The 46106-nt window shown below is 38.5% G+C and carries 36 protein-coding genes; 15 read left to right on the forward strand and 21 right to left on the reverse strand.

Annotated elements, in window-relative coordinates:
* Positions 1-29 precede the first annotated feature (29 nt).
* Complete coding sequence (gene lepB / locus KIT27_01500; protein ID MCW5588314.1) at positions 30-830, forward strand: signal peptidase I; 801 nt, start codon at positions 30-32, stop codon at positions 828-830.
* A gap of 118 nt (positions 831-948) precedes the next feature.
* Positions 949-2649 (forward strand): hypothetical protein, encoded by a 1701-nt coding sequence (locus KIT27_01505; GenBank protein MCW5588315.1) that lies wholly within the window; start codon positions 949-951, stop codon positions 2647-2649.
* Here the strand turns inward: KIT27_01505 and KIT27_01510 are convergent.
* Genes KIT27_01510 through KIT27_01520 form a run of 3 tightly spaced genes read right to left on the reverse strand, consistent with a single transcriptional unit; the run spans position 2619 to position 6386 of the window.
* Positions 2619-3161, reverse strand: a complete 543-nt coding sequence (locus KIT27_01510) for a gamma carbonic anhydrase family protein (protein ID MCW5588316.1) — start codon at positions 3159-3161, stop codon at positions 2619-2621. The two genes, KIT27_01505 and KIT27_01510, sit on opposite strands and share 31 nt — an antisense overlap.
* The gene (gene gorA / locus KIT27_01515) at positions 3158-4507 is read right to left on the reverse strand and encodes a glutathione-disulfide reductase (protein ID MCW5588317.1); all 1350 of its coding nucleotides are present in this window, start codon (positions 4505-4507) and stop codon (positions 3158-3160) included. The genes KIT27_01510 and gorA overlap by 4 nt, the downstream gene beginning before the upstream one ends.
* Before the next feature lie 40 nt (positions 4508-4547).
* Positions 4548-6386, reverse strand: a complete 1839-nt coding sequence (locus KIT27_01520) for a patatin-like phospholipase family protein (GenBank protein MCW5588318.1) — start codon at positions 6384-6386, stop codon at positions 4548-4550.
* A 271-nt stretch (positions 6387-6657) separates the two neighbouring features.
* On the opposite strand from KIT27_01520, the gene metK reads away from it, so the two are divergent.
* The 3 genes from metK to KIT27_01535 are packed head-to-tail and all read left to right on the forward strand — an operon-like array spanning position 6658 to position 9885.
* Positions 6658-7818, forward strand: a complete 1161-nt coding sequence (metK, locus tag KIT27_01525; GenBank protein ID MCW5588319.1) for a methionine adenosyltransferase — start codon at positions 6658-6660, stop codon at positions 7816-7818.
* A 19-nt stretch (positions 7819-7837) separates the two neighbouring features.
* Positions 7838-9148, forward strand: coding sequence for an adenosylhomocysteinase (gene ahcY, locus KIT27_01530; GenBank protein MCW5588320.1), 1311 nt, complete (start codon positions 7838-7840; stop codon positions 9146-9148).
* Between the two features lie 5 nt (positions 9149-9153).
* Positions 9154-9885, forward strand: a complete 732-nt coding sequence (locus tag KIT27_01535) for a 16S rRNA (uracil(1498)-N(3))-methyltransferase (protein MCW5588321.1) — start codon at positions 9154-9156, stop codon at positions 9883-9885.
* On the opposite strand, the gene KIT27_01540 is transcribed toward KIT27_01535, so the two are convergent.
* The gene (locus tag KIT27_01540) at positions 9871-11250 is read right to left on the reverse strand and encodes a hypothetical protein (GenBank protein MCW5588322.1); all 1380 of its coding nucleotides are present in this window, start codon (positions 11248-11250) and stop codon (positions 9871-9873) included. The genes KIT27_01535 and KIT27_01540 overlap by 15 nt on opposite strands.
* A gap of 37 nt (positions 11251-11287) precedes the next feature.
* A complete protein-coding gene (locus tag KIT27_01545; protein ID MCW5588323.1) occupies positions 11288-12709 on the reverse strand; it encodes a hypothetical protein in 1422 nt (473 codons plus the stop codon).
* Between the two features lie 423 nt (positions 12710-13132).
* Here KIT27_01545 and KIT27_01550 point away from each other — a divergent pair, with 423 nt between their 5' ends.
* Together KIT27_01550 and KIT27_01555 are read left to right on the forward strand one after the other, a co-directional pair.
* The gene (locus tag KIT27_01550) at positions 13133-14533 is read left to right on the forward strand and encodes a phosphomannomutase/phosphoglucomutase (protein MCW5588324.1); all 1401 of its coding nucleotides are present in this window, start codon (positions 13133-13135) and stop codon (positions 14531-14533) included.
* 14 nt (positions 14534-14547) lie between these two features.
* The gene (locus KIT27_01555; GenBank protein ID MCW5588325.1) at positions 14548-15477 is read left to right on the forward strand and encodes an AEC family transporter; all 930 of its coding nucleotides are present in this window, start codon (positions 14548-14550) and stop codon (positions 15475-15477) included.
* Here the strand turns inward: KIT27_01555 and KIT27_01560 are convergent.
* On the reverse strand, positions 15474-17090 hold the full coding sequence (locus KIT27_01560) for an APC family permease (GenBank protein MCW5588326.1): 1617 nt from the start codon (positions 17088-17090) through the stop codon (positions 15474-15476). The two genes, KIT27_01555 and KIT27_01560, sit on opposite strands and share 4 nt — an antisense overlap.
* 32 nt (positions 17091-17122) lie before the next feature.
* Positions 17123-17497, reverse strand: a complete 375-nt coding sequence (locus KIT27_01565) for a hypothetical protein (GenBank protein ID MCW5588327.1) — start codon at positions 17495-17497, stop codon at positions 17123-17125.
* A 137-nt stretch (positions 17498-17634) separates the two neighbouring features.
* On the opposite strand from KIT27_01565, the gene KIT27_01570 reads away from it, so the two are divergent.
* Positions 17635-18222: a hypothetical protein gene (locus KIT27_01570; protein MCW5588328.1), complete on the forward strand. Its 588-nt coding sequence runs from the start codon at positions 17635-17637 to the stop codon at positions 18220-18222.
* Here the strand turns inward: KIT27_01570 and djlA are convergent.
* The 3 genes from djlA to hslV are packed head-to-tail and all read right to left on the reverse strand — an operon-like array spanning position 18181 to position 20947.
* Positions 18181-18984 (reverse strand): co-chaperone DjlA, encoded by an 804-nt coding sequence (gene djlA, locus KIT27_01575; GenBank protein MCW5588329.1) that lies wholly within the window; start codon positions 18982-18984, stop codon positions 18181-18183. The two genes, KIT27_01570 and djlA, sit on opposite strands and share 42 nt — an antisense overlap.
* Before the next feature lie 48 nt (positions 18985-19032).
* On the reverse strand, positions 19033-20352 hold the full coding sequence (gene hslU, locus KIT27_01580; GenBank protein MCW5588330.1) for an ATP-dependent protease ATPase subunit HslU: 1320 nt from the start codon (positions 20350-20352) through the stop codon (positions 19033-19035).
* A 49-nt stretch (positions 20353-20401) separates the two neighbouring features.
* Positions 20402-20947, reverse strand: a complete 546-nt coding sequence (gene hslV, locus KIT27_01585; GenBank protein MCW5588331.1) for an ATP-dependent protease subunit HslV — start codon at positions 20945-20947, stop codon at positions 20402-20404.
* 360 nt (positions 20948-21307) lie between these two features.
* Here hslV and KIT27_01590 point away from each other — a divergent pair, with 360 nt between their 5' ends.
* The 4 genes from KIT27_01590 to KIT27_01605 all read left to right on the forward strand — a co-directional run bounded on the left by KIT27_01590 (position 21308) and on the right by KIT27_01605 (position 29957).
* Positions 21308-22822 (forward strand): DUF3375 family protein, encoded by a 1515-nt coding sequence (locus tag KIT27_01590; protein MCW5588332.1) that lies wholly within the window; start codon positions 21308-21310, stop codon positions 22820-22822.
* Between the two features lie 83 nt (positions 22823-22905).
* A complete protein-coding gene (locus KIT27_01595; GenBank protein MCW5588333.1) occupies positions 22906-23568 on the forward strand; it encodes a DUF4194 domain-containing protein in 663 nt (220 codons plus the stop codon).
* Positions 23569-23571: 3 nt separating this feature from the next.
* A complete protein-coding gene (locus KIT27_01600) occupies positions 23572-26919 on the forward strand; it encodes a hypothetical protein (GenBank protein MCW5588334.1) in 3348 nt (1115 codons plus the stop codon).
* Complete coding sequence (locus tag KIT27_01605) at positions 26916-29957, forward strand: SNF2 helicase associated domain-containing protein (GenBank protein MCW5588335.1); 3042 nt, start codon at positions 26916-26918, stop codon at positions 29955-29957. The genes KIT27_01600 and KIT27_01605 overlap by 4 nt, the downstream gene beginning before the upstream one ends.
* A gap of 191 nt (positions 29958-30148) precedes the next feature.
* Here KIT27_01605 and KIT27_01610 read toward each other — a convergent pair whose 3' ends face one another.
* Both KIT27_01610 and KIT27_01615 read right to left on the reverse strand, forming a co-directional pair.
* Positions 30149-31345 carry a multidrug effflux MFS transporter gene (locus KIT27_01610; protein ID MCW5588336.1) on the reverse strand — a complete coding sequence of 399 codons (1197 nt, stop codon included), beginning with the start codon at positions 31343-31345 and terminating at the stop codon, positions 30149-30151.
* 120 nt (positions 31346-31465) lie between these two features.
* Positions 31466-31729 (reverse strand): helix-turn-helix transcriptional regulator, encoded by a 264-nt coding sequence (locus tag KIT27_01615; GenBank protein MCW5588337.1) that lies wholly within the window; start codon positions 31727-31729, stop codon positions 31466-31468.
* 393 nt (positions 31730-32122) lie between these two features.
* On the opposite strand from KIT27_01615, the gene KIT27_01620 reads away from it, so the two are divergent.
* Together KIT27_01620 and KIT27_01625 are read left to right on the forward strand one after the other, a co-directional pair.
* Positions 32123-32446, forward strand: coding sequence for a hypothetical protein (locus KIT27_01620; protein ID MCW5588338.1), 324 nt, complete (start codon positions 32123-32125; stop codon positions 32444-32446).
* Positions 32443-32814 (forward strand): type II toxin-antitoxin system HicB family antitoxin, encoded by a 372-nt coding sequence (locus tag KIT27_01625; GenBank protein ID MCW5588339.1) that lies wholly within the window; start codon positions 32443-32445, stop codon positions 32812-32814. The genes KIT27_01620 and KIT27_01625 overlap by 4 nt, the downstream gene beginning before the upstream one ends.
* Before the next feature lie 328 nt (positions 32815-33142).
* Here KIT27_01625 and KIT27_01630 read toward each other — a convergent pair whose 3' ends face one another.
* Together KIT27_01630 and KIT27_01635 are read right to left on the reverse strand one after the other, a co-directional pair.
* The gene (locus tag KIT27_01630; protein MCW5588340.1) at positions 33143-34609 is read right to left on the reverse strand and encodes a putative DNA binding domain-containing protein; all 1467 of its coding nucleotides are present in this window, start codon (positions 34607-34609) and stop codon (positions 33143-33145) included.
* A 444-nt stretch (positions 34610-35053) separates the two neighbouring features.
* Entirely contained in the window at positions 35054-35434 is a 381-nt protein-coding gene (locus KIT27_01635) for a VOC family protein (protein MCW5588341.1), read from the reverse strand.
* Between the two features lie 129 nt (positions 35435-35563).
* Here KIT27_01635 and KIT27_01640 point away from each other — a divergent pair, with 129 nt between their 5' ends.
* On the forward strand, positions 35564-36139 hold the full coding sequence (locus KIT27_01640; protein MCW5588342.1) for a sugar O-acetyltransferase: 576 nt from the start codon (positions 35564-35566) through the stop codon (positions 36137-36139).
* A 124-nt stretch (positions 36140-36263) separates the two neighbouring features.
* Here the strand turns inward: KIT27_01640 and KIT27_01645 are convergent, their stop codons facing one another.
* The 7 genes from KIT27_01645 to KIT27_01675 form a co-directional block, all read right to left on the reverse strand.
* The gene (locus KIT27_01645) at positions 36264-37373 is read right to left on the reverse strand and encodes an ATP-binding protein (GenBank protein MCW5588343.1); all 1110 of its coding nucleotides are present in this window, start codon (positions 37371-37373) and stop codon (positions 36264-36266) included.
* Between the two features lie 115 nt (positions 37374-37488).
* Entirely contained in the window at positions 37489-38235 is a 747-nt protein-coding gene (locus KIT27_01650; protein MCW5588344.1) for an SPOR domain-containing protein, read from the reverse strand.
* A complete protein-coding gene (locus tag KIT27_01655) occupies positions 38236-39999 on the reverse strand; it encodes an arginine--tRNA ligase (protein MCW5588345.1) in 1764 nt (587 codons plus the stop codon).
* A gap of 63 nt (positions 40000-40062) precedes the next feature.
* Entirely contained in the window at positions 40063-41211 is a 1149-nt protein-coding gene (locus tag KIT27_01660) for a patatin-like phospholipase family protein (GenBank protein MCW5588346.1), read from the reverse strand.
* A gap of 170 nt (positions 41212-41381) precedes the next feature.
* A complete protein-coding gene (locus KIT27_01665; GenBank protein ID MCW5588347.1) occupies positions 41382-41963 on the reverse strand; it encodes a methyltransferase domain-containing protein in 582 nt (193 codons plus the stop codon).
* Positions 41964-42884, reverse strand: a complete 921-nt coding sequence (gene hemF / locus KIT27_01670; protein ID MCW5588348.1) for an oxygen-dependent coproporphyrinogen oxidase — start codon at positions 42882-42884, stop codon at positions 41964-41966.
* A gap of 42 nt (positions 42885-42926) precedes the next feature.
* Positions 42927-46106, reverse strand: a 3180-nt coding sequence (locus KIT27_01675) for a hypothetical protein (GenBank protein MCW5588349.1), incomplete at its 5' end; no start/stop codon positions are given.

The following is a 46106-nucleotide window of genomic DNA, read 5'->3' on the forward strand; positions in this document are numbered from 1 at the left end:
TTTCAACGATTTGAGTATACTAGGGCGCTATGAATATCGATTTACCTTTTATCTTAGTTGCCTTAGTCATTATCAGCGGATTAATCTGGCTGGCTGATAGTGTGTTTTTCGCTCGTAAACGTCAAGCGCGAACTTCATTCGATCAAAAAGTCAAACTGCCGATTGCCGTCGATTATGCGCGATCATTTTTTCCGTTGCTGTTAATTGTATTAATCATTCGCTCGTTTATTTTTCAGCCTTTTAAAGTGCCTTCGGGTTCGCTCATGCCGACGATCATGGCGGGAGACTATATCGCAGTGAACATGGGGGCCTATGGCTTACGGTTACCACTAACCCACACCAAAATTTTAAATACGGGAAAGCTACACCGCGGAGATATTGTGTTATTCCGTTGGCCGGCTAATCCACAACATGTGAACTACATTAAACGGCTCATCGGCTTGCCAGGCGATACCATCAGCTATGTTAATAAAGTTTTGTATATCAATGGCAAAGAAATGACGCAAACACCGCAAGGTGATACCACCGATTACGATTGCGCAACAGGGCAAACCATTTGCACTGTTAAAAAAATACAAGAAGATTTAGATGGGGTTAAACATAATATTCTTGTTTATCCGAATATCCCCTCACGTAATTTTTATAATCTCAAAGTGCCTGCCGGTGAATACTTTATGATGGGCGATAATCGCGATAATAGCGATGATAGTCGTTACTGGGGTTTTGTGAAGGATGATGCGATTATTGGTAAAGCCTTATTTATCTTTTTTAGCTGGGACAGCTACGCAGGTCATGCGCGCTGGGAGCGGATGTTTGCGGCAATCCATTAATGGAATTGACAGATGTCGGCATTCCTAGAAATTTGAGTTCATATTAGATTACTATTAAGTCCTAATGTTGTATAATTTCAACTCAAGATGAACAGAAAAATAATAGCGCCCTAAAATCATGTCACTTACCCCTGAACAATTAGAGAATTATCTTAATAAGACTAATATTGCCAATATTAATGTGGAAAATGCTGCAGATGAAACAACTGGCAGCAAAGATGGGCAAACGGCTGCTGCTCTTATCAATACGAAAAATACATTAAATGCATTGCTTAAAACAGTACACGATCAGTCAGAAAAAACAGTTTTAAATCTTTTACTTAGTGCCTTAGAGCGGATACCTACCAATAAGACTACGTTACTCGCAAACATTTTTAAGTTACTGAAGGAATTCTCAACATTTCAAGAAAGTATTATTAATAATATTGATATCTGGTTAAATTTAAAAGCAAGCTCTAGTTCAGACCAAATTGTTATTATTAAATTTTATAAAGCATTATATTTTTTATTACAAACATTAAAAGATGATTTGAATCCGCCCAATAAAGATAAAATAATTTTTTTTAGAACTATTCTAACAGTTCAAGAAAAAAAACAATTGCTTCCCAGTATAAATAAACTGCTAGATAAAGCTAAAAATAATTGTCCTTCACCTCCTTCATTAGATATGTCAAAAATTATAGAAAAATTAAGTGACAATGCTTATATGGCCAAGTTATTAATAAATAGTGATTCTGGACATGAGTTTTCTGAACTTCAAAAATCAGTAACAAGTATAGTCAGTCAAATGCAAGAAGCGCGAGGTTGTTTGCGTAAAGAAATGGAAGAGGTTGATTTACTGTGGGGGTTAAACAAAGTAATAAAACAGAACAATTTAAAAGTTTTCTTTAAGAAATATAAGAATAAAAATCTATTTGAAAAATTAATGCAGGCACTTAATTTACCTGCTGAGATTAGAATTAATTGGCGATTGCATCATCAAAGACAATTTTCGTCAGGGATAGAATACATTAAAAACGTAATATTTACTCATTGGAAATGGGTGGATAGTTATTTGGGAGGAATCTACGCCACCATTTCAATTCCCAGTATTAAAAAGTATATGAATAGAAAGTTGGAGCAATTGAGTGTTAAATATTTAGAAAATAGTGATTATAAAAGTGAGGTATCAAACTCCAAGAATAATTTTCTTCTAGCTAATTTTAGCTTAGAACAGCTAAAGATTTTTAAGAATCTTTTTTCGCTGCTATTTTTTCCTATCTATTTGACTGACGATTTAATTATTAAAATTAAAAAAATTGATGAAAACAATAATGACTGGAAGATTGTTAGTTTTAAAAATGAAGAAGTTAACTGCATTAAAAAATTTCTTCAGTCTAACGGATCATATAACGCGAAACTTATGTCTATTAAAATGTCACAAGGCGACTCTATTAAAAAACTAAGTACCGAAATTGATAATCTGCAATCATGTAGAAAATTGGAAATTTTAGTCAGTAAATTATGGGCATTTATTGAAAATAGTAAAAATTTTTCTTCGGTAATATTGAGATTTTTTTCAGGTGCGTATAATGAGTGCGTGCGTTATATTCAAAATCTTTTGAATGACATTGCTTCAAAACTCGAAGATGGTATACTTCCGTCAACCGCTGGGTTGAACATAATATTTGAGAATGTTTTCACGCAATTACACAATGCAGAGCAGCAATGTTCGCATGGATTTTTAACTCTATTTGCTCCACTTGCCAAAGCAAAACTAGATATTATTCAAAATGATCAACTTTTAAATCAGATTTCGCCTAAATCTTTTAAATACTGATCTTTCAACCGAACATAATGTGTCGCGCTATACACTAAAAATTCTCGTTCTTTTTCTGTTAATTCGCGTAAAGGTTTAGCAGGATTGCCGACCCACAAATATCCCGATGCGACTTTTTTTCCACGCGCAATTAAACTTCCTGCGCCAATAATTACCTCGTCACCAATTTCAACATCATCCATAATAATCGCCCCCATGCCGATTAAACAGCGATCGCCAATATGACAACCATGTAAAATAACACGATGTCCCACGGTCACGTCATCGCCAATGATTAAATCAGAACCACTTTGCATATCGGGATTATCGTGGTTAACATGCAATACACTGAGATCTTGAATGTTGGTGCGCTGGCCAATGCGAATACGATTGACATCGCCGCGAATGGAACAAAATGGCCACACGCTGCAATCATCACCTAAAATAACATCGCCAATCACCACAGCTTGTGAATGAATATAAACGCGTTCACCTAAGTGTGGTGTGAAATTTTGAAAAGTTTCGATACTCATGTCATGGTCACCAATTCTTCGCTGCTGGTGGGATGGATAGCGATAGTATTATCGAAATCCGCTTTGGTTGCACCCATTTTGAGAGCAACGCTAAATCCTTGCAACATTTCATCCGCGCCATCACCAATAATGTGTAAACCAATAATTTTTTCTTCTTCACCCAAGGTCACTAATTTCATTTTCGTAGGAATCTTATGATCGCTTAACGCATAAAACATCGGGTTAAATTGAGTTTGATAAATCTTAATTTTTTCGTGGGGAAACTGAGCGCGAGCGGTTTCTTCGGATAAACCAATGGTACCAATCGGTGGATGGCTAAAAATAACCGTGGGAATGTTCGTATAATCTAAATATAAATCCGCACGTTGATTAAATAATCGTGAGGCTAAACGTCTTCCTGCTGCAATTGCTACCGGTGTTAATTGGGCGCGTCCGGTGACATCACCTACAGCATAAACTCCAGGTATCTGCGTATTTTGAAATTGATCGGTCGGAATAAAACCCGCGCTATTTAATTCAAGACCAATGTTTTCCAAATTTAAGTGTTGAAGATTCGGCGTGCGACCAATTGCCCAGATAACACAATCAAAACCAGTCACTGTTTTATTTTCTTGGCAATGAAGGGTAATTTTTTCATGATCACGGGTTAATTGTTTTGGGGTATGATATTTAAGAATAGTAATGCCATCTTGTTGCATGCAATCGTGTAAATGCGTGGAAAGTAAGGTATCGAATTGTCGCAAGGGTAAATCGTGTCTTAATACTAAACTCACGTCACTGCCTAAAGCATTTAAAACGCCAGCTAATTCGACGGCAATATAACCCGCGCCAATGACGGCGACGCGCTTGGGTTGCTCAGTTAACGCAAAAAATCCATCGGAATCAATTCCGAATTCTTTTCCAGGAATGTTCGGCATGCTAGGATAAGCACCCGTTGCAATTAAAATGTGATCGCTGGTTAACACCTCATTACCGACTTGCACGGTGTTGCGCTCTAAAAAGGTACCTTGGCCAAAATATAATGCGACATTATTTTTAGTTAAGCGTTCTTCATAGGCTAAATTCAAGCGAGCAATATAGGCTTCTCGAGCTTGTACTAACTGCGTCCAAGAAAAAGCCTGTTGAGTCAGCTTAAAACCATAATCTTTTGCCAAATTTAGCTGAGAGGCGATCGATGCTGCATTCCACATTACTTTTTTGGGCACACAACCTACATTGACACAGCTGCCACCTAATTTATGAGCTTCAATTAACGCACACTTTGCTCCGTGGCTCGCCGCGCGATTGGCGGTGGCAATACCACCACTACCGCCGCCAATAATAATGAAATCGTATTTTTTTTGCATGGAAATTTCCTGTTAACGCCAGAGCGGATATAGTTAGGCATTAACGATACGATAAATGCTGTAATTTTTCCAGGGTTATTGTATACCCGATTTCTGCAAGTTCATCTAAAAATTTAAAATCAAATAAACCATATTTACCCATGCTTAATTCAATATAATGATCAGCTTCACGCGCCATTTTTTTGGAATGATTAATACTACAGAGAGAAATCGACTCAAAAATAATTTCCGCAATATTGGGTACCGATAAGGAAGTTTTTTTAAAAGGATTCATGCGATTGCCGAGCAGTGGCCAACCTGAAAGCCAGCCTTCATTTGCAATTGAGCATGTGATTTCTTTAATCGATGCAACATTCACGGCAATAATTGTGCCGCCATTGGCTTTTTTGCGCATGATATCTACGGGCAGATTATTTAATATTCCACCATCGATGAACAAATCACCATTTGGCATCGATACCGGAGGCACAATTCCGGGTAACGATAAACTGCAACGAATATTTTTCCACAAAGGACCTTGTTCATGAATGCAAATTTCGCGTTTGGAAATATTAGTAGAAACGGCAAAATAAGGCAGCCATAAATCTTCACTACAGACATCTTTACCAAAACTATTTTTTAAACTTTGTGTCCACGATTTCGCTGCTAACAGTGACACTACCGGCACGGTATAATCAAACAATTTATTATTGTCGACTAAATTTTTATGAAGGACTTCATAAAATTCTTTTTCATTTAAATCCATGGCAATAATCGCGCCAATCATGGCACCAGCACTCGTTCCACCGACTAAATCAATCGGGATATTTAATTCTTTTAAGGCACGATACACCCCAAAATGTGCTAAACCGCGCGCGCCGCCCCCGCCTAGTACGAGGGCATAGGCTTTGCCACTAATAAAGCGAATGATACGTTTTAAATCGGGAGTATAATTATCGCGGTAATGCAAATGAGATGTTAAAAAACGGTTTTTAAGCCAGCGCGAAGTATTTTTAGGTAAGTGATGATGATTTTTTTGAATTAAAATAAGATCAGTTGATCGCCGCATAGAAGATGCGAGAGAATCGATTTCTACTTCAATTTCATTGCGCGTGGGATTATCTGAGCTGTCTGCTACTAATAAAATTCGATCGGCTTGACGTACGCAACGTTTTGTCCAGGCAGAATTTATTTGATCTGTTTCATATACAATATACGCGTATTTAGTTTCTTGCTCATTCAACCAATGCGCAATTTGAGAAGAATGCTCGTCGGTTAACGCAGTTTGTGAAAAGCTTCCTTGAGGTGAATAATAATTATCAAACGTTTTACTCGATAAATGTAAAGTAGTACCAAACTCAGATAATATCGAAATAAATTTTTGAGTAAATTGATGATGAGCATGTGAATTTCCAGCAGGAGCTATGGCAATGGTCGTAATTTTTTGCGAAGTGCTATGATTATTTTTTAATAAGCGCTGAATAGCATGCTTGGTAATATGCGTGAGTTGTTCAGGATAGGTTTGCATGAAGCGATTAAATTTTTCTTGGGTTAGCTCTAGTACTAAACTATCGCGAATGGCACAGACGCTGGCTGCTCGTGGTAACTCCGATAGTAATGCTAATTCCCCAATAATATCTCCTGTGCCCATTTCTCCTAATTCAACAAGCTGATGTTGCTCATTTTCTTTAAATGCGCGCAAACGTCCATTGACCACCAAATAAAGACTGTCGCCAATATTCCCTTGCTCAATGAGCATTTCACCGCCTGCGAGTAATCGCGGTTTTAATTGCGGCACTAATTTTTTAAGGATACGTGGATTCATACCTTTAAAAAATTCAGTGGCTGCTAAAAATTCAAGAATAACCGTACTCGCAATCGGGAGGAGATTTTCGTGCATGAGCTCATTCCTTGGTTTCCGACGAGGTTCCAAACACACGGCGTATAGTAAAACTATAGCACAAGACGGGATTTTCTATAGCACAAGACGAAATTTTCGGAATCACTATTTTTAAAACTTACCTAGAGATTTTGTAAACTTGGCGAAATCAATTCAGGAAGGAGTAGCGTACTGCAAGTGGAAACTCCTGATAAACAAAGACATAAAGTTGCCGAAGTTTCCTAAAAAAAGGTAGAATTGGCGACATTTTGTGAATTAGGTGCGATTACTCATGTCAGAATATTCAATTTTTACCTCTGAATCTGTCTCGGCAGGTCATCCCGATAAAGTGGCCGATCAAATTTCAGATGCCATGTTAGATGCAATTATTGCCGACGATCCTCACGCACGGGTTGCCTGTGAAACCTATGTCAAAACTGGCATGGCTCTTATTGGCGGTGAAATTACCACCAGTGCGTGGTTCGATGCCGAAACCATTGCCCGCAAAGTCATTAGCGACATTGGCTATAACGATCCGGAGTTAGGTTTTGATGCGAATTCTTGCGCCATTATCGTGTCAATCGGCAAACAATCACCAGATATTGCGCAAGGTGTGGATGAACACAGCGATAAAGAGCAAGGTGCGGGTGACCAAGGTTTAATGTTTGGTTATGCCAGTAACGAAACCGATGTATTAATGCCCGCTCCCATCACTTACGCCCATCGTTTGGTGCAGCGACAAGACCATTTGCGCAAAACTGGGATTTTACCGTGGCTGCGCCCGGATGCGAAAAGCCAAATCACCTTTCGTTATCATAATCAACAACCCGTTGCCGTGGATGCAGTGGTATTATCCACGCAACACCACCCCAGTATCCAACAAGCGGAATTGCGTGAAGCGGTGATGGAAGAAATCATAAAACACGTGATTCCAGCCGAATGGCTGACTCAAACCACGCAATACTTTATCAATCCCACTGGACGATTTGTGATTGGTGGTCCCTTGGGCGATTGTGGATTAACCGGACGCAAAATTATCGTTGATACGTATGGTGGTATGGCTCGTCATGGTGGTGGATGTTTTTCTGGAAAAGATCCCACCAAAGTCGATCGTTCTGCAGCTTATGCCGCGCGTTATGTCGCTAAAAATATTGTCGCCAGTGGTCTTGCCGATCGTTGCGAAATTCAAGTGTCCTATGCCATAGGGGTTGCCAAACCCACGTCCATTTCAGTCAATACCTTCGGTACCGGTAAAATAGCCGATGAAAAAATTTCAGCCATTATTACCGAAATTTTTGATTTGCGTCCTCGAGGCTTGATTGAAATGCTCGATTTACGCCGACCGATTTATTTACCTACAGCAAGCTACGGTCATTTTGGACGTGAAGATGGCAATTTCCCCTGGGAAAAAGTCGACAAAGCACAAGCTTTACGTGATGCTGCTAATCTATAAACCAAGTGAGGAATAAACCATGAATGCTCAACTGAATCAAACGTCTACCCAAGATTTTAAAGTGGCTGATTTGTCATTAGCAGATTGGGGACGAAAAGAAATCGCCATTGCTGAGACAGAAATGCCAGGCTTAATGGCAGTGCGCGAAAAATATCGTCAATCCCAACCTTTAAAAGGCGCACGCATTGCCGGCTGTTTGCATATGACTATCCAAACCGCTGTCCTCATCGAAACCTTAGTGGCGTTGGGTGCGGAGGTGCGCTGGTCTTCTTGTAATATTTTTTCTACCCAAGATCACGCGGCGGCGGCAATGGCGAAAGCGGGTATTCCGGTCTTTGCCTGGAAAGGTGAAACGGAAGAAGAATATTGGTGGTGTGTCGAAAAAACCATGCGCGGTCCCAATGGTTGGGTACCGAATATGATTTTAGACGATGGTGGTGATTTAACCCTCAAGGCGCATGATGATGCGGCTTACATGAAAAATATTAAAGGCATTACCGAAGAAACCACGACGGGTGTTCATCGCCTCTATGAAATGGCCGCTAAAGGCACGCTAAAAGCCACTGCGATTAACGTCAACGATTCCGTCACCAAATCCAAATTCGATAATTTATACGGTTGTCGTGAATCGTTAATCGATGGCATTAAACGCGCGACCGATGTCATGATTGCTGGAAAAATTGCGCTGATTGCAGGCTATGGGGATGTGGGTAAAGGCTGTGCGCAAGCTCTGCGGGGTATGGGGGCTCAAGTGTGGGTTACCGAAATCGATCCTATTTGCGCATTACAAGCGGCGATGGAAGGCTATTGTGTTGTCACCATGGATGAAGCAGCCGATAAAGCCGATATTTTTGTTACCGCAACAGGCAACACCGACATCATCACCCACGCGCACTTAATCAAAATGAAAGATCAGGCGATTGTATGTAATATCGGTCATTTTGATAATGAAATCGATGTCAATTCTTTACGTCAATATCAATGGGAAAACATTAAACCTCAAGTTGATCACGTGATTTTTCCTGATGGTAAACGGATTATTTTATTGGCCGAAGGACGTTTAGTGAATTTAGGTTGTGCTACAGGCCATGCCAGTTTTGTGATGTCCAATTCGTTTACCAATCAAGTATTGGCGCAAATTGAATTGTGGCAACATGCGGAAAAATATCCCTTAGGCGTGCATGTGTTACCCAAGCATTTGGATGAAGAAGTCGCGCGCTTGCATTTGGAAAAAATTGGTGCGCATTTAACGACGTTAACCACCAAACAAGCGCAATATATTGGCGTTGATCAAAAAGGTCCTTATAAACCTGATTATTATCGCTATTAAACACTATGCGAATAACGCGTTGTTATGTCGATCAGCCATTAACGCTTGAGGCCGAATTAACTCTGCCTCAAGCGGTGGCAACACATCTTCATCAAGTTCTGCGTGTCAAAGAAAAGCAAACGATTATATTATTCAATGGCGATGGCCATGACTACCACGCTATTATTCAATCTTCACAAAAACGATGTATCACGGTGTTAATCACCGCAAAAAACCTAAAAACAACAGAATCGCCTGCTTATTTGCATTTAGGGCAAGTGATTTCACGTGGTGAACGCATGCGCTATACCTTGCAAAAAGCGGTAGAGCTTGGAGTCAGTGAAATTACGCCGTTAATCAGTGCGCGTTGTAATGTGAAGTTAGATGCGGATAAACAAACACAACGTTTAGAACATTGGCGCAATATTATTATTGCTGCCGCTGAACAAAGTGGGCGCGCCGTGCTTCCACGTTTAAATCCCATTATGGATATTGGTGCTTGGTTGCCTCAACAAAAAAATGGCATTTTATTAGATCCGGCTTCGTCGCAAACATTGGCTTCAATCACATTTAACTCAAGGGATGCCACCATTCTCATTGGTAGCGAAGGTGGATTAGAACAACCAGAAATTGCAGCAGCTATCACGCAAGGATTTCAAGGAATTGCACTCGGCCCCAGAATTTTACGCACGGAAACCGCCGCCGTCGTGATCTTAAGTTTATTACAAGCAAAATTAGGCGATCTAAGCGGAATTTAATCGCAGCGGTTCCATTAAATTATCATTCAAACTGGAATTCAATTTACGATAACAATAGCGAATTACACTCCATAAAAATTCCATTAAAGTTGAAAAAAATCGTGATATCAATGACGGAGTATTGTCTAATGACGAGGCAGTTAAAGATTCAGGTGGCTGATAGCGATTAATAATCTTGCCGTTATAAAGATGATTGACATCGACTAAATTATGTTGCTGAATTTGAAAACGCATTAAATGAATTCCCAACTCAGGTTTTTCATGAATACTAATAAACACATATAAAAAATTATTACGAAATAATTGTTGGGCATTATTCTGAATATCCTGTTCAACCCAACTTAAATAATTCTTAAATTTGGCGGGTTGCCGCGCAACCGTATGGTGATTTAGCGCATGATCATAATCAACACGAATGGCAGCGTGAATGTGAATATTATAAAGTTGCTCCTTCACGCTTTTAAGTAAGTAATGAAAAAAACCAGAAATCGGCCAAGCAGAAGTGAGGCTAGATTTAAAATACGGAGTTTGAAAACGAAATGTCGTTTGAAGATTATTGGCAATATGGCGTTGTGCTTTTTCATCCCACCACGGCTCATGCTCAGATCGTTGCCAAATGTGATCGCTGCATTCTAAGCGCGATGACGCATGATACCATTCATCGTCATAAATAAAATTATTATATTGAGGTTTAGGCTGTAAGGTTTCATGCAATTGAATATGAATTTCATTATTAGTCGTTAAAATTTCACTGTAAAGATAATTGGGTTCTGAAAGTTGATTAGCTTTAACTATACTATATTGCAATCCCACAATATGGCTTTGCAGATGATCGTTGGGTAATTTTGCTTGACGCGCATCAATAATATAACGACCATCCTCTGTTAAATACGCCACTATGCCATGTTTTAATAGTGGTTGATATTCATAAATATTTTCTTGGGGGTTAAGCAAAAGGTGACCACGTAAAATAGCCGGATGATACGGTAGCATGGGCAACATATCATCAGCTGCACTCATGCCAGTTTCGTGATAGGATTTTTTATAATACTCTAATTCTTCACTTAATTTTAATAGCGCATTATTTCTGATTTGTTTTAAACGCCCGCCTTGGCGTGAAAAATATAAAAAATGGCGATTAAACCGTGAGTGATTTTTGTGGGCGTCGAAATGTTGGCAAGCATTTAAAAAATGTATCAATGCTTGATACAAAGAAGGGGCTTTAGGAAAATCACGCTGATTAAACTCTTGAATAAGATTAGTATGTGTTTTTAAATTTATCGACGTTTTTTTTCTTTTGTAACAGTAATAAGTGTAAATAATTTCATTAGCATACCAAGCCAAACTCTTTTTAGGAAATTTCATAATTTTTATCCTTATATCATAATACGGTAACTGTTATTCAACATGCAGTTTTTTTGCAATAGTCATCTGGTGGTCTTTGACTTGCAGAATTTATAGCATTATCTAACAATCCGGTTTCAGATTGGCTTGAGTGAAGAATAGAAGCCGTTTCATTTTTCTGACTCAATGTTATATCTAAGCAAGATGTGCTTTTATGTTGTGCTTCGAAAGCGGCTTGATTTTCTAAAAGCGCACAGGCACAAGTGCAAATACTGCAAATAATACTTTTACGTCCTACTTGTTGCATGGTATTCAAGTTGAGCTTGTTATTACCTTCGGTGATGCTTTCCGGTGGACTTGCCAGCAAATGGATATTCAAAACTTGTTTTAATATCCGGCAAAAATAGGATACCAATTGCGCGAAGAAGGTAAGCCCTTGATGAGTTGTATTTTCGCTAAGCGGACTGATAGGGTTTTGTTCAAAATATTCCGTTTCATAACGAACTTGCGTGGCTTCGGCGAGTTGTTCGCGCAAGAGCGCATGACTATAAAGTTTGCCATTTATTGTTTCAAGCTCAGTATTGCTTAGAGTGTTTAAAACTAACGTTAGATTATTAACATAATTTTGCATTTGATGTTTATAAGACAAACTCAGATCTTCATTAACATCTGTGCCAGCTTTATAGATTTCTAAAAAGATGAGGGTCAGTGGGAAAATATTTTCTTCTGTGATAATTGCATAGTAAATTTTATTAGCCAGGCTTCTGGGATCTTCCCGATATTTTTTGGAAAGTTGATGTGAAAAATGGGCGGAAGAAATTTTTTTTACGCGGGTGAGCTTTAATAAATTATTCTCATTATTAATTTTTTCATGACAAATATTTTCTAACTCTTCAATGCCTTCATTGCCGGTAATAGAGTTTATGCGATTATAAGTTTCAGCCATAAAATGCCAAAAATTAAGTTTTAATAAAGAAGGAAAGTTATGGCGGATAAAGTCGATAAAATCAGGAGTCGTGTCCGGTGAATTTTCTAGGTTTTGAATTTTTTTGGATAGATAGTCATTTAATGAGGGATTTTGAGTGCGAGTAAATAGTGTTAATAAAATCTGCTTAGAATTATTTTGATTAGCAAGGTAACGTTGGATTTCATGATAACGATTTAAAAAATCGTGATATAAAAATGGTGGTAACGTTTGTTTTAATAGCCAGCGACATTCCTCATGAAATTGACTCGTTGGAATTTCACCTGTTAGTGTGGCAAGTTTAATGGCCTCAATGTATAAATTAGCTTTAATGAGGTTGGCTAAATGCTTGGGTAAACCACAGGGGGTGTAATAAATAATGTCACGTAACGTTTGTACGATATTACGTTTATCGCCGATATTGAGGATAGCATCTAATTGATTTTCGGCGACTTGGATTAAATAATCTTGCGTTTCTTGAATGTGGTGAGGTTTTTCTGATTGTAGTATAGGCATAGCGCACCTCTGAATTATAGCTATCAATCTTCACAACAGGTTCTAAACTCTTGCCTTAAGTTTAGGTGCTATTCCGCTGCGTTAATCAGTAAATCCTTGCTATCGCTGTGAGGAAAGAGTGTTACTATTTCCTGTCTAGACTCTTCACGCTTGAATTTTAGGTTTTGTTGTCGAGCTAAAACCGCTCAGTCATGTATTAGGTATACAACACTCCTTCGCATCTTAAGCTCGGTGCCTCGCCTAAAATCCAATCGTTTTGTATCTATCATTACAACAAAGTGCTAGTCATAAAGATGTAGGTAAATTCCTATTTAGTGCTGCAATATTTTCGCTAGTGTGTGTAAGGCGTCATTCAATGATTGACATTTGAGTAAGCTTACTCATAATCACACACATTCAAACTTAGGCTAAGGTAACGTAACAATGAATAAGACTTATGCAATCACCCCCGCGATTTCTCCTGAAATTTTTCGTGCTTATGATATTCGTGGCATTGTCGATAAAAATTTAACCGCAGATAGTGTTTATACCATAGCGCTTGCTGTGGGCAGTGAACTGCGGGAACGCGGCCAAACGCAAGTGGTGATTGCGCGTGATGGTCGTCTTTCGGGGCCTACTCTTATTCAAGCACTCTGCGCGGGATTATTGCAAACGGGTTGTGATGTGATTGATATTGGTTGCGTGCCCTCCCCATTATTATATTTTGCTACTCACACCTTGCCTGGGGTGAATTCCGGCGTCATGCTAACGGGCAGTCATAATCCCACCAATTTTAATGGCTTGAAAATGGTTATCGATGGGGTGACGTTATTCGGCGATCGAGTGCAGGCCATTTATCAACGCATTCAAGCCCAGCAATTTGTTCAGGGCACGGGAACGTTGCGGGAAGAAGATGTTGTTAACCGTTATATCAACCGCATCACCCAAGAAATTCAATTAGCCCGCCCTTTATCCATTGTCATTGATTGTGGTAATGGCATTCCTGGAAAAGTTGCCCCGCAATTATTCAAAGCGTTGGGTTGCCAAGTCACCGAATTATTTTGTGAAGTTGATGGCAATTTCCCTAATCATCACCCTGATCCTTCGGTGGTGGAAAATCTACGCGATCTCATTACAGCGGTTAACACTCATCGTGCCGATATTGGTTTAGCGTTTGATGGTGATGGCGATCGTTTAGGTGTTGTGACCAATCAAGGTGAAATTATTTTACCCGATCGACAAATCATGTTATTTGCGCGTGAACTATTACGCGAATTTCCTCATTCCAAAATCGTCTATGATGTCAAATGTTCACGTAATGTCGCCAGTGTGGTGGAAGCCGCCGGTGGAATTCCCATGATGTCGCAAACAGGACATTCCGTATTAAAAGCTAAAATGTTGGAAATTGATGCGAAATTTGCGGGTGAATTAAGTGGGCATTTCTTTTTTCATGATCGTTGGTACGGTTTTGATGATGGCTTATATTCTGGTGCTCGAATGTTAGAAATCATGGCGAAAACCCCACAGTCTTCGAGTGAAGTCTTCCATACCATCCCCAATGCTATTGCCACACCCGAAATCCAAATTAGCATTGCAGAACATAAAAAATTTCCATTCATAAAACAATTTGTGGAACAGGCCGAGTTTCCAGAAGCGAAACGAATTACGATTGATGGCTTACGCGTGGAATTTAAAAACGGCTGGGGATTATTACGTTGCTCAAACACCACTCCTACATTAATTGCACGCTTTGAGGCTGATGATCAAACATCACTCACGCAAATTATGCAACAATTTCGTCAGCAAATTCTTAAAGTAGATCCTCGTTTAGTGTTGCCATTCTAATTCATGAGTACGAAATGACGGTTCTATTAACACTCTTCCCCTTATTTTTAATTATGTTGCTGGGATTTGTTCTGGCAAAAACCCAGTTTTTTACCGCAGGCATGGCAACTATGCTAACGCGTTTATTGTTTTTTGTGATCATGCCTGTCACGTTGTTTAGCGATATTGCTAAATTACCTTTTCAGCAAACTGTTAATTGGCCTTATATGGGAGGATTTTTCTTAAGTTCAATGATATTAATGATAACAGTAACAATTATCTCTCATTATATTTTTCATCGGGACTTAAAAAATATAGTGTTAAATGCAATGAGTGGTGCGCAGGTGAATACAGCTCTACTAGCGTTGCCAATTTTTTTAGCGTTGTTTCATACCGTGGTGCCAGTCGCTGGCATAATTTTAGTGCAAGCGCTGTTTAATTTTTTAGGCATATTTTTGCTAGAAAAAATTGTTAAAGCACGGAAAATCTCACTATTACACCAGATTGCCAGTATTTTTCTTAAAACTCCTATTTTACTCGGCATTTTACTTGGAATAGTTTGCAGTGGCTGGCACATTGAACTTCCTCAATTAGTGACATCAACGTGCGATTTAATAAAAAATTCTGCATCGTTTATCGCGTTACTAGCGTTAGGATTATCGCTTTATACTCCCAAAAATGTAACGTCCACTCGCAATTGGTCTGAGATTTCGTTAATTATTTGCTTGAAAATAGTGATTCATCCATTGCTCGCCGGTGTGATTGGTTATTATATGTTACATTTATCAACGCAAAATTTAGTGTATTTGATTTTAATGTCAGCCATGCCCACTGCAAAAAATATCTATATTATTTCTGAAACTTATCAAGTACACCCTGAGCGCGCTAATTTTATTGTCTGCTTTACCACGATCTTTTCAGTAGTCAGTTTGAATTTATTATTAATGTTATTACCAAAGATTTAAGTTTGCAATTGGTTGTGATCAATCAGCCCCTGCAAAGATTGTTCGCGGGCAATTTGTTGAGCGGTTTCATGCGCAGGCAATGCTTGGTGCAAACCCACATAAAAAGTGATGAGACTGAATACACCAATAATAATAAAATCCATTCCAAAATGAATATAACCTAAACCTCCACCGAAATTACCCAAATAAGAAATTATTCCCATACCGCCAAAATAGAGGATGAGCCAATATCCTTGTTGTAAATGTAAATCAGGTCGGGGTAATTGTTGTTTGATTTGATACAAGCGATAAACAATTAAAATTATGAATCCGATGCCTGCGGCTAAATACATTTTTGAAATGGTTTGCCAACCGGTCCAATAGCCAATCATATTTAAAATATAAAAGGCTAAAAAACAAAAAGGCAATGCGTAAGGCAGTTTAAATGGCCGGTTTAAGGCGGGTAATTGTTTGCGTAAAGCAATTAAAGAAACAGGAGCAATCGCATGTGAAAAAACCAGCGCGGCTAAAATGAATCCTGCTAATGTTTGCCAGCCTGGAAATGGCAGTAATAAAATAGCGCCGACCACGAAGTTAACTAAAATTGCCCAATAAGGCACGCCTTTTTGATTTAAGCGACTTAAAAATTTCGGCACGTAACCATTTTCTGCCATCGCATAATCTAAACGCGCCGTGGTGGTCACCACGATTAATGCGCTGCCAAAGGGTGAGTAAAAGGCATCGGCAAATAAAATAATCACTAACCAATTTAAGCCAAAACTTGCTGCAAGCCCCACTAACGGACCTTCGTCGCCTTGAAAGGTTAACTGGGCAAAGCCATTGTGTAAAAATGTTGGAGGAAGGGCACTGATAAACGCAAATTGTACTAGGGTGTAAATAATAATACAGATGGTGATCGAGCCTAATAATGCAATCGGCAAAGCCTGTTGTGGGTTTTTAGCCTCACCTGCAACTTCAATGGATACACGAAAACCAAAAAAAGAAAATACCACACCGGCCATGGGTAAGGCGGTTAAAATTCCTTTGAGGCCATCGGGTACAAATCCTTCATGGGTGTGAAAATTATTAAAATTTTTACTCACATGCAACAACACGAGCACGGTGAATAAGGGAATTAAAATTTTTAACCACACTAACAGCGTATTAAAACGAGAAACTGCTTTGATCCCTAAAATATTTAATCCACTCATGATGAACAATAAACCTGCAGCAATCAGCAAACCCAGATGGGATAATGCCGGTTTGCCATCCACAGAATGAATTAATCCCGGTAAATAATGCGCGGCATATTGCAGGAGTGCTTGAATTTCGATGGGGGCTAATAAAACATAAGCAAGCCAGGCAATAAAGGTCATGGTGTAACTGACGAGCGAGCCATGGGTGAACTGCGGAAATCGTGCAATTCCGCCGGTGACGGGTAAGGTCGTTGATAATTCGGCAAAACTTAAGGCGACAATAAAAACTAAAATGCCGCCTAATATCCAAGTGATAATGGATGCCGGCCCGGCAATTTGCGCAGCATAAAGTGGGCCAAACATCCACCCCGAACCAATCATCGCGCCAACAGAAATGAATAATAAACTCGTTCTTCCAATTACCCGCTGCATTTTCATGTTGTTATCGCTAATGATTAAAACGGTCTAATCTAACCACCATTTTTTAATTTATTAATTTCATTTTCGGTGCATTCTTGAATATAACTCATCGTTTGAGTACTCAATTCTTGTTCGCCAAGATTTTTAGCCACCGCCGCTTTAAATTTAGGACTAGCACAATCACAAATATTATTGGCTACTGTTTGTAATTTTGCTTTATCTTGATCGGTTAAAGGCTCTTTGCGATTTTGCTGACGATTTTGTTCGGCGCCCATGATCATGCCGGAATAAATTTCTGCTTTACAACGTTTTTCAAATTTATCACCCTGCCCATACTCTTGTAGCGATTCTTTCTGTGCGCCCATTGCAGTTACAAGAACACAGCAACTGAGCATTAATCCTATTTTAATCACTAAACGGTGCATGATCCTTTCTCCTTGGTGTGAGTGAAGTTTGGAGTATAGCAGAATTATTTCTGAATGTGCTATTCAATACTTGCAGAAGTTTAGTTTGCTCAGTAACATGAATAAGCGTTTAAATTTTCATAGGTATGAGAAAATCCATGTTCACCGATATCATGAAAAAATCCTTACGGATCATGTTATTCAAAGAAACCCCAGAGGTATTGCCTCCTTCAGCGCATCAATTTTTTCTCTTAATTTTTATTTTATATTTAACACGAGTTTTCACCGAGTTACCCGTCCTATCACGTATGACCTCTAATCATGGTGCATTAGGGGAATTAATTGTTACAGCACTCAATTTTATTGTATTTTACCTTGTTGTCTTTGTGGTGTTGCTTGCTGGAAAAAAAGCAACGCGTTTTTTACCTGCGGCCATAGCCTTGGTCGCTGTCAATATCATTTTTTTCATCTTTATTTTTGCCAATAGCGCAATACTATATCTTTGGACTAATCTTGTGAGCCTGGTTGGCAATCACAGCGTGCTGAATTTTTCCTTCGATTATTTAATTGCCATCATGAACAATTTAAGCTTTGCCCTTGAACCCATTTTACTCTTTATTATCATGCCTCATATTTATGCTAAAACATTATCCACCTCTTTTCGCAAGGGTATTTTAATCAGTGCCCTAGTGGCCTTAGCCACTTTATGTGTGGAAGGAATGGTAATCCGTTGGTTGATAAGTTGATTGAATTAATTGATAAGCTGCTTGAATGCGTTGAGTTTTTTCAGTTGCCGCTTTGATTACAGATTCTGATAATCCTTGTGCTATTAATTTATCGGGATGAGTTTCATTCATTAATTTGCGATAAGCTTGTTTAATGGTATTAATATCAGCACTCATGGGTATTTTTAGCAACTGATACGCTTGCTCAAGATCGAAAAAATTATTTTCATAAAGAGCAAAACGGGGATTTTTAAATTTGTTTAACACCAAAGCAAATTTTTGCTTGAGTTGGTCAAGAAATGTCTGGCTAGCAAGCGTAGGCTTTCCATGAGCATTTGCGGCGTGTTGTTGAATATCCATGAATATTCGCAATAATTCGGGTTGATGGTAACAGGCTGAAAATAATTCCTGTAAAAGCTCTTCAATATTAAAATCGGCGGCGATCCCTTGTTGAAGATACTTACAGGCGTTAAGTCGTTGCTGTTCTGTGAAATGCCAACGTTGCATCAAGTCTTGGGCAAAATGTAATTTATTTTCATTCAGTATGCCGTTAATTCGTCCCAAATAACCTAAAAAAATAAATGTCGTGCGAAAAAAACATAAGCGCAATCGATTTTTTTGCAGGGGGTGGAAAAAAAAGAGTTGCGTTTTTTCTAATTGACCATCGATTAAATGGCCAAGAATAAAACCTAATCCTCCACCCACGGGGCCGGCGAATGAACCTATCACTGCCCCAAGCAATTTACCCCACCAATGTACGTGTTTTTTACCACTAATTACCATGTTGTTTATCACAAAGGTACTATGTTAAACCCAAAATCTCTGGCTATGTTACAAGATATATTGACTCAAATCTTGATCTTGTGCCAATTTGGCCACATGTTGTTCGACGTAAGCTTTATCGATAACCACGGCTTCGGTTAAATCGGAAGCGCGAAAAGAAACATCGTCTAACAATCTTTCCATTACCGTGTGTAATCGTCTCGCACCGATATTTTCCGTGTTTTCATTGACTTGCCAGGCTACTTCAGCAATGCGTCGAATGCCATCATCGGTAAAAGAAATGGTTAATCCCTCCGTTTTCATTAACTCAATATACTGTTCAGTTAATGAGGCAAACGGTTCAGTAAGAATTTTAATAAAATCCTCAACGCTTAAGGCTTCTAATTCGACGCGGATCGGTAAACGACCTTGTAACTCGGGAATTAAATCCGAGGGTTTGGCTAAATGAAATGCGCCCGATGCAATAAACAAAATGTGATCGGTTTTAATCATGCCGTAACGCGTGGTGACCGTAGAACCTTCGACTAACGGTAATAAATCGCGTTGCACACCTTCGCGCGAAACTTCACCCCCACGATTATCACTGCGATGCGCGACTTTATCGATTTCATCGATAAAGACAATGCCGTTTTGTTCGACATTTTCTAAGGCGGTTGTTTTAATTTCTTCTTCATCAATTAAATTCGCAGCTTCTTCCTCGGTTAATATTTTTAACGCATCTTTAATTTTAACTTTGCGTTTTTTGGTGCGACCCGTATTTAAATTTTGAAACATGCTTTGCAATTGGCTGGTCATTTCTTCCATGCCAGGAGGTGCCATGATTTCGACGCCAATCGCTGATTGCGCGACATCAATTTCGATTTCTTGTTCATTCATTTCACCGTCTAAAATTTTACGCCGAAATAATTTTCGAGCGCTGGTGTCTTCGCGTTCGAGCGGTGCTTTATCAAAACTACCGCGAGCAGGTGGTACTAAGATATCAATGACCCGTTCGACTGCGGCTTCTTCAGCGCGACTTTGCATGCGCTGCATGGCTTTTTCTCGCGTCATTTTAATGGCCATATCGGCTAAATCGCGAATAATCGAATCGACATCGCGTCCTACATAGCCAATTTCAGTAAATTTGGTGGCTTCCACTTTAATAAATGGAGCATTAGCTAATTTTGCTAAACGACGGGCAATTTCAGTTTTACCAACGCCTGTCGGTCCTATCATTAATATATTTTTAGGAGTCACTTCACCACGCATGGTTTCATCAATTTGCATGCGACGCCAACGATTGCGAAGCGCAATCGCCACGGCACGTTTAGCGGCGTGTTGACCAATGATGTGTTTATCTAATTCGGAAACAATTTCTTTGGGAGTCATGGTTGCGGACATTCGTTAAGATCCTTATTCTAAAATGATCGGCTTAAAATTAGTTATTATCGTCTAATTCTTCGATCACGAGATTATGGTTAGTATAAATGCAAATTCCAGCGGCGATATGTAACGATTTTTCTACAACATCGCGTGCGCTTAAGTCGGTATTATCATACAGAGCTTTGGCGGCAGCCTGAGCAAATGGTCCACCAGAACCAATCGCAATTAAACTATTTTCAGGTTCAACGACATCACCGTTACCCGTAATAATCAAAGAGGCTGTTTTATCGGCAACGGCCAGTAATGCTTCTAAACGACGCAAAGCGCGATCGGTGCGCCAATCTTTGGCGAGTTCAACCGCCGCACGCGTTAAATGGCCTGAATGCTGTTCGAGTTTGCCTTCAAAGCGTTCAAATAAGGTGAAAGCATCGGCAGTGCCACCTGCAAAACCGGCAATCACTTTATCGTGATAAAGCCGTCTGACTTTCCGCGCATTGCCTTTCATGACGGTGTTACCTAAAGTGACTTGACCATCACCACCAATCACGACTTTCCCATTGCGACGAACGGATAAAATAGTCGTACCGTGAAATTGTTCCAATGTGTAGGCTCCTAAATCGAGAGAATTAACAACGAATATTCTTAAATGGGGCATAGTATTCATTTTTCAAGTAAAAACCAAGAAATTTCCGCAGTCGACTGCTGAGCATCGCTTGTTCAAACTCTCTAATCTTGCTCTTAACTTGCGGATTTTTGGTGCTACACGGCGTAAAATCAACCTTTTTTGCCTAAAATTCGGCGGCTGTTCGCATTAAGACAACAAATTTTTAGACAAAGTGGCGCAAAATGAGCAAATAAATAGCGTGAGTTGACGCCTTATGGCTAAAAAAAGTCGACTTATTAGCAGATTTTGCCTAAAATGCCCGCTGGTATTTTTGTCGAGGTGGCGAGGTGTTAGACTTTGGAATTTGAACGCGTATTATTTCACACAGAACATTCCGCTACTTTGCGATTACTTAGAAGCAAACATGCCCCCTTCGCCATGAGTTTTTTCTTTTTTGCCTTTAAAAAAAAAGGTCGCTTGCAAATTCCCTATAGCGAACTCAAAGAATTGCTCACGCAGTTTTTAGAAAATTTAGATGATGAGGCTAAAAAAGAACACAGTTTAACGGCACAACAATTTCTCGATCTGTGGAGTCATGATCACCAAGGATTTATCCGTAAATATTTTGAATTAAATCAAGATGAGCCGGTCACAGAATTGACCGCAGATACTGAGCGCGCGCTAGAATGGATGCGTAATTTAGAAAAAAAAGAATTTGTAGGAACGCAATCGCGCTTTCTTTCAATTTACGAAAACATGAAACAAATAGCCGATCAAACCGAAGAAAATCCACAATCACGACTATCCTATCTGAAAGATCAGCGCAAAAAATTAGACGAAGAAATTAAGCAAATTCAAACCACGGGCGTGGTAAGCCGGATGGATGGTACGCAAATTCGTGAACGTTTTCTTAATCTAATCGAAGATTCCAGGCGTTTGATTTCTGAGTTTCGTTTGATTGAAGATATTTTTAAAGATATTACACGAAAAATTAAAGAAAAAAAATTAAAAGAAGTGGTCACTAAAGGTGAAATTTTACGCGAAGTATTAGATGCGCACGATGCGCTTGAAGAATCTGACCAAGGGCGGAGCTTTGCGGCATTTTGGCAGTTTTTAATTTCCGATGATCAACAAAATCAGCTGAAAAAATTCAGCCAAAAAATATTAGACACACCAGAAATCAAAGAATTTGTGCGCAGAAACCCTGATAGACAATTAGATACAAGTTTGCTTAAGCTCAAAAGCCAATTGTTGCAAGTAGGACAGAAAGTCTTAAAATCCAAATTTAGGCTCTCTGAAGAATTACGCAAATTACTTCACCAAAAAGCGTTGATTGAAAATAGACGAGTATTAGAATTAAGTGCAGATATTAAAAAATTATTATTAGAAAATAGCGCAATATTTTTAAATACGGTGAATAAAGAGTTTACTACACTGCAAAATGGTCTTGAAATTCAGTTGCCTTTATCTCGTCCTCTTTGGCAACCCAGCAATGCTTCACGTTTTATCGATCAGCAACTTGAAACATCAGAAAATAACGATCAAGCCTTAGAAGATTTAACGGCACTGGTGAATACTCCACTGATTAACGAAGCTGAATTAGAAGCACGAATTGAAAAATTATTAAGTACTGCACCACAAATCTCTTTATCGCAAGTAGTGCAATTATTCCCTGTGCAATTTGGCACGGCAGAAATATTATGTTATTTGTTAATTGCCGCACGCACAGATCATCACATTATTCGCTTTGAGCAAACAGAGAAAATTTTTTGTCACGATCGAGAAATTGCAATCGTTGTGCCCAGCGTTATTTTCGTCAGAAAATCAAATGAGCAGAGTACTGTGGCGTTTGCTTATCAAGATACAGGATAAACGAGGTTGTTACCATGGGTATCGCAACAGGCGCTATCTGCTCGCGAGGTATTAGTACACTCAATGAATAAAGGTTAGGATCTATGTCAAGTGTTACAGCGAAAGCGAAAAAGCCAGAAAAAACGGCAGCATTTTCATCTGTGCTCATTAAATTATTACAAGGATTTCTTACTGCGGATGAAAAAAAATATTGGGAACCTCTGCTAGTTTATCAAGAAGCGGTGCGCGACTATTTTTCAGCATTGGGTTTGCAACTTCATTTAAGCATGGATGATGGTTATGCCTTTCTTAAGCAAGGTTCGTTAGATCAAACAGCAGAAGATGAGGTTGAGGAAACTGAATGGCAGGAAAACTTGGTAGCGCAGGGAGACGAAGCTTCAGCGTTGCAGGTTCCCACACTAGTACGTCGAATGCCTTTGTCATTTGAGGTTAGCCTGCTGTGCGTGTTATTGCGGGAAGCGCTTGAACAATTTGATTTTAAGGTTAACGATGATCATAGATTAGTGCTTCATCGAACCGATATTTATGAACTATTAAAATTATTTTATGCAGAAAGAACCGATGAAACCAAACAAGTTAAACGATTTGATACGTTGATTAACCGTGTCGTGGAATTAGGCTTTTTAAAAGAATTAAAAGGTAATCAACATTCTTTTGAAGTGCGACGAATTATTAAAGCGCAATTTGATGCCGAAAAATTAGGTGAAATCAAAGCACAAATGTTAGCAGCAATCAATGGGAAGTAGAAAATGAATACCGCTGGATTTAAGCTCGAACGATTTGAAGTTTATAATTGGGGCACGTTTGATGAAACAGTTTGGATTATTGAACCCAAGAGTTGTGGCGCGTTACTTACTGGAGAAAATGGCTCGGGTAAATCGACGTTAGTCGATGGTTTATTAACACTCTTAGTCCCTAACGTCAAACGTAATTATAACTTGGCTTCGGGTAATGAAAAAAAAGAGCGTTCAGAATTAACCTATGTGCGTGGCGCCTATGCGCGCGAACAAAATGAATTGGGAAGCGGTCAAACTAAATTTCTAAGAAAAGAAGAAAACTACAGTGTTCTACTTGCCAAATTTCACAATGATCTCACGCAAGAATCAATTACATTGGGTCAGTTTTTTTGGTTTGAGCATGCAACGCTTCATAAATTATTTTTTGTTTCGCATGCTAATATTTCGATTAAAGAACACTTTAGTCAAATTAAAAATTCAAAAGAAGTGCGAAGCCGCCTTAAAAACATTGGTACTACGCAAGTGTTTACGACATTTTCAGAATATCAAGCTTATTTTATTCGCTATGTGGGATTGCGTTCGGAAAAAGGGCTTGATTTATTCAATCAAATTACGGCAATTAAAGAAATCAGTCGACTCAATGAGTTTGTGCGTAAACATATGTTAAATGCGAATGACACTCAAGAATTATTAAATTCATTGTATGCGAATTATCAAAATTTAGAATTAGCCTATCAGGCAATATTATTATCAAAACATCAATTAGCAGAACTCGATCCTCTGGCGGAGGATGCTAAAAAATTCAAAATAACCGCTGAAAAATTAATTCAAATTCAACAAGAACGACAAACATTACCTTATACCTTTGCATGGCATAAGAAAACAGCATTAACCAATCAACAAGCAGAGTTTTCGCAAAAATTAATAGCAAGCGAAACGATGCTTAGCACCTTTGAACGCAAGCTTAATTCGCTGAGCGATCAAAAAATGGAATTAAGTCGTCTTTTAGCTCAAGATGAAATAGGTCAAGAATGCACGCGATTAAAAATGCTGATAGAACAACACCAAGAAAAAATGCGCGCAACTCGTAAAGAAGCAGAACATTACGCACAGTGGGCGCAACGCTTAAATTTTCCAGCGACACCCACCTTAAAAGAATTTGCCAAAAGTTTAGAACACTGCAAAACCATCATTTCTGGACATCAAGCGCAGTTAGTGGAACTGCAGCACCAACAATACGAAGCTAAAAAAGCAGAAGAACACATTCATAAAACCATCGAAGTGTTAGTGGCGGAAGTAAAGTCTTTAAAAGGCAGAAAAAACCGTCTTCCTACAGCCTTAATTAAGGTGCGAGACGATTTGGCAAAAACGCTTGGCTTTTCTGTCAATGATGTGCCCTTTATTGCAGAATTGATGAAAGTTCAGGAAGTAGAATGGGAAGGTGCGATTGAACGACTATTACATTCATTCGCTTTGCGGATGTTGGTGCCTCAAGATTTATATTTGGATGTTTGTAAAATACTTAATCGTCGCGATATTGGAGTGCGTTTGGTATTTCAAAAAGTGGATGAGCAATTTAATGTAAAACCACAAACACTGAAACAAATTGATGCCAATAAACTCATTCACAAATTAGCATTTCGCAATCAGTCATCTTATACACCGTGGCTAAAAGAGCAAATCATCAAACATTACGATTATGCTTGCGTCAGTGAACTTGCAGCATTTCAAAAACAATTTAAAGCAATCACGCCGCAAGGCTTAATTAAACATGGGTTTAGTTTAAATGAAAAAGATGATCGATTTTCTATTGAAGATAAAAGTCGTTATATTTTAGGCTGGGATAATCAAGAAAAATTAAATTGGTTACTGCAAGAAATTCAGCAACACCAAACAGCTCTGGATGCCGCCGCAAAAGCCATGCAGTCAATTAATAAAACGATAAGCCAAGTGGAAGTCGAATTAAGTGCGGCTAACGCATTGAGTAACATTCAGGATTATGATCTAATTAATTGGCAAGCGAGCGCAGAAGAAATTGCGAGCTTACAAAAACGTTTAGCAATGCTGAGCAATAAACATCAGAAGAGTGGACAAATTCAAAAAGATTTACAACAGCTTGAACATGAAAAAAACCATCAACAACAATCGCGCGATAATACGCTCAAAGAAATAGCGGTGCTATCAAGCGCCATTCAGGAATTGGCACGAGAAATTGAATATTGTGAAAATACCCTTAATCAATATACCAATCAACCTGTAGAAACTCCCTGGCTTAATGCTTATATGAAAAAGCGAAAAATCAAATTTGCTAGTTTTAATCTTCGCGATTATGCAATAATGGAAAAAAATGCATTAGATACGATTAATGTAGAAATTTATAAAGCTGAAGCGGACAAGCAACAATTACAAGTGATGTTAGTGCGCAAAATGACTCAATTCAAAACACGCTTTAGTGAACAAGCCATCGACCTAGATGCCACGCTCGACTCCTTATCAGGATATCTCGATTTACAACAAAAATTAAAAACAGAATCGCTACCAGAATACGAACGCCGTTTTCGCAAACTCTTGAGTAAAAGTGTCATGAATGATATGGCGGTGTTTAAATCGACGTTGGATTTGGCATATGAAGAGATAGAGAGCACCGTTCATGAGTTGAATGACGTGCTTGCTACAATGAATTATTCACAGAACACTTATGTGCAACTGCAAATTGTGAGAAATAAAGATGTTGAAGTTAGAGAATTCCACCATCTTTTAAAATATGCCCTGCTTGATGCGAATGCAGATAATAATCAAGATACTGAAAGTGATGTAAGTTTCGAGCGGATTAAAACATTACTCGACCGTTTAAAAAATGAAGAGCGCTGGTGTAAGAAAGTGACTGACGTTAGAAACTGGGCTGATTTTTCTGTATTAGAAAAAATCCGTACGACCAACGAACCTAAAAATTATTACTCAGATTCAGCAGGTCTTTCTGGTGGCCAAAAAGCCAAATTAGCATTTACTATTTTGGGCGCTGCAATTGCACATCAATATGGGTTAGATTTAGAAAGTGATAAACAAACTGGGAAAAAATCTTCGGGAAATTCATTTCGCTTTATTGTGGTCGATGAAGCATTCAGTAAATCGGATGAAAAAAATTCACGATATGCGATGGAGTTATTTCAAAAACTGCAATTACAAGTGATGGTGGTAACGCCAAAAGATAAAATTCATTTAGTTGAACCTTATGTAAAGTCGATTTTTTTAACTTATATCAATGAAGGACAAGATCGTTCACAATTAATTAATCTTTCTTTGGAACACCATGCTAAGCAATCATCATTGATAAATACGGTTGAGTTACAAACAGCATGATCGAATCCGATATTTTTAAAAAGTTACAATTCACCCAAGCAGGCAAGCAAAAAGAAAATCGCTGGCAAAAAAAATTAGACGCCATAGAAAAATTCTCTAAATTAGTTGCCCAGATAGAGATTTCATCGTTGGATAGTAAGATTCCGTCATCAATGGGCGATGTTGAATTTAACCAGCGCTTGCAATTCGAATTGGAGTTTGAATCGGTTTTATCTGAACAACAAGACCTGCCAACTACTTCATGTGTGTTGAAAATTTATGAATTAGTTACCAATACTTCACTACATCGAATTAATTCGCGCGCAGCATTAGACGTCTTAATGCATCAACGTGAACTGAGCGAACCTGAAATAAATTGGTTGCAGGCATTGAAGCCCTACGCGTTAACACATAGCGAAAACGATTTTAAAATTGTATTACCTCCTGCAATGGAAGTTAAACTCTTAAAAGCACTCTGTGCTGAAAAGCGTTTAATTTATTTTGATCCTGAACCCAAAATTTATCATTGGCCAGCGAACCCCTATCCACTGCTATTTATTCCTCAACTAGAAATTAGCGAGTTAGGAGCAAAATTGTGGGGAACATGTGTAGATAGTGAAGGATGTGTTATCGATCTTTGGGATATCCAACAAGTCACGTTAGGTGGAGTTGCTAAATCTAATCACCAATTATTTGAATATAGTCCATCAGCGTATCCGCTTATTGAAACTCTTTTATCAGGTGGTGCTATTCAAAGTCCTGAGAATGAATTGGAAGATTTTATTGATCAACTTTTGAGGATCGTTGATTATCATGTGTTGGAATGGCCTAGTAATGTCCGTCTTGAGTTGGTAAAGGTACCTTTGCGGCCAGTATTTTATGTTAAAACTAAAGAAAATAAAAATGGAATGACTAAAACCAGTATCGAAAGTTTTGTCTGGTTTCGTGCAGAGAATTATGAATATCCCGCGCATATTCATAAAGACTTGAAAGCACCGGAGCGTCCTAAAGTATTTCAGCTGACGGTGCAAAAAAATTCTGAGAACTATACGGTAGCTTTGCTGATACCAGACAGTGCTCTTGAACATCAGTATTTACAAGAAATTGCAGCGTGCAGCGAACTGATTTGGAACGAATTTCGCCGATCCTTTACCATTAAATTACACCAAGCGACAACATTATTTTATTTTTTACTAAATCGAGGTTGGGAAGTATGGGCGGAAAATTTGCAAATTAAAATTTTGCAAGAAATTGACGTGCAATTAACGACAGAACTCAATTGGTTTGAATTGGATGTGACTACGGGTACGCCAGCAATAAAAATTTCCGCTTGGCAATTAATTCATATGCTTAAAAAGAAACGCATGTTCATCCAACTCAGTGATGGATCATTAGGAATTTTACCGGAGCGCTGGTATCAAGAATTCGAGCGACTTTTTGCTTTGCGTAATCCGCAAACTGACGATAATGAAGATAGTTTAAGGTTTTCTACTGCGCATGCCTTTCATTTTGCTCAATTAGCAGAAAATGCCAAAGGATCAAGTGATCTGAATTTTAAAGGCGATGCAGAATTTGAAAAAATTCGCCAAGAAATTTTAAATATTCAAGGTTTAAAACCATTACCAGCACCACCTACGTTTCAGGTTAATTTGCGCTCGTATCAAGAAATGGGTTTAAGCTGGTTAGATTTTTTAGGGCGTGCACATTTAGGTGGGTGTCTGGCTGATGATATGGGGCTTGGAAAAACCGTGCAAGTATTAGCGTATCTGGATTTCAAACGCTTTAATGCTGCCAAAGGGGAACGATTTCGCACGTTATTAGTGTGTCCACGTTCACTACTGGGAAATTGGTTGCAAGAAGCAAAAAAATGCGCGCCACGCTTAAAAACTGCAATTTTAACCCCTGCTAAAATATCTCAGCTTGATGACATAGTTGAGGAACAAGATTTATTAATTGTTTCTTACGGCATGGTGCGTCATCACCTAACAGCATTGCAAAAAATTAAATTTGATTTATTAGCTTTGGATGAAGCACAATTAATTAAAAACAGTAGTGCCCAAATTACAATTGCAGTCAATCAACTGTATGGTAAGCAACGACTTGCCATTTCGGGAACTCCTATTGAAAATCACATGGGAGAGTTTTTTTCATTATTTGAATTTTTAAATCCAGGGATGACTCATCCCGCCTTGCTTAAAACTTTAAATGCACCAGCAGAAAATGAAGAGCCAGAAAATAATTTATCGACCCAATTTTTAAAAGGCATTCGTCCATTAATTTTACGGCGCTTAAAAACCGATGTCGCCAAAGAATTGCCAGATAAAGTGGAGCAGCTCTTGGTGTTGCCCATGGAAGAAAACCAAGAAAATCTTTATCTATCATTAAAAACCTATTATCAAACACAACTTGATCATCAAGCTGCAGAAGGATTTTATGAAAAATCCTTTTTGCTTGAAGGATTGTTGCGACTTCGACAAGTGGCTTGTCATCCAGGTTTATTGGAAGCCTCTTCATTCGCCCATCAAGAAAATGCTAACCCAATAACACATACTTCAAATAAGTTTGAATTTTTGCTGGAGAAATTAAAAAATTTGCTAGGAGCAAATCATAAAGCCATCGTATTTTCACAATTTACCTCGTTATTAAAATTATTTCGACCACTGCTCGATGAGCTGGTAATTCCTTATGAATATCTCGATGGCCAATCTCAAGATCGCATGGAAATTGTCAGCCGCTTTCAAAATAATCCTGAAATTCCTATTTTGCTTGCAGGAATTAAATCGGGAGGATTGGGGCTTAATCTAACCGCTGCCGACTATTGTTTTATTTTCGATCCCTGGTGGAATCCAGCCATTGAACAACAAGCCATCGATCGCATCCATCGGATCGGACAAGATAAAACGGTTAATATTTATCGTCTGGTATCCCAAGATACAGTTGAAGAAAAAATGTTATTGTTGAAAGATAAAAAACAAAAAATAGCCGATCAACTTTTAACGTCCGATCATGCTTTTTTAGAACAATTAAATTATGAAGATTTTCAATTTTTATTTCAGTAGAGTGGAGAGAAGTTTTAATAAAGCAATATCCAGAGCATAAGAATTTAATTACGGAATTTACTAGAGAATAATCAATTGATGATGATGCAGTTCATGCTTTAGTTATCAATCAAACGCTGGATGATACTGTTACATCCACCACAAGATATTTATTACTTAACCATGTATAGTAAATTATAATAAAATTATTTTCATTGAGTATTTCTTACTAAACTAAAATAGCAAATAAAGCCTAATAACCCTAAAACAACAAATGCGCCAGCTAATGTGTTGGTGCCAAGGTGGGGAAAACTCGCAACGATGGCGCTAAAGGTAAAAGAAACTAGTAGCTGAAACGATCCAAATAAAGCTCCTGCGCTGCCGCGTTTATTGTGAAATGGGCTAAGCGCCATGGACATGGTGATACTGCCGATAAATACCAGCGCCAAGATGGCAATAGAGACACCGATTAAAACAGTTGGAATGCTGATATGGCCGGAAAAAGTAAAAAGTGATAAAAAGATACCACTCGATAATAAAAGCACAATGCCAATAAATAATGTTTTTTGATTTTTAAGTCGTAACATAAAAAAGGGTGATATTAATTTTCCAATAATTCCTGCGGCGCCAACCACGGCGGTTAACCAACCAAAAACAATAGGCGTGGTGTGAAATTGATCTTGAAAAATAAAAGAACTGATGGTTGTATAAAGTATACTTGCTGACATTGCAATTCCCGTGAGTAAAGCACAGCCCACAAATAAGCGATTTTGAAAAAATGAGAAATAGGTTTTAACGAGAGGAAATAGAGAAAAAGCTTCTGGACGTTTATGTTGATTGGTTTCTTCAAAAAATAACATAAAAACTAGCAATGCCAATAAAATAATACTGCCTAGCAAAATAAAATTAGCTTGCCAACCAAAGGCGTGCTGAACATAACCGCCCAACGCCGGAGCTAACAAGGGCGATAAACTTAAAAACAACGTAAAGTAAGAACCTATGGCAGCTAAACGTTCCCCTTGCATCACATCTGCCGCGATAATACGACCTAATCCCCAGCACACACCACTACCAATGCCTTGTAAAATTCTTAATATCAGAAATGAGATAATGCTTTGACTAAATGCCGCGGAAAAACTGGCAATGGCAGCCAAACATAGTCCGAAAATTACTACCGGTTTACGTCCAATTTTGTCAGATAAGGGTCCGTAGATCAGCATGCTTAAACCTACGCCAAGAATAAATAACGTCACCGATTGCTGCATGTGTGCTCTGGTGGTGTGCAGGTAAATCATGATATGAGGCAGTGATGCCAGATGAATATCGACACCTAATGAACCACAAATCGCTAATAACACGGTTAGGCTCATTAATTTGAATTCACGAAACGTGATGAATTGTTGCGGCATAGTATCAACCGAGGGGTTTATTTTGGATTATGATAGGCGCTTATGAGATTACAAAGCAAATTTTATATCACGCTTGAACAGTTGAGCACGTTTACTCCCCGAGTTTGCGACACCATTTCTTCAAGCAACATTTTTCGTATCAAAATCAGGGAAAAGTAAGACGGCGGGATGAACTTTTAATGCTTTAGCAAAAACGATTGCGCTATCACGCCCCATTTGTTTAGCATTGCATTCTAAAGCAGAGATATTGGATTGTTGAACACCTGTGATTTTAGCTAAGCCCGTTTGGGTTAGACCTTGTGCTTCGCGAATAATTTTAAGTGCTTCGCCAGGTGTCATTTGCACATGCACTTTTGCTTTGACAAAATCTTTGGGATTTATCATGGTAATTAACCTCACTAATATTGATGTGGATTAACATCAATTACATAAACGGATAATTCTTTTTTGTCCGCTTGATATATACCGCTCGCCAATGAAGATGCGGGGAGTCGGAGATCAAGTCGCAGGCGAGCAGTATAATTGCGAAAGCAAGCTTTCGCAAAAAAAGAGGAAAAATAGGTGCTTATTAGGATAACTCACTTCGACAATCAGTGAAAATTTCTAACCCTAGATTTTGACTTCAGCCGCATCTTGAAGTGCTTTGGATATATCACATGACACTTTAACGATAATTTCGATGATCGGAAGTTTTTCCATTCACTTTTAGAGTAGGATTTAAGCTCAAGACGGGAAAAAAATCTAACCACGAATACAAGCAAAATGAGGAATAAACTTATGTTGAGCAAAAAAATTGGACTCACGCGTAGGCCGTGTTATTCCATAGCAAACTTGACTTTGGTGCCAAATGCGGTACCATTAAATATGAGCCAAGTCAATAAAATGATTGCAAAAATGCGCCACAATCCAACAGATTGGCGCATTGAAGATTTAGTTAAAATTGCAGAGCGATTTGAGATAGATTATCGGCAGCCAGGCACTAGCCATGTTACGTTTAGAGCTAAAAAGGGGCAGCGTATTACGGTGCCTTCGCATAAGCCAATTAAACCTATTTATATTAAAAAATTTTTAGAAATGCTAGACAGCATGGGAGTATTATGATGAGCCATAAACTTCATTACCCTTTTAATGTAAGACCTTTATCAAAAGAAGAAGGTGGTGGCTATTTGGTCGAGTTTCCCGATCTTCCTGGGTGTTTTGCCGATGGCAATACCGTCGAAGAGGCTCTACAAGAAGCTGAAGATGCGATGCTGTCTTGGATTAAAACCACTGAAGAGTTTGGTGATGAAATTCCAGCCCCTTCAATTGCCGATCACTACAGTGGCCAATGGCGTTTAAGGATCCCACGCTCATTGCATGCGGAATTAGCCTTAAGAGCTAAACAAGAAGGGGTGAGTCTTAATACGTTAGCCGCTACGTTATTGGCATCGGGTTTAGGCCGCAGATTAACCACTGGAAAACAGCGTTAATGTATTTTGGCAGAAGCTTAATAATTTCAAACAGACTCTTAGACGACCAAAGAAATTTGACCAAGAACATTCTGTTGTGCCGTGAAAACTATAATCTATTGTATTTAAAAGATTTTAAAGGATCTATCCCCAGTAGAGAGGTGACCAATTTTCTATCGTTACCAGGTCTCAAGTCTTTTGCCATCTTTTCCTAGTATCATTCATGGCTTATTTACCCTCTAATCAAATCCCGGTCAAATAATAACTAATTGATATATATTAATATTTTATTTATTCACTGTCGGATATAGCCCCTCAGTCAAATCCCAGTTAAATGTTAAAAGTATTTTTAGGCCCACCAAGGCAGATATTTTCTAGCTTTACTGTCACCGTCTTCATTGGTACGCTTAACTAAGCCCTCATTAATGGCGTCAGAAATGACTCTTGATACCATTGCGCTATTTTTTGGCTCTATATCAAAACGTTCTCTAAGCGTCGTGTTTGTCATATATTCACCATCAATGTAACGTAAAGCAGCATGTTGATAACAAGCCTGCAACCTTTCTGTTTTGCTCATATCTTTAAAAGGTCTACGCTCAAATAACGTGATCCGAGTATGTTCAGCCGTTGTTTCAAATCTAGGTGCAGGTAAGTGGTAGGTTTCTATTTGAGAAATAACTTTATCAATTCCTGTGCCCCTTTCCTCACAGATACCTATACGTCTCATGAACGAAGCAATAGCCTCATTGCGCGATTTCGGCGGGTAATCTAAAAAGCGATCCGTATCAACCAACGGTAATCCGGGATTAGTTATTTCAATACGACTAGAAAATAATTCAATCATAATAGAGGTGCCCCTAATATGAAAATCTTGATGAATTATTGCATTAGCAACTAACTCTCTAATAGCTAACTCTGGAAACATAGATATTTCTTTACGAAAGGCTTGCCCAATAATTTCATTGCTAGGTATTAATTGCATAATGGCTTTAATTAAAAGTTCATAACCTACAGCATAGCCCTGATCACTTAATTCTTCTCGAATGGTCTCAAGTTTAGATGTTCCTTTATACTGAATTAATCGCACAGATTTTCGTCTTAAATGAGAAAAATCAGAAAGTTTTTTTGCAAACAGAACCGCACCAAAATTCGTAATATTCCAATTCTCCGATTTAGATTTAACGATCATTTCTTCAGCTTTCAGTGCCTCAAGAATACCTGTACGGTTTTCCGGTAGTGGTGATTTGGTTAGGTAAAAATAAGCAGGATAATTCAGTAAACGTAATACTTCTTCAGCGCTTATATTTTCTGCTGCAATTTCTTTTTCAAAAGGAGATTGTTCGAAAGCGCGCCAAAGTTCACGTTCTTTCTCTGGATGATCTTTCAATTTTTTCTTATACGACCCAACCCGAATAAACTCATCATTTTTAAATCGCACTGGGTGCCTGAAAGCCGCACCGATTTCTAACAATACAATCGAGAATTCATCAAAATCTAATGTATAAAAATGAAAATTAATCTTAGGTGACAACAGTCTTATCAACCAATTTTCTAATTCTTCATTGCCAATTTTGACCCCATCAGGCTTGAAGGTCGTGCCAATAACGTCATGCGTATCATTAGCTACACCCCATATTATATAGGCATTAACTTTTCCTGCTAATGCTGCTGAATTAGCTAACGCTGAGATATATTCACCGATTTCTTCCGGTTTTTCGTTATTTTCTTTAAACTCGATCCATTCAGTTTCGTTTGGCAGTTTTCTAAGTTCTTTGACGATACCCATCAAATACTGATTTGATCTGATAATAGTCATAATTTTAAACTCAATAAATATAATAAAATGACATCTATAGAATGCACTATAACACAAAGTCACCTAGGGTAATATTTATGTTTATCAAAAATAAGAAGGTTTAGTATATCTAGTATGTTACTTGTCAAATTGCATTTCAATAAATATTCTTGTTCAGTCACCAAATTTTCATTTTCTTACCATCGCTTAAACATGATTTTGATGCGATTGAATGGAATAATTTTTATTTTACGAAGTGGTATTTATGCCATCGAAATCATCCAAATGCTATTCATTTTTATCTAAAATTAGGGGCTACACAAATTGGAGAAATCACATCCGAAAGCATCCCTGGTAGAAAAATTCCAGTGTTGAGATTTTCTCTCTTTTAACGAAGATTCCAATCGCTGGATCACAAGCCCACTTTTTGAGTGGATCTGCGATTAAAAATACGTGAATAGACCGTTATTCATGAGGATGATGACAAACCGCTTCAATATTGTAGCCATCAGGATCAAGTACAAATGCACCATAATAATTGGGATGATATATGGCTCTTATTCCTGGTTTACCATTATCTTTTCCGCCTGCATGGATGGCAGCGGCATAAAACGCATCAACAACTTCACGAGAATCAGCACGAAAGGCAATATGAGTGGTGGCGATTGGAGATTCTTCCTGATGTATCCACAAAGAAGCAATGGGCCCACTCTGCTGACGCAAGCCAAATCCTGCAAATCCCTGCACTTCCATAATTAACTCGTAACCCAGCGGTGCTAATGCTGCCTTATAAAATGCAACAGATTTTTTATAATCGCTAACGGTAATGCCAATATGATCAATCATAATTTCACTCTATATAAAAAATGATCGTTACTATAACATCTGTTCTTTTAACTTAATACACATTTTAAAATCGGCAAATTCAAACCATCACGCCAAAACGCATACCTCCAACCAAAGCAGGAGAATAAAATGGAAATCAAAAAGACTATCACAAAACGAGTGCAAACGCGTAGCCCGGAATCGGCTGCGATGGTGAATGCGGTGAGACGTGCGATGAGGTTAACGGCAGAGCTGAATAAACTGTCGTTTGATGATGCGGAAAAAATCAGAGCCATCTTCAGTGAATTAACCGGACAAGCCATCGATGAAACGTTTAATCTTATTCCGCCTTTTTATACCACAGGCGGTCAAGAAATTAAGATTGGACATAAAGTATTTATCAATCAGTGTTGTACGATTTACGATATGGGCGGAGTGGATATCGGAGATAATGTGATGATTGGACCCAATGTCAATATTATCACGTCTAGTCACCCACTGGAGCCCGATAAGCGATTTGATTATGTAGAAGCGAAATCTATTGTCATTGAAAATAATGTGTGGATTGCGACTGCCGCTACGATATTGGGTGGAGTTAGTATTGGCGAAAACTCTGTCGTCGGCGCGGGCGCCGTGGTTACTCACGATGTTCCCGCAAACAGTTTTGTTGCAGGTGTGCCCGCCAGAGTGATCCGCTCGCTTAATGGCAAGAATGAGGTAACATAACGTTGAATAAAGACCTTCTTCTTGCTACCTAATTCCCGCAAAGCATTCTGCGACATAATTTATGCGCCATATAATATGACGCATAGAAATGGATAGCAATGACAATCCAACGCTAGGTAAAGAATTACCGCTGTAATACGTAGCCAATTAACGGGTCAAGCACAGTATAGTGCCCCATATTTTCTTCGACATAATCCTTGCGAATCAGTACGTTGAGTGCTTGAGAAATGGTTGAACCAGCCATGTTACACTTAGCAATAAATTCATCACTACGAGGCGAATTTGTTCCACCGGTGCGAGCGAGCACGATTAATAATTTTTTTTGATGTTGGCTTAAATTTTCTATTTCAATTGCAACATGAGAACGCTCTTCTAGCGCATATTTATCCCAAGTAGATAATACAATATTCTCGTTGATGTCTTTTTGTCGCCAAACTCTATCACAGAGTAAATTTACATAGTAAGGATGACACTCAGTACATTCCAAGATAGTATCAATAACATTGGTTGTGATGTTCTTTATCTTTGTTACATTTGCTATTTTTGCTATATGTTTATGATAATCTGCTTTAGATATTCTCTTTAAATTGATTTTGTCACATAACTTGTAAAAGGGTCGATTTTTATCATCAAACATTTTTTGTATGAGATGACGATTACTCCCCGAAAAAATAAAACTAATATTTGCCGGTTCTTGGGCAATTTCGCGTATAACAGCTTCCATGGAATCATCTGCAATAATTTCGGAAAGATGTTGAAATTCGTCAAAATACAGCACTAATGGCTTATCATATTGTTTGGATAGATTTCTTAATCTATCCAATAATCCTCTTATTCTGCGGTGCGGTTTTACCGATTTCCTGCTAGCTTCAAACTTTATTCCCGATCTATCCAGTGAAATATTAAAATTTAAGTCGGAAAAAAAATTTGTTGCTAACGTGAGGGCTTTTTTTACGCCATTTTCAAGACTCACCAGTAAACTACCTACCGCGGTAGTGATGATTCTCTCCACATCGTCTATATCAATAGCCGACATAAAATCAGCTTTAGCAAAAAAACAATTATTTTTATTAACCACTTGCGAAACAAGACTGGTTTTTCCGTAACGTCTTGTCGACATAATTAAGGTGGGTCTATTGCGGTTAATATTTTCAAATAAGTGATTTTGCTCCTCACTACGGTTGCAAAACGCTTTGCCTGTTGCTATATGGAGTGGGAAATATTCTTCCATCATTGTTGCTCCGTCATAAACTATGCGCCATATTATATGACGCATAGTTTATGACTTCAACCAAGCGTTACGCTGAAGATTTTAAGCGTTTACTTCTTAAAATAGGAAGGCACAGGGTTTAAGCCGGCATTTCGCGCAATAAACTTTTAATTTGATTGGAGCTTAAGCGGTCTTGGTCGCTTTTGGCGAGGGTGCGCGAGGTATAGGGGCCAGCCCACACGCGATACCAGGTTTTGCCATTGTTTTGTGTGGGATCAATGCGCACGCTAAATCCGAGTAAAGATAATTGAGCTTTTAAGTGATCGGCATCTTGCTCCGATTGAAACGCCGCGATTTGTAAAATGTAGCGATTATTGGTGTCTGTTTTCGTGGGTGTGTTGGTATTATTGGTGGCAACTGCAGTGGGCGCAGGCGATGTGTTTTGAGGTGTAGGGGCTGTTGCCGGTGATGGCGTTGCGGGAGGTGTTGGCTTGGGTAGAGAAGTGTTGGTCGTTGCCGTTTTTTCCGCCAGGGATTGTTGATAATGCGGAGTTAAAGGTACTTGCTGCTTCGGCAATAAAGTATAAAAATCGAATTTAGGCTGTGGTGGTGTGGTGGGTTGTGGAGGTTTTACAGCTGCTACCTTAATGGGGGCAGGCTCTGCATGCGTGCGATGCAGTAATTGTTGAATATACTGTTGCAAGCGCGGATTGTGTTGATAAAAATAAAATCCGCTGGTGGCACAAAATCCCAGTAATAATCCCACGAATAACCATTTAAAAGGACTGGTGGCAGAGGTATGTGAATGCCTAGCCGAACCTCGAGGGTTGCCATGTTTCCGCGCGCGCGCAGAGGAAGATGAATATTTCGCATAATCTTTTGGCATTTACATTACTTCAAGTGCTGCAATTCCGAGTAATTTTAATCCATTTTTGAGAACTTGTTGAGTGGCTATGGCCAAGCACAGTCTCGCATTTCTCAAATCCGTATCATCCACAATGATTTTATGAGCATTGTAATAAGTATGGAAGTCGTTGGCTAGATCACGTAAGTAATGAGCGACTAAATGCGGATCATACTGATGACCGGCGTTATAAACAATTTCTGGAAATCGACTTAAATTACGCATCAATGCTTTTTCATGTTCGGTATTCAAGCGGGTTAATTGCGCTAAACCAGCAGTTTTATCCCAGTGAAGTTCTTGTTTATTTAATTCGCGTTGCACACTTGCCACGCGCGCATGCGCGTATTGGATATAGTAAATAGGATTATCGTTAGAATGCGATTTCGCTAAATCCAAATCAAAATCCAAATGTTGTTCATTTTTACGTAAGATATAAAAAAAGCGTGCGGCATCGTTCCCGACTTCTTCACGCAATTCGCGCAATGTTACGTAAGAAGCGCTTCTTGTCGACATTTGCACTTTTTTCTGTTGACGATATAACGTGACAAATTGTACCAGCGAGACGTTTAAGCATTCAGGATTTCCCCGCAATGCAGTCATGATGGCGCGCACACGTGGATAATAACCGTGATGGTCGGCGCCTAAAATATCTAAAATCAATTCATTGCCACGTTCTAATTTATTTAAATGATAAGCAACGTCTGAAGCAAAATAGGTGGTGATGCCATTAGCACGAATGAGCACGCGATCTTTTTCATCGCCAAAATCGGTGGAACGAAACCATAATGCCCCTGCTTTTTCATAGGTTAAACCCTTGGCTTTGAGGGTTTCAATGCCATGTTGAAGCGCACCAGAATCTAATAAACTGCGTTCGGAAAACCATTCATCGAAATGAACATTAAATTCGCTGAGATCATCGCGAATATCGGCTAATATTTCAGTTAAAACCAGGTTTAATACCTTGAGAAATTGTTTTTCACCTAATAATTTTTTGGCATTGGCAATTAAGCCATCAATATGTTTTTCTTTATCGCCACTGTCATCGTCTTGTAGATCTTGAGGCACATCGCGATAGAGTTCCTCTAAATTGATCACATAATTTTCAGGGAAATCATCCAATGCGTTGGCAATGGTTTTGATATAGTCGCCCTGATAGCCATTGCGAGGAAAATTCACCGTCTGCCCTTTGATTTCTTGATAGCGTAGCAAGGTGCTAATGGCTAATATCGACATTTGCCTTCCGGCATCGTTAACATAATATTCACGGTGAACGTGAAAGCCATTGGCTACTAATAAATTGGCAACACAATCTCCATAGGCTGCTTGACGACCATGCCCCACATGCAATGGACCAGTGGGATTGGAGGACACATATTCCACGTGAATGCGTTTATGCTCGCCACTCAGATTATTTCCAAACTCATCGCCTTGCTGCAAAATCGTTTGAATAATATGACTAGCGGATTGCGCGTTTAAATGAAAATTAATAAACCCGGGTCCTGCTAATTCGATTTTTTTTAATAATGGAGACTCTGCCATTTCTTGAATGATTTTTTCGGCCAGTGCTTTGGGTGGCACATTGGCTATTTTGGCTAACACCAAGGCGCAATTGGTGGCAAAATCGCCGTGCTCAGGATTACGAGTATGAGTAAGTTGTGGATTCAAAGAACACTCTTGAGGAAGAATGCCTTGGTGTTGTAAATTGCCTAATGCTTGCAGCAATAACTCTTCTAATTGTGTTTTCATTGTCTTCAATAAAATGGATTTATCATGCAAGTGAGAGTAGCGAGAATACATGAACTCGTCAACTTATTCGTGATCGTCTGGTTCCATTCTAGGATTAAGCGGAGCTTCGTAAACTAAACCGCCGACATCTTTAGGATGCGCTAAATACCAGGGTGATTGGGTAATCAGCGCTTTCGCATTGGCATATCCGGCTTCCATGTGATCGCTTATCGCGTGACTAGAAAAATTATAATCTTTGGAAAAGCGATCGGTGTCTTTGGCGGCATAAACTAAATGCGCGACGTGTAACGTTTTTGGATTACCTTTATTTAAGATTTTTTGAATTTCAGGATCGTCATGTTGTTCTGGCGTTAATTTTTCACCGAGACGCGCAATGGCACGCCGCAAATTTTGTTTATCGGTAAATAATTTCAACATCCGTCGCGATTGGCCAGAATAAGAAATGTCCTTATGACGTTCTAATATTTCATCCATATTGGTGGGGAGCTTGCCAATGCCACTGAATAAATCGACCATAAAACATAGGGTATCTAATTTGGTTTTACTGTCGAGAATAATGCTTAATGGTGTATTAGAAAAAATACCACCATCCCAATACCGATCTTTACCAACAATCACTGCTGGAAAGCCAGGAGGTAATGCACAACTCGCCATGATGTGTTCGGGATAGATATCGTATTTTTTATTATTAAAATAAATTAAACGTCCAGTTTTAATATTAACAGCCCCGATGCTTAATTTAATTTTAGCTTGGTTTAATAAATCGAAATCAATTAATTCGTAAAGAGTTTGGCGGAGCGGTGAAAAATCGTAATAACTTAATTCTTCGGGTTTGGTGGAATATGACCACCAGGGATTCACCGTGCGCGGCGAGAAAAAATCGGGTTGGCCAAATAACAAGGCTTGTTGTGCTGAAAAAATATTATAATAATTACGAAAAATGGAATTATCGGGCGGCAGAAAAACATGTTGATGAGCAATGCGGCGCCAAAATTCTTGCAGTTTGTTAAGCCGTTGCTCGGGCGGATTTCCCGCAATAATCGCACCATTGATTGAGCCAATCGAAATGCCGGCAATCCAATCGGGTTGATAATCGGCCTCAGTTAAGGCTTGATACACACCCACTTGATAAGCGCCAAGCGCACCGCCGCCTTGAAAAACGTAAGCAACGCGCTCAAACGCTGTTGTGCAAAGATGACTGTTTGAATACATGAAATAATCTTTTGTTGCCCCGCCACAGAGTTCCATTGTGACAAAATTTGGAGGAAAAGCAAGGTGGTGGGTGCCGTGATTTACCTAAGCTTGGTATTCAACGCACGTTTTGCTAGCATCAGCACATGAAAAATACACCACCGTTCACCATTACGCCTGCCATATTACGTTTATAAAAAGCGAAAGGTATCAATGCGTGCTGGCGGGATATTCAACCATATTCGTTGGGATTTCACTTTGCGAAGTTCGCGAACTTGGTGGCCAGGATCATTTTTAAAACTATAGGTATACTGAACAAACGTACTATGAGGATGAAGTATTTTTTCTAACTCTTCACTAATTTGCGCGACGATGACTTGAGGCAATGACCGCAATGGTAAACTTGAAATTACGCAATCAACGGGTTGATTAAAAGGTTTTAATAATTCTGACAAGGTAACCGCATCGCCATGTAAGATAGTGAGTTGTGGGAAACGTTTTTTTAATATTTGCACAAATTTGGGTGAGCGCTCAATAATAATTAATTTTTGAGGAGGAATACCTGACTCTAAAATGGCTTGGGTTACCACGCCCGTTCCTGGTCCTAATTCAATAATTAATCCTGCGGTGTTAAGCGGAATTTCTGCGGCCATCGCTCGGGCTAGCGATTTTGAACTGGGTACAACCGCCCCTATTTGTTTATAATTGGTTAACATTTCTTTAGTGAACGACGATAACCCTGAACGTCCTAGTAATTTAATTAATTGTCGCATCTAATGACCTAACTCCGTGGAAGATAACCAATCGCGTGCAGGTAAAAAATCGCGATATAAACTCGCTTCAGCACTGTCATCCGCAGGTTGCCAATTATAACGCCAGCTAACAAGTGGTGGCATAGACGTTAAAATGGATTCTGCGCGCCCACGCGATTGCATGCCAAATAAGGTACCACGATCGTAAAGTAAATTAAACTCAACATAGCGTCCGCGGCGATATAATTGAAATTCGCGCTGTTGCTCGGTAAACGGAGTGGCTTTACGCTTTTGGACAATAGGAATATAGGCTAATAAAAAATGTTTAACGACATTCTGCGTAAATGCAAAACAGGCGTCAAAACCCCATTGATTTAAATCGTCATAAAAAATTCCACCAATGCCGCGAGCTTCTTGGCGATGCGGTAAATAAAAATAATCATCGCAATTTTTTTTAAAGTGTGGATAAACATCGTTACCGAAAGGATCGCACGCGGCTTTGGCGTGTTGATGCCAATGCACGCAATCTTCCACAACACCATAATACGGAGTTAAATCAAATCCACCACCAAACCACCATACCGGTTCACAGCCCTCTTTTTCTGCCATAAAAAAACGAACATTAGCATGAGTGGTGGGAACATGTGGATTGCGCGGATGAATAACTAAAGAAATTCCCAAGGCATGAAACGAACGCCCTGCAAGTTCGGGGCGTGTCTTGCTGGCGGAAGGCGGTAGATTTTCTCCATTAACATGCGAAAAACTCACCCCCGCGCGTTCAAGCACACGGCCATTTTCTAAAACACAACTACAGCCGCCTCCGCCTTCAGGGCGTTGCCAACTATCCGCAATAAAATGTTTATCGCCATCTTCGGCAGCCAAGGCATCGCAGATGTCTTGCTGAGCAGTTAATAAAAATTCTTTAATAATGTGAATATTCATGCGCGCAGTTTAACGGATTGTGTGGGAATGTGCTATGATTTCTTATTGATTTAAAATACTGTTTATTCCTCGATTAACTATTCTAAAACCCGTGCCTAGCGCACTTAAAAGCGTACCAGACGTGGTAACTTTAGGCTTGGCTTTGTCTGATATTGCATTATAAATTCTTATACCGTGGGTTTGTGAAAATAAACTAGGTAAATTTGAGCGTTTTTTTGCTAATTCTTCTTTAAATGCTTCCTCATTATTATTTTTAATGGTTTCTAATAATAAATTGGCCTTTTCTAAATCCTCTTGGATCAAATTTTTAATATAACCACGTAAAGATATTGTTTCTTTAAAGTGTAGAGAAGATGATGGTATGGTAACGAAGTAATCTAAGTTGATAAAATTACACTTACAAACCATAGCCTCTTGGATGGTATTAAGGAGTATTTCTTGTTTAGAGAATAAAAGTTTGTTTGCCAGTTCAGGTTGCTCATTCGTTTGTAGGAACTGTCTTAAGATATAAGTTTGTTTAGTATTAAGTATTATACCTTCCCAGGAATTATCATTATGTGTAGATTTAATTCTGAAGAATAATTCCACCAATTCCTTGGGGATGTGTTGCGAATTTGAATTAAATAAATTCCTCAAGCTCACTATATCAACCCAGGTAAAATTATAAAGGGCATAAGATCTAAATTCTTCAAATTGATCATTGTTAAGAAGCTCCTTCATTTGATTTAATATTTTATAACAGGATATATCCCCGATTTTTAATCGAAGCTGTGTTGAAAGTATGCGGCCACTGAAATAAATCATCTCATCAAAATAATTAGGTAGATTTTTCTCATGATTTATCAAATCAAGCAAGCCGCATTGAACTTTAAAGTAAGTTTCTCTGAAAAATAGGTTAGATTGAGAAATTTCTTCCCATGTTACGTCTGCTTTTAAGAAACTGGTTAAATATTTTTGACAAACAACAATGGTGTCTATTTTTTTTTGTAATTGAGCAATCTGTTTTTTTATAAGGATAAGCACACTAATTTGCTCATCATCTTGTGAGTTAGTGCTTAGGGTGAGAAGTTTAATGATGAGATTATGATAATCGTTAGCTAATTTAAGCTCAATATCAGGAGGGATGATTTTTTTATAATTTCTAGTAATAAGCATGTTAGGCAAAAAAATTAGTTGCGAAGACATCCAGGATTCGTGTAGCTTTTCTAGTTCGTCTCTAAATAATTCTGTATGTGGAAGAATGCTAATCATAAATTTTATAATAGAATAATTTTTTTCTTGAATTAAATTTTCTAAAAAGTATTTTAGAGTATTTTGAGTGGAATCATCGTGTTCATTTAAAAACAAGAGGAATAAGTTTTCTAACAAGTCTCGATATTTTCTCGAAGTTATTTTAACCGCATTATCGACAGGAGTATTTCGAGGCGTTGTATCAATTTCCGCGCGACGTTTTGTTATTTGTTCAAAATAGGTTAACGCGTTACGCCAGAGATATGTTAAATTATCTGGATTTTTAAAAAAATCAAAAAACTTAGGTAAAATTTTCAACAGACCTTTCAATCCTGGTGTGTGGGCATGGTTAACAAACTTTCCTAAATGTTCAATCTTATCTAAAATAAAGAGTAATTTCTCATTATTCGCCGCACTACACAGGGGTTCCAAGGAAGATTGTAATGTTAATATAAAATCCAGCTTGAGTGATATTATGCCATCTTTAATAAAACGATCAGCAGGCAACTGAGAAAATAACGTTAAAATAAAATTAAATTGAGAAAGTTTATTTTCAGCAATCAACTTGTCCAAGTAAGATCGAATATTTTTTTTAATGTATTCGCCATTTATATTAGGCAGTAAAAAGTCGGCATTAAATAATTGGGGATAACTTTCTTCGGCAAGAAATAATTGTTGATGGGCTTTCCATATTTCTGCAGAGATTTTCTGAGCATTTGCTAATAAGATAAAAGGCTTGGCGGGATGTGGGTCATTATTATTAATAGCTTCACCATGATCGTAGCGATAGACACGTAATAATACATTTTCAGGCAGTTGGGTAGTGTCAAGAAAACATAAGTGTTGTAACACATCTTCTAGATTATCATCAAAAATTTCCATAATAATAATTTTATTAGGATGCTGCACGGCTAACAAATTCGAGATTTGCACATATTCGCTATTTTTTCCAAGCTGATAGTCAACCCCAAAATCATTCATGCTGGAGGCTGAAAAACATTGAGCTAACGGATGTTGTTCGATTTTTTTATGAATGGGTAAATGATAGCGGCTTTTTATTGTGCTTGCAAAGTCGTTAAAAAGTAAATTATCGATTATTTCAAGTTCTGAAAGAATTTTACTGTCTTCTTCTGAGGTGTTAGAACAAGCTATTTTAGCAGGAATAAGCAGGCTACTCATGTGAATAGCTTTTTCGAGTCGCATATACAATGTTTGCTTATTTTTAAAATAATATCCTTGTTGAAGAGTGAGAGTATTGGCTAAAACTTTTTTTCCATTATGATCAATTAAATAAGGCTCTGATTCGGTGTGTAGTTTATTGCTGAGCTCAAGATTACCAGAATGTTTTAATAATTCTTTAAGAAAAGTAATTTCTGAGGATGAAAAGCCACTTTCTTTATAGGTCGCATTTTCCGTTTCGAGATTATTAATTTTAGAATATAATTCCTCCGTAAAACCGATTATATTTAGCCAGGTGATTTTAGGAATGTTTTTCAACCGCGTTAATTCACATTGTTGAAAATTAGCCAGCGCAAAATGATGATCTTTTTCTAAATAATCCGTGATATCAACGTAGGCATTTCCATGTTGATCATAGATTAATTGTGATTCCAATTTTTCCAGAAATTTAAAACCATCACCGCATTTTAATTGCAGATCTTCCGGTGTAGATACCGCAATACAATTTTTCCCCGTATTTTGTTCAATATTTTTTTTGATGTGAGTAACAGTTTGACGTTCTTTCCAAGGTTTAGCTTGTGAATCTTGCGCGGTTGTTTTACAAGTTAATCCACTTAGAGCACCATGCCATTCTTTAATTGAGTTATATACGGTGCGATGAGTACAGAGAATAAATTTATTAACATCAGGTTGTTTAATACGCTCTATTAAAACACGAGATAAACCATCATCTTCTTTTGATGAGATGCAAGAGATACAATTGTCGATATCAGCTATTACGCATTTTACTGGATCTTCATTTTCTACTTCTTG

Source organism: Legionellales bacterium (assembly GCA_026125385.1).
Classification (GTDB): domain Bacteria; phylum Pseudomonadota; class Gammaproteobacteria; order JAHCLG01; family JAHCLG01; genus JAHCLG01.

Bases quoted from the DNA above. Each gene is read 5' to 3' on its own strand.
- KIT27_01610 (MCW5588336.1), bottom strand. From the start codon at position 31,345: ATGCCGCAACAATTCATCACGTTTCGTGAATTCAAATTAATGAGCCTA.
- hemF (MCW5588348.1), bottom strand. From the start codon at position 42,884: ATGAATATTCACATTATTAAAGAATTTTTATTAACTGCTCAGCAAGAC.
- KIT27_01555 (MCW5588325.1), top strand. From the start codon at position 14,548: ATGACGGTTCTATTAACACTCTTCCCCTTATTTTTAATTATGTTGCTG.
- KIT27_01550 (MCW5588324.1), top strand. From the start codon at position 13,133: ATGAATAAGACTTATGCAATCACCCCCGCGATTTCTCCTGAAATTTTT.
- KIT27_01600 (MCW5588334.1), top strand. From the start codon at position 23,572: ATGAATACCGCTGGATTTAAGCTCGAACGATTTGAAGTTTATAATTGG.
- gorA (MCW5588317.1), bottom strand. From the start codon at position 4,507: ATGCAAAAAAAATACGATTTCATTATTATTGGCGGCGGTAGTGGTGGT.
- KIT27_01505 (MCW5588315.1), top strand. From the start codon at position 949: ATGTCACTTACCCCTGAACAATTAGAGAATTATCTTAATAAGACTAAT.
- KIT27_01510 (MCW5588316.1), bottom strand. From the start codon at position 3,161: ATGAGTATCGAAACTTTTCAAAATTTCACACCACACTTAGGTGAACGC.
- KIT27_01640 (MCW5588342.1), top strand. From the start codon at position 35,564: ATGGAAATCAAAAAGACTATCACAAAACGAGTGCAAACGCGTAGCCCG.
- KIT27_01620 (MCW5588338.1), top strand. From the start codon at position 32,123: ATGTTGAGCAAAAAAATTGGACTCACGCGTAGGCCGTGTTATTCCATA.
- KIT27_01655 (MCW5588345.1), bottom strand. From the start codon at position 39,999: ATGAAAACACAATTAGAAGAGTTATTGCTGCAAGCATTAGGCAATTTA.
- KIT27_01625 (MCW5588339.1), top strand. From the start codon at position 32,443: ATGATGAGCCATAAACTTCATTACCCTTTTAATGTAAGACCTTTATCA.
- KIT27_01595 (MCW5588333.1), top strand. From the start codon at position 22,906: ATGTCAAGTGTTACAGCGAAAGCGAAAAAGCCAGAAAAAACGGCAGCA.
- metK (MCW5588319.1), top strand. From the start codon at position 6,658: ATGTCAGAATATTCAATTTTTACCTCTGAATCTGTCTCGGCAGGTCAT.
- lepB (MCW5588314.1), top strand. From the start codon at position 30: ATGAATATCGATTTACCTTTTATCTTAGTTGCCTTAGTCATTATCAGC.
- KIT27_01545 (MCW5588323.1), bottom strand. From the start codon at position 12,709: ATGCCTATACTACAATCAGAAAAACCTCACCACATTCAAGAAACGCAA.
- KIT27_01565 (MCW5588327.1), bottom strand. From the start codon at position 17,497: ATGCACCGTTTAGTGATTAAAATAGGATTAATGCTCAGTTGCTGTGTT.
- KIT27_01560 (MCW5588326.1), bottom strand. From the start codon at position 17,090: ATGAAAATGCAGCGGGTAATTGGAAGAACGAGTTTATTATTCATTTCT.
- KIT27_01605 (MCW5588335.1), top strand. From the start codon at position 26,916: ATGATCGAATCCGATATTTTTAAAAAGTTACAATTCACCCAAGCAGGC.
- KIT27_01635 (MCW5588341.1), bottom strand. From the start codon at position 35,434: ATGATTGATCATATTGGCATTACCGTTAGCGATTATAAAAAATCTGTT.
- KIT27_01660 (MCW5588346.1), bottom strand. From the start codon at position 41,211: ATGTATTCAAACAGTCATCTTTGCACAACAGCGTTTGAGCGCGTTGCT.
- KIT27_01645 (MCW5588343.1), bottom strand. From the start codon at position 37,373: ATGATGGAAGAATATTTCCCACTCCATATAGCAACAGGCAAAGCGTTT.
- KIT27_01615 (MCW5588337.1), bottom strand. From the start codon at position 31,729: ATGATAAATCCCAAAGATTTTGTCAAAGCAAAAGTGCATGTGCAAATG.
- KIT27_01520 (MCW5588318.1), bottom strand. From the start codon at position 6,386: ATGCACGAAAATCTCCTCCCGATTGCGAGTACGGTTATTCTTGAATTT.
- KIT27_01535 (MCW5588321.1), top strand. From the start codon at position 9,154: ATGCGAATAACGCGTTGTTATGTCGATCAGCCATTAACGCTTGAGGCC.
- KIT27_01540 (MCW5588322.1), bottom strand. From the start codon at position 11,250: ATGAAATTTCCTAAAAAGAGTTTGGCTTGGTATGCTAATGAAATTATT.
- KIT27_01665 (MCW5588347.1), bottom strand. From the start codon at position 41,963: ATGCGACAATTAATTAAATTACTAGGACGTTCAGGGTTATCGTCGTTC.
- ahcY (MCW5588320.1), top strand. From the start codon at position 7,838: ATGAATGCTCAACTGAATCAAACGTCTACCCAAGATTTTAAAGTGGCT.
- hslU (MCW5588330.1), bottom strand. From the start codon at position 20,352: ATGACTCCCAAAGAAATTGTTTCCGAATTAGATAAACACATCATTGGT.
- djlA (MCW5588329.1), bottom strand. From the start codon at position 18,984: ATGGTAATTAGTGGTAAAAAACACGTACATTGGTGGGGTAAATTGCTT.
- KIT27_01650 (MCW5588344.1), bottom strand. From the start codon at position 38,235: ATGCCAAAAGATTATGCGAAATATTCATCTTCCTCTGCGCGCGCGCGG.
- KIT27_01630 (MCW5588340.1), bottom strand. From the start codon at position 34,609: ATGACTATTATCAGATCAAATCAGTATTTGATGGGTATCGTCAAAGAA.
- KIT27_01570 (MCW5588328.1), top strand. From the start codon at position 17,635: ATGTTCACCGATATCATGAAAAAATCCTTACGGATCATGTTATTCAAA.